Origin of the sequence: Mammaliicoccus sp. G-M28 (assembly GCF_022386595.1) — a bacterium.
In the GTDB taxonomy this organism is placed as follows: Bacteria; Bacillota; Bacilli; order Staphylococcales; family Staphylococcaceae; genus Mammaliicoccus; species Mammaliicoccus fleurettii.
On sequence record NZ_JAJNIF010000001.1, the window covers coordinates 288,358 to 346,028 of the forward strand.

Consider the following 57,671-nt stretch of genomic DNA (forward strand, 5'->3'; position numbering starts at 1 on the left):
TAAAGTCATTCCGATTGCAATCTTAGCTGCAAGTTTAGCAATTGGATAGCCTGTTGCTTTTGAAGCTAAAGCTGATGATCTTGAGACACGTGGATTTACTTCTATAATATAATAATCTAATGAGTCTGGATCTAGTGCAAGTTGTACGTTACATCCACCTTCAATTTTCAATGCACGAATAATTTTTAATGAAACATCTCTTAACATTTGATACTCAACATCAGATAATGTTTGACTCGGCGCTACAACAATTGAGTCCCCTGTGTGAATACCAACAGGGTCGATATTCTCCATGTTACAAACAACAATAGCATTATCATTTTTGTCTCTCATCACTTCGTACTCTATTTCTTTAAAACCTGCTATAGATTTTTCTAATAAACATTGTGTAACAGGGCTGTATTTCAAACCATTCTGAACGATTTCACTTAGTTCTTTTTCATCGTGACAGATTCCGCCACCAGTACCACCCATTGTGAATGCTGGTCTAACTATTAGTGGGTATCCTATTTCATTAGCAAATTTTAATGCGCCTTCTAAATCATTCACAATATCGCTTTCTGGTACCGGTTCATTTAGTTCATTCATTAACGTACGGAATAAGTCTCTATCTTCAGCTTGTTCGATTGAAGTAAGTTGTGTACCTAGTAAACGGACATTATTTTCTTCTAGTACACCATTTTCGTGCAATTCAATTGCCATGTTCAAACCAGTTTGTCCACCTAATGTTGGTAATAATGCATCTGGCTGTTCTTTACGAATAATGCGACTTACGAAGTCTAAAGTTAGTGGTTCAATATATACAGTGTCAGCTATTTCAGTATCAGTCATAATTGTAGCTGGGTTTGAATTCACTAAAATAACTCTATAACCTTCTTCTTTTAATGCTAAGCATGCTTGTGTACCTGCATAGTCAAATTCTGCTGCTTGTCCAATGATGATTGGACCTGAACCAATTACTAAGATGGATTTGATATCTGTTTGTTTAGGCATTGATTGTACGCTCCTTCGCTTTATGTAATTTAATCATTTCAATAAATTCATCGAATAAATAGTTAGAGTCATGTGGACCTGGTGAAGCTTCTGGATGATATTGTACTGAAAATGCTGGGTATTTTTTATGTCTTAACCCTTCGATAGATTTATCATTTAATGCTAGATGTGTAACTTCTAAATCTGTATTTGCAATTGAATCTTCATCTATTGCATAACCATGGTTTTGACTTGTTAAATCAACTTTACCTGTTTGTAAATTTTGAACTGGATGATTAGCACCTCTATGTCCAAATTTCATTTTGTAAGAAGTTGCACCTTGAGATAGTGCAAAAAGTTGATGACCTAAACATATCCCGAAAAATGGTATCTTGCCAATTAATTGTCCAATTGTTTGTATTGTTTCTTGAACACTTTCTGGATTACCTGGACCATTAGAAACCATGATACCATCAGGTGAAATATTCATAATTTCTTCAATTGATGTTTGATAAGGTACTACCGTTACATCACAGCCTCTTCTATTTAATTCTCTAACGATATTTTCTTTTTTTCCGTAATCAATTAATACAATTTTATAGCCATCTCCTGTAGAAATATAAGGTCTAACTGAAGATACTTGTTCAACTTCATCCGTTCTCAATGTTTCATTATTCAAACGTTGTACTAATGCATCAATTTCGTTAGCATTATCCGTGAAGCCTGCTTTTAGAACACCATATTTTCTTATTTTACGTGTTAAACTTCTTGTATCAACACCTGAAATACCAGGTATTTGATAAAATTTCAACGTTTCATCTAATGACTTGCTTGATCTGAAGTTGCTTGGATAGTCACATACTTCTCTTACGACAACGCCATTTAAAGTAGGACTTAATGATTCGAAGTCATCTCTATTGATACCATAATTACCGATAAGAGGATAAGTAAACGTAATAATTTGTCCAGTGTATGACGGGTCTGAAATCGTTTCTTGATAACCTGTCATAGCTGTATTAAATACAATTTCACCTAAAGTTAATTCATCAGAGCCTAAAGCATATCCTTTATATGTAGTACCATCTTCTAATACTAAGTATCTTTTATTTTTCATCTTATACTTCCTCCTTATAGACGATCTCACCATCACAAATTGTTAAAATTGGATAGCCTGACACGACTTCTCCAATAAATGGTGTATTACTACTTTTAGAAGCAAATTCTTCAGCAAGTATCGGTCTTTCTGTATCTAAATCAATAATCGTTATATCTGCATAACTTCCTTCTTCTAAACGCCCATAAGGTAAATTAAACGTTTCGCATGGTTTAGTCGTTAAGAATGACACAAGTTGTTCTAAAGTAAATTTACCGGTTTTCACGAAGTTTGTATAAAGTAATTGGAAAGCTGTTTCACTTCCTACGATACCAAAAGGTGCATCTACCATTGGCACTTCTTTTTCTTCTTTAGCATGTGGTGCATGATCTGTAGCAATACAATCAATTGTTCCATCAAGTAATGCTTCTATTAATGCATCTCTATCTTCTTTAGCTCTTAATGGTGGGTTCATTTTATAAATAGCATCATCACCTGGTACATCTTCTTCTGTAAGTAATAAGTGGTGCGGTGTAACTTCAGCTGTAACTTTTATACCCGCTTTTTTAGCATCTCTTATAACTCTTACACTTTCTTTAGTAGAAACATGGCATACGTGATAATGACAATTGGCTGCTTCTGCTAATAGAACATCTCTCGCTATTTGAACCGCTTCACAAATGGCCGGTATACCAGGAATATTTAATTCTTCGCTACGTTTACCTTCGTGCATAGCGCCACCATATATTAATGAATTATCTTCACAGTGTGCGACGATTGCTTTATCTATTTTAGCTGCTTCTTGCATTGCTTCATACATCATAGATGCTGTTTGAACACCTACTCCATCGTCAGTAAATTGGAACATGCCTCTATCTTTTAAAGCTTTAAAATCAACATGTTCTTTACCTGCTTGTCTTACTGTTATTGAAGCGTAAGGCAATACTCTAACAACTGCATGTTCGTCTATTATTTTATGCAGTCGATCTAAATGTTCAACTGAGTCAGGTACAGGTTTAGTATTTGGCATCGGGCAAACTGTTGTAAACCCACCTCTTGCAGCAGCCTTAGTGCCTGTCTCAATCGTTTCTTTATGTTCTCCACCAGGTTCTCTTAAATGCACATGTACATCTACAAACCCCGCAGATATAAAATGTCCTTTCGCATCAATTATTTCATGATTTTCAGCATCAATATAATCATTTATTCGTTTAATTTTACCGTCTTCGATTTCAACTTCTTTATGAACTAATTGACCTTCTAATAAGATTTTTCCATTTTTGATTATAAGTGACATTTTACTTTTTCCTCCTTGTGATTAAGTACATCATAAATACATGCCATTCTAATAAATACACCATTCTCCATTTGCTTAAATATCCTTGACTTTGGACTTTCAACTAATGAAGAATCGATCTCTACACCTCTATTTACTGGTGCTGGATGCATAACGATTGCTTTATCAGATAATTTATTATATCTATCAATTGTTAATCCGTATGCCTCATGATATTTCTCAGTATTAAAAGTCATACCTGATTCGTGCCTTTCATTTTGCACTCTTAATAACATACAAACATCAACTTCATCTATGACATCATCAATTTCAGCGTAAGGTACATTTGAAAAATCAGACTTCCATTGTTCTGGTGCACTGAACATAACTTCTGATCCTAATTTCGTTAAAGCTTCAGCATTACTTCTTGCTACTCTTGAATTCTTTATATCTCCTGAAATAAGTATTTTTAATCCTTCAAAATAACCATATTCCTCATAAATTGTCATTAAGTCTAAAAGACTCTGTGTTGGATGTTGTCCACTACCATCTCCACCATTTAATACAGGAATGCTAAGTCCTTTTAAGTTATCATAATAGGCATTTTCACTATGTCTAATGACGAGTGCATCAACACCAATTGATTCTAGTGTTTTGCATGTATCATATAAAGATTCTCCCTTTTGTACAGAAGATGTACTTGTTTCAAAAGGAATTACCTCTAACCCTAACTTTCTTTCAGCCATTTCAAAGCTACATTTCGTTCTAGTGGAATTTTCAAAGAATAAATTCGCTACTGTCATACCTTGTTCAAAAGGTTCTATACCATTTTGTTTGATTTTCTGTGCTTTTTTAATGATTTTCATTATGTCTTCTTTAGTTAGATCAGTCATAGTTAATAAATTTTTCAAGTGACACGCCTCCTTGAGATTATTTTATTTTCTTAGGCAAAATAAGATTGAGCAAGATACCAACTGTTGCAGCTAAAGCCATACCTTCAATATTCAAATGAATACCGATACCTGTGAAATCTAAATGTGCTTTACCAATTCCTAATACAAGAATGACTGAAGCAATAATCAAGTTTCTGTTATCTCCGAAATCAATATTGTTCTCTACTAACATTCTTAAACCACTTGAAGCAATGATTCCGAATAATAGTATAGATACACCGCCCATTACAGGTGTAGGAATTGTAGAAATCATTGCTGTAAATTTACCAACAAATCCTAAAATTAATGCGAGTGTAGCTGCACCACCTATCACCCATATACTATAAATTCTAGTAATGGCTAATACGCCGATGTTCTCACCATAAGTTGTGCTTGGTGGTCCACCGATGATTGAAGACATCATAGTTGATACTCCATCACCAATTAATGATCTGTGTAAACCTGGGTCTTTAAAAAAGTTTTTACCTACTATTTTATTAATTACAATTTGATGCCCAATATGCTCACTTACTGTTACAAATACAATTGGAAGCATGATGAGTATAAGTCCCCATTGTATAGATGGTGTGTAATCATGAAATGGCATGAATATGTCTGGCATTTGTAACCATTTTGCTTTTGAAATTGGACTTAAGTCAACAATTCCAAATAATAATGATGATATATATCCAACAATTATACCGATTAGTACTGGAATAATTGATAAGAATCCTTTAAAGAATACTGAGACAATAATTGTCGTTATTAATGTTATAAGTGCCACTGTAATGTAAACTCCGCTATACCCTTGCATGGCATTTGAATCCGTGTACATTGCCATATTAACAGCTACAGGTGCTAGACCTAATCCAATCACCATAATTACTGGACCTACTACAACTGGTGGTAATAAGTTTAACAACCAATTCGTTCCTGTAATTTTTATTATTATTCCGATGATGACGTAAAGTATACCACTCATGAATAAAGCGACTAACATTTCACCTAAGTCATGTGTTTTGAGTCCTACTATAATCGGTGTTATAAAAGCAAAGCTTGATCCGAGATAAGCAGGAATTTTGCCTTTCGTAATCATTATATAAAGCAAAGTTCCAAGTCCCGATGCTATAAGTGCTGCCGAAACAGGCAAACCTGTTAAAAATGGTACAAGTACTGTTGCACCAAACATTGCAAATAAATGTTGTGAGCTTAAGAAAAACCATTGTGAAGCTTTAGGTTTTTCATTTACATCTAGTATTGGCTCGACTGTTCGTTCAAACATTTCTTCGTTGTGTGTCATTTTCCTTCTCCTATTCAAAAAAAGATCCCTTTACACAATTTGCAAAGGGATCTATGGGTACAGTTATACCTATGCTGATATAGATATACTGTCTCATATATACTCCTTTGCCAGTCTCTCGTACTGATTTAAAAGGATTTATTTAATTTAATGTTACTGCTGTTTGTTTATCAAACTCTTCTAATTCTACGACTATAGATTCATTAGAAGATGTTGGTATATTTTTACCAACATAATCCGCTCTTATTGGAAGCTCTCTATGTCCTCTGTCAACTAATGTAGCTAAACTAATTTTTCGTGGTCTTGCATGATCTAATATAGCATCTAATGAAGCTCTTACAGTTCTTCCTGTATATAATACGTCGTCAACAATAATGACATGTTTATCATTAATATCAACATCGATATTAAATGATTTCACTTTAATTGCATCTTGTTGATTTTGAACATCATCACGATAATGCGTCACATCAATTTCGCCAGTTGGTACTTGAACTTGTTCAATAGCTTCGATTTTTTGTTCGATTCTATTCGCAAGAAAAACGCCTCTTGTCTTAACACCTAACAAGACGATATCTTTCGTGCCTTTATTCTTTTCCAATATTTCATGTGACATTCTTGTTAATGCTCTATTAACAGCAGCATCATCCATGATTAATCTTTCAGCCATATCCAATCTCCTTCCACAAAAAAAATACTCACGCCTGTAGAAGACATGAGTATATACTAGTACCATTAAAATGGTCTACACGTACATATTATGTCTTCTCAGCCTCTCTGGACTGTCCGTTAAAGACGCTTTAATTGTTAAATCCATACTATCGTTTTTTTCTGTTGATGTCAAAGTTTATATAAAATTAATTAAGTATTATTACACGTCTGAATTATTTTTTATCTTCGTGATTTCTTAATTTTTCTAACAACGTTTCAAAATACTCAGGTAACGGTGCTTCTTTTTCAATGTATTCACCCGTTACTGGATGTTCGAAACCTAATAAACCTGCATGAAGTGCTTGTCCATCTAAATTCAAAGTTTTCTTAGGTCCGTATTTAGGGTCTCCTACTAAAGGAAATCCAATATGCTTCATATGAACTCTGATTTGATGAGTACGTCCAGTTTCTAACTGACAATTTACTAATGTATATTTTTCGAATTTATCAACAACATTAAAATGTGTCACTGCTTCTTTACCATCATCAACAATTGCCATTTCTTGTCGCTCTTTAGGATTTCTTCCTATTGGTGCTTCAATCGTACCAAATTCATGTGGTATATTACCATGAACAAGTGCAGTATATTCTCTCGTTACAGTTTTATTTACTAATTGTTCAACAAGCCCTCTATGAGCAATGTCATTTTTAGCAATCATCAATAAACCTGAAGTATCTTTATCAATACGATGAACGATACCTGGTCTAATTTCACCATTAATTCCTGACAAATCTTTAATAACATGCATTAATCCATTTACTAATGTACCTGTATAATGCCCTGGTGCCGGATGAACAACCATACCCTTAGGTTTATATACTACCGCTATATCTTTATCTTCATAATATACTTCAATACCTAAATCTTCTGCCACGATGTCTACTTCTTCTACAACTTTTTCAGTAACAACAATAACATCATTTAATTTCGTCTTGTAATTTGCTTTAATAACATTACCATTTACTTCAACTAAACCTAATCTAATCCAATCTTGGATTTGGTTTCTAGACCAATCCGGGTTTAACTCAGGTAATAACTTATCTATTCTAACGCCTTTTTCATTTTCTGTTTCAATCTTAAATTCAAATGTATTCAAGCTTTCTCCTCCTTACCTTCAAATAAAATCACAATAATTAATACGATTACACCTATTGTTAAAGCAGCGTCTGCTACATTAAATATCGGAAAATTATAGCCAAAGATATATGTGTCAATAAAATCAACAACTTCGCCTCTAAACAATCTGTCTATAAAATTACCAATTGAACCAGCAATTAACAAACTTAAACCAAGTTGCATAACAGGTTGACCATATCCCTCATTTTTAAAAAACATAAATAAAATAACAAGTACAACAACAGTTACAATATAAAACAACCACATTTTTCCTTGTAAAATACCCCAAGCAGCACCTTGGTTTCTGTGAGATGTAATATATATAACTTTACTGATTACTTTTACAGATTCACCAACTTCTAATGATTTAACAATCATAAACTTAGTTAGTTGATCAAATACTATCAATAATACAATAAAAGTACTCCATATCGGTATATTGTAACCTTTACGCATCTATATTTCACTCCAATCTTGATTATTTTACCACATAAACAGACATGTTTGTTAATATGAATTTTTAAAATTATGTCCAATTTAAAAAGAGATTAAGCAACATTAAGTTACTTAACCTCTAAAAAATAATTCATAAATCTAATTATTGATACTTTTAATTATGATTTAACTTTTCTAGATAAACTAAATATACCAACTGCAGATAATACCGCAAAAGTAAATAATACATAACGTAATATCACGTTATCATTTTCACCTGTTTTCGGTAATTCTTTTTGCGATTTATTAGATTTGTTTTCTTTTGATTTAACCTTATTTACAGATTCTTCCTTAGACTTTACATCTTTATTATTATCTTGTTTAGCTGTTTCAGAAGATTTAGGTTCAGATTTATTTGTATTCATATCTGTTTTATTTTGCTCATTAGCTGATTGTTTAACTTTCTTATCATTTACAGCCACTTTGTTATCTTTATTTACGACTGTATTTTTAGGAGTTTCTGCTTTTTTATCATATTTTTTTCCTGTATTTGTATTTACTTCTTTGTCATCATTTTTATCTTTATTTGGATCTTTTTTAGTCGGTTTATCTTTGTTATCAGAAGCTAGTTGATCTGGACTAGGTGGCTTTTCTTGATTGCCATTAGGGATTTTTGTATTACTTTGTTGTCCAGGTTGTTGCATATTTGTTTGATTATATGAATAATGATTGTCAGCACTAGGGTCAAAATTAATACCATCTAAAGGTCTAGGATGTTCACCTACAAACAAGTCATTTACTCTGCCTTTCGAAGCATAAAATTCAAAGTATCTCCATTGATCAGATATATGTTTATATTTTGGATTTACTTCATTTGTTTTGACACCATTCTTAATAATATAAAAATCCTCTGGATCTGGAGTCTTAACTTCTAATATTTCTTTTTCTGGAATACTCATTGAACCATCAGAATTAATGTATATAGGAGCAGCCTTACCACTTGATTTAAATACATATTTAACAGGTTTATTCTCCTTCAATTCCTCAGCATTCACTTTCCCTACAATAGGAGCACTTACAATTGTACATAACAAAGTTGATAAAAATACTTTCTTTAACATAAACATCTCTCCTTACATGAATAACATTTATAATATTTTTACTGCTTTGTTCTCAATATAACCAATCCAATTATCTTTATTATCGTATAATGAATAATAAGTTTTCCCATTACTTAATTTATATTGAGCTTTTGCAAATAACTTTTTATTTATATATTTGTCAGAAGATTCTCTTTTAGTATCAATTAAATATCCATAAAAGTTATAATTTTTACTTATTTATCTAATAAAAATGTTCAACGATACTTACATTAATTTAAAAATAAAATGATGTTTATTCTCTAGTTAATGACATTCACTTCTTGGCGTAGATGTATATATCACTCCTTTGCATATTTTAACCTTTCATATAACTTTCTCATATTTAGGTTTGGTCTTTATATATCCTATATTTTGTCTCTCTTGAAGAAGCTTATATCGCAGATTAATTACTTTCATTATATTATGTAATTTTTTTACTAACAATACTTTTTTTAATGAATTTTATATTAAATATAACAAAAATATAAACATACAAAAAACGCCCAATCCGAAATAAGTACTACGGATTGGGCGTTTATAAAACTTCATTTTATATTAATGTTTTAACTACTTCTTGGCAACGTGGACATAAATGATCAAGTTCACCTACTGAACCTAATTCATCTGAGTAATTCCAACAACGTTGACACTTTTCTCCATCTGCATGTTTAACTGTTACTTTAACGTACTCATATTCTTCTCCATCTGTTAATTCATCAACTACATCAACTTTTGATACGATAAATAGTTGTTGTAAGTCTTGGAATTGACTTAAGAATTCTACTGTATTAAAGTCTTCTGAATTTGAAAGTGTGATATGTGCTTCTAATGATTTACCAATAACTTTTTCGTTACGTGCAACTTCTAAAGCTCTATTCACATCGTCTCTTAATTTCATAAGTTTAGACCATTTTTCAACTAATTCAGTATCTACTTCATGTGGATTAGGCATATTTGTTAAATGAACACTTTCTTCTTCTACGTGTGGAATGTGTCCCCAAATTTCATCTGCAGTATGTGGGATAATTGGTGCTAATAATTTAGTTAATTTAACTAATGTTTCGTATAACACTGTTTGCATACTACGACGTTTCAATGAATCATATTGTTCGATATAAAGAATATCTTTACCATAATCTAAATAGAAGTTACTTAATTCTACATTGATAAAGTTTTGAATATCTTGATAAATATCTAAATAATCAAATGCTTCATAATGAGATAAAGTTCTACCAATGAATTGGTTTAATCTATTATGCATGTATTGATCAATTTCAAGCATATCTTCATATTTAACGTTGTCAGTTGCTGGGTTGAAATCATTAACATTTCCTAATAAGAAACGGAATGTATTTCTAATTTTACGATATACGTCAGAAGTTTGTTTTAAGATGTCATTTGAAATTCTAACATCTGCTAAGTAATCTACACTACTAACCCATAATCTCGCGATATCAGCACCCATTTGTTTAACAATTTTATCTGGAACGATTACATTTCCTAAAGATTTACTCATTTTCTTACCCTCTCCATCCATAACGAAACCGTGTGAAAGTAACATTTTGTATGGTGAGATACCTTTAGTTGCTACAGATGTTGTAATTGAAGAGTTGAACCAACCTCTATATTGGTCACTACCTTCTAGATAAATATCAGCTGGATAAGATAATTCAGGACGTGTTTCTAATACACCTCTATGTGTTGAACCAGAATCAAACCATACATCCATAATATCAGTTTCTTTTGTAAACTCACCATTTGGACTACCTTCATGAGTAAATCCTTCAGGTAACAAGTCTTTCGCTTCTCTTTCAAACCAAATATTTGAACCATGTTCTTCAAATAGATTTGCAACATGATTAATTGTTTCATCTGTCATGATGATATCGCCATTTTCAGCATAGAATACAGGTAAAGGAACGCCCCATACTCTTTGACGAGAAATAACCCATTCTCCTCTATCTCTAATCATGTTATATAGTCGCGTTTTACCCCAATCAATTTTGAACTTCGTATTATCGATTGCATCTAAAATATCTTCTCTTACTTTACTGATAGACGCAAACCATTGTTCAGTTGCTCTAAAGATAACTGGTTTTTTAGTGCGCCAGTCATGAGGATATGAATGTTTGAAGAAAGAAAGTTTTAATAACGCGCCGACTTCTTCTAATTTTTCAGTAATTGTTTTGTTCGCTTTATCATAAAATTGTCCTTCGAATTCACCAGCTTCTTCAGTGAATACACCTTTATCATTGATAGGACTAATAACATCTAGACCATATTTTTGACCAACTACATAGTCATCTTCACCATGTCCAGGTGCTGTATGTACACAGCCAGTACCTGCATCCGTTGTAACATGATCACCTAAAATTAATAATGATGTTCTATCGATAAATGGATGTTGAGCAGTTATATATTCTAATTCAGAACCACTAAACTCTTTCTCTCTTACGATTGTTTCTTTATTCCAGTCTAATTCTTCACAAACTGTATCTAATAAAGCATCTGCAACTACATACTTTTTACCTTCAACATTAACTTGAACATAATTTAATGTAGGATTTACAGCTATTGCTACATTAGATGGAATAGTCCAAGGAGTTGTAGTCCAAATAACAAATGCAGCATCTTCGTCAACAATACCTTTACCATCAAGAACATTAAATGCTACATAAATTGAAGGAGATTTTTTATCTTGATATTCGATTTCAGCTTCTGCTAAAGATGATTCACTTGAAGGAGACCAATATACTGGTTTTTTCCCTTTATAGATTAAACCTTTTGCAGCCATTTCACCAAACACTCTGATTTGCGCCGCTTCAAATTCAGGTTTCAAAGTAATATATGGGTTATCCCAATCACCATTTACACCTAAACGTCTAAAGTCTGCTTTTTGTAATTCAATTTGCTCTAATGCAAACTCTTTACATTTTTCACGGAATTCCGCGATTGTCATTTCTTTTCTTTTAACACCTTTATTTGTTAATGCTTGCTCGATTGGTAAACCATGCGTATCCCAACCTGGAACGTATGGTGCATAATAACCAGACATTGATTTTTGTCTCACAATTATATCTTTCAAAATTTTATTCAATGCGTGTCCCATATGCAAATTACCATTAGCGTATGGCGGTCCATCATGAAGAATAAATGGTGTATTTCCTTTATTTTTTTCTAAAATTTTATTGAATAAGTCTTTCTCTTTCCACTCTTCTTGGATTTGTGGCTCTTTGTTTGGTAAACCACCTCTCATTGGAAAACTTGTTTTAGGCATTAGTAACGTATCTTTGTAATCCATAAGTCTTAATCTCCTTCTTCATTTAAATTAAAATAAAAAACTCTAAGTTGAAATAATAGGGACGACTTTAATCGCGGTACCACCCTCATTAACTCAACTTAGAGTTCACTCATCAAAAATATATAATTTTGTAAACAGGTGATACCTAAAGAATTGAAATCGTCAGGCTCACACTATCCCTAACTCGCTTAGCAAATCATTATTCTTTAGACTTGTCCTCTTCACTATTTACTGTTTGATTATTTATCTGTTCTTGATTATTTTCTTCTTCTTTATTCAAAATGTCAATATTTTCTTCAGTAACTTGTTGTTGATCAATATCATAATTTAATAAATAATCCCAATCATCATTCTTCAGTAAATCTAATTGAGCTTCAACTAACATGCGAAAACGAGAGCGAAACACTTTAGATTGACGTTTCATATCTTCAGTTTGGAAACTGATATGACGCGCTTTTTGGAGTGCATCATTAATAATTTGATCCGAACGACCTTCAGCTTCTTTAACAATAGCATCTGCTTTTAATACAGCAGTATGTTTTGTTTCTTCGCCTGTTTTTTGTGCTTGTAACAATGCTTCAGATATTGTATTTTCAACCGCTTTAAAACGATTAATATTTTCATCTTTGTCATTAATTAAAGTTTGTAACTGATCTTTATCGGATTTTAATTTTTCAATTTCATCACTTAAAGTCTGTAAATATTGACGTACTTCTGATTCATCTAATCCTTTATGGACTCTACTAAACTCTTTTTGTTTGATTTCTTCTGGGGTAAATGCCATAAGTTTTCCTCCTTAGCACTATTTAAACAAAGTTTTATAAGTTATTCTTAACTTCCCTTTTTTTGACTCTCCATTGTTTGCTATGATCAATGCTCGACCATATCCTTTAATAGATAATAAGTCATTCTCTTCGACTATAAAGTCTACTACTTCAATTTCTCTATGATTGACTTTAACACGTTTACTTTCAATTAGCTTTTTACTTATCGTTCTACTTGTATTTGTTATATGTTTTACTATAACATCAAGTCTCATTGCACTAACTGTTGCATCGTGACTATTCCAATTCTCATTCGATTGTATCATATTTTGGAAAGGAATAGAACTCAATTTGATTCCTGCGCCTTTAATCTTTGTTAATTCCATCATAATATATGATTCAAATCTTTTTGTCAAAACAAACTGTATTCGGCCATTTACGATTATATCGCCAAGTTGATTTCTATCTATTCCAAGAGACATAATCGTCCCTAATACGTTGCGATGCGTCAGATTAACAAATTTAGAAGGATACGTAAGTTCAATTAGTACAATTTCATAATCTTCATCAGTTGGAACAAAGTAATCTGGTGCAACAATTGCACGTTTTCTTTCAGATTCATTATTACCTCCAAAAAAATGAACTTCTAATTCATCAAATCCTCCAACTATAGTTTGTAAAATAAACTGTTCTCTAGGATCTAAAAAATCAGTTAATACATGTTGATAATTTCTTTCTGCTATTTCACATTTATTTAAAAATAAATCAATTTCTTCTTTTTCTTCTTTTCTAAAGTGCTGATATATATCCATTTTACACCTCTAATTATATAAAAAATAGGATGTGACATTTCGTCCCACCCTACTGTCATTCATTGTTCATTTATAATATTGGTACAACAGGTACAATCATATTAAATATATTGATTAAACCAACGTAGAATAAACTTAGTGTAATAAATGCCACAATTGATGATATGTCTAGCATACCTAACGGTGGAATAATTTTTCTAAATGGTTCTAAAAATGGTTCATATATTTTTCCTAAAAATTGTCCAAATGCGCCTTCTCTAAGGCTTGGTAACCAAGATGTAAGGAAATAAACAATCATACCATATTGATAAATTTTAACTAGGAATAATATAAATCCTAAAATTGTACTTAATAATCCACTATCCATATCTTAATACCTCTATTCTTGATAAGGTTCAACTTGTTCTAACTGTTCAGTAATTGATCCTGCTACTTCAACATTATCAGGTGTACATAAGAAAATATCTGTACCTACTCTTCTTATATCTCCACCTATTGCATAAACAGTACCACTTAAAAAATCTATAATTCTTTTAGCTGATACTTTATCAATGCGTTGTAAATTCACTAAAGTAGTTCTTCTGTTTTTCAACTCATCAGCGATATCTTGAGTATCAGAAAATACTCTTGGTTCAAATAAGCACATTTTTGAACTTTGCGCAAAATCCATATTACCACTCATGCTTACAACATTCGTTTGAGATGAATTTGTACGTTTTTCAGTCATGGCCTCTTTCCTTTCAGGTTTTTTAAAATCACGTGAACGTTGTGATTGATATCTTGTAGTATTTGCTTTTTGTGTTGGTACACTTTTAATAGATTGTTGATTCATTTTTTTCTCTTGTGTAGAAGGTTCTTGCTGTGGTGTTTGTTGTTTTTGTTCTCTTTGTGGTTCTTCGTATACCTCTTCTTCTTCATCAACTACGAAAAAACCTTTAAATACATCTTTAATTGCCATAATTTACACTCCTATTCACCAACTAATTTAGTACCAATTCGTACATATGAAGCACCCTCTAAAATTGCTTCGTTAAAATCATTACTCATACCCATGGATAATTCAGTACATGGCGCATAAGATAAATTCAATGATTGTACTTTATCTTTTAAATTTCTTAGCTGATTAAAATATTGTCTTAATTTCGTTTTATCTTCAGTCAAAGGTGCCATAGTCATTAATCCAACTACTTCAATGTGTTTAAAAGTTTTAAACTCTTCTATAAATGGAATCAATTCTTCCGGTGAAATACCATGTTTAGATTCTTCACCTGAAACATTTACCTGAATAAAACATTTTATAACATGATCAGCACGTTTATCAATTTCTTTAGCTAATTTCAATCTATCTAATGCGTGTAAGTAGTCAATTTCATTGATTACTTCTTTAACTTTTCTCGTTTGTAATGACCCTATAAAGTGCATTACAGCATCATCAGGTAGATGTTTTTTCTTTTCTAAGAAACCTTCTATTCTATTTTCGCCAAAATTTTTCAATCCAGCTTCATAAGCTTCTATAGCTCGGTCTATTGTAACATATTTTGTCACAACAATCACTTGAGGTGTTGTGTCAAACTGTGATTTATTACAGCTGTCACAAATTTGTGAATTTATTTCTTTTAAATTTTCTTCTACTGATTTCAAAACTTTACCTACTTTCTGCCTATAAATGCAAGCATTCTACCAGTATTACCTTTTTCAACTCTGTATGAAAAGAATAAATCTGTTTCACTTGCTGTACAGTGGCTCGTTTTAACAATATGCTCTGGACTTATCCCATAATGTATTGCCAACAATTCGTTAGCACGTTTCAAATCAATACCATATCGATCTTGTTCTCTTTTTTCTATATATAAACTAGCATCTATTGGTAAAGAATTGAATTTATTGTATATATCTTCATTGATTTCATAAGTATTAGAAGTAGACGGACCTATCACAATTCTGAGATTTGCTAATTCACCATTGTATTGATCTATCATTTCTTTCAATATTTGAGTGTATGTGCCTCTCCATCCAGCATGACAAAGACCGATATATTTATTTTTAACGTCGTATAAATATATTGGAACACAATCTGCAAAACACATTGTTAAAAGTAGATTAGATTCGTAAGTAAATAGCCCATCAATTCCATGTAATTCATTTGTTAAAGCTTTTATGTTCTTACCTTTATCATCTGAAAATACCTCTTGAACTTTGTTTTCATGTGTTTGTATTGGAAACACCCAATTTTCACAATTGAAACCAATTTCATCAGCCAATATTTTTTGATGAGCAGTAATATTTTCTTGATTGTCATCAATATAACGTGCCATGTTAAAGGCATTTTCTGGGTATGAACTGTAACCATCTTTACGTGTTGTAATACCTAGTGTTATATCTTCTCTACTATCGATGTCATACTCTAAATAATGATTTCGCTGACTAAATATCTCTTTCATTTCATCTCTCCTAACAAAAAAAGTCATCAGGACTTAGCCTGATGACTTTTTAAGTTCATTTATCGTCTAGAGCGTCTAGAACGTCTATCTTCTCTATTTCGAATGAAACTTGGAATATCACTATCATCAGTTGATTCATTTGCTGATTTATTTTCAAATGAAGCTTTTCTACCTAGTGATTCCCCTTCTTCTCTATTAGAAGTAGGTTCTTCTGTAGTTCCACCAAATGCTCCACCACTTTGAGGTTTGCGAGCATTAGAAGGTTTGTCATTGAAACCTGTTGCAATTACAGTAACGACTAATTCGTCTTGTAATTCTGGGTTAATAACAGTACCAAATATCATATTAACATCTTCATCAGCTGCATCTTGAACAATATCTGCTGCTTCTTGAGCTTCAAATAGAGATAATGACTCTCCACCTGTAATATTCATTAAGACACCTTGAGCGCCAACTATAGACGTTTCTAATAATGGTGAAGAAATTGCTTTTTTAGCAGCTTCGATTGCTCTGTTTTCACCTGAAGATACACCAATACCCATTAATGCTGAACCTTGGTTAGACATGATTGTCTTAACGTCAGCAAAGTCTAGGTTAACTTCACCTGAAACAGCGATTAAATCTGAAATACCTTGTACACCTTGGCGTAAAACATTATCTGCTTCTTTAAATGCTTCCATCATAGGCGTTGATTTATCAACGATATCTAATAAACGGTCATTAGGGATAACGATTAACGTATCTACTGCAGCTTTCATTGATTCTACACCAGCAGCAGCTTGTGTTTGACGTTTACGACCTTCAAAGCTAAATGGACGTGTTACAACACCAACTGTTAAAGCACCCATTTCTTTAGCGATTTTAGCAACTACAGGTGCAGCACCTGTACCTGTTCCACCACCCATACCTGCAGTTACGAATACCATATCTGCACCTTGGATAGCATCTTCTATTTGTTCACGTGATTCTTCTGCAGCTTTTTTCCCTATTTCTGGGTTAGCACCAGCACCTAATCCACGAGTTAATTTTTCACCAATTTGAATCTTAGATGAAGCTTTTGATAAGTTTAAAGCTTGACCATCTGTATTAATAGAAATAAATTCTACATTATTCATTCCATGATCTATCATACGGTTTACGGCGTTATTACCTCCGCCACCAACACCAATTACTTTTAAAGTAGCTAAATGATTAAACCCTTGTTCAAATTCTAACATTTATTATCCTCCTAATCTTTATGACCCATCAATCAAATAACGATTTCATTAATTTTTTGAATACACTAGGCTTCTCTTCTTGACTTTCCGAATCATAATCTGTTTCGGCGTAATTGTCGTTATCAGAATTTGAAGCTTTTACGTCATTGTTTTTGTCTTTGTTTGTTTTTTTCTTAAACCATTGTTCATATGGTTTAGCTTTAGTTTCTTGATTTACATCTTCATATGTTTCTTCTTCAACATTATCCACATCATAATTATTCATTGTAACATAATCTAGTAGCTCATCAAAGTTAATTCCACTAGATATTGTAGATATACTAGATGTAAACTCGGGTTTACGTATACCCATTTGTGATGGAGTATGTACGCGTACTTTTTCATTTACCATATCTTGTAGAAGTTCTTTTATACCTAGTAAATTCGAAGTTCCACCAGTCACAATAAATCCACCGTTAACATTTGTTATACCCATGTCTTGTAGTAAATCGAATATTTCAAAGAATATTTCTTCTGCTCTAGATTCGATAATCTCACTTAACTCTTTCTGAGTGAATTGTGCATGTCCATCTTCGTTGATTTGTTCTACACTAAAAACATCTTGATCTGATGCTGAATCATAAAAAGCATGACCATATTGTTGTTTAATCTTCTCAGCGTTGTCATATGTAGTATTTAACGATTTAGCTATATCTGTTGTAATACTTCTACCTGCCATTTCAATCGTATCAGCATCAACAAGATTGCCTCTCTCATAGAAACCGACTTGAGTTAAATCTTCACCTATATCAATGACACAAGCTCCTAACTCAACTTCTGTTGGAGATAGGATAGATTGATAATTGTACGCATCTGAAAATACGTCTAATACATCCACTCCACAAGATTCAACACATTTAATTATATTGATTAATAGTGATTTTGATGTTGCGATAACGCCTGCCTCTACTTTTAATGATTGAGTAGCAACCATTTCTTTAGGGTCTGACACTTCATGCAAATCATCCACAATGAATTTCATTGGAAATACACCAATTACTTCAGTTTCAGGTACATCATTTAAATCTCTGATGCCTTCTAATACCGATTCAATGTGACTTCCATTAATTTCAGTTTCTGTTCCTTCAAAAGGTATTTCAAATTTCTCGTCATATATTTCTGTATTCACGATAGGCATTTTTAAAAATACTTCTTTAATATCTACCCCAGAAGCAATCGCCGCTTTTTTGATTGTATCTTTAATCGCTTGTTTTGCGATATCAAAGTCATCAATACAGCCATTTCTTATACCATTTGTATACGTTTGCCCTGTACCTATCACGTTAATGCCATTATGAAATTTTTCTCCTACTATTACTTTTACACTCGATGAACCTATATCTAAACTAATATAATAATGTTCCTCCATCGATAGGCACCTCCTCTAACACATGATAATCAAATTTACACTATTATTAGTTTACATGATAGATGATTTAATGTGAACTAATTATAGGTTTATTTATTGATTTTTTTACTTATTCTTGCGATTTTTCAGATGATTTTGGTTCTTCACCTGATTTATCCAATTCTTTAGATAAATCTTGAAGCGCTTGGTCTAATTTTTTTTGTTCTGTTTTAGCACTTTCATCTTGTTTTGCCTCTTTTTCAGAACGTTCACTTTGTTGTTCTTTTGTTTCGTATGGTAAAAATGTCACACCAACTTGCAAATCTACAAATCCAGGTGTTTTTAATGCTCCTGAATTATCTCTCTCTAATTTATCAGAAATACTAGGATAATAGTTGATTTTATTTGCAAAAGTTTGAATATCACCAACAACTTCAACATTATCTGTCATAAACAATTGTATCCTATTTTGATTATTTTCACCTGGTTTATAATTGACTTCAGAAATCATTGCTTTTACTTTCGGTTTAACTTTCTTCAATTCAGGAATAAGTTTATCTAATTTTTTCGAACTAAAATCATTCAAAATAGGAACATCAATTGGGAGATCTGTTGATAAGTTTTTTATAGTTGATCCATTTTCTAACAAAGGTACATACCCCTTTTTATTTTTAATCAAACCAATTGGTTCATACTCAGTGACCTCGACTGTCATATCATTAGGAAAATGTCTCTTGATTGTGACACTTTTAACACCTTCAAGTTTTTCAATCTTCGTTTTCATATCACTAATTGGTAAATTATAAATTCTCGAGTCAGATTTAATATTCAAGGCTTTATTTATATCTTTTTTTGCTACAATTTCTTCACCTTTTATGTCTACTTGATCAACTTTACTTATATCTGTAAACATATACAGAACAATCAAAATGACAAGGAGTATAACACCTATGAATACACCTAATTGAATTTGACGTCTACGCTTTCTTTTATTTCGCATCATTTTCAAACGTTCGTCTTCAGTAGTCGTTTCAAATTGCAATATATCCTCTTTATTTTCAGAACTTTTATTCACGGTTGTCACTCCTTTTTATACAATTTCTAAAAAGTTGGTAAATGTTTTTGGAAGCTTTTAATGAATTCTTCTCCACGTGCTTCAAAAGTATCATATTGATCCCAACTCGCACATGCTGGCGATAATAATACAACATCATTAGATTGAATATAATCTTGTATTATATTGACAGCATCTTTCACATCATGTGCTTGTATAACTTCTTTACCTTGACTCGCACCTAATGTTTTAAGTTTATCTTTTGTTTCACCAAAAGTAACCATCAATCTAACATTGTCCATATATGGAATCAAATCATCAAAATCATTACCTCTATCTAATCCTCCACATAGCCATATTATTGGCGTGTTAAATGAGCTTAATGCAAATCGAGTAGCTAAAGTATTTGTTGCTTTTGAATCGTTGTAATATTTATTTCCACGATTATTGCCTACGTATTGAAGTCTATGCTTAATACCTGAGAAAGTTGTAAGTGTATGAACAATAGATTTAACATCTACTCCAGAAATTAAAGCAGCTAGAACTGCTACAAGTACGTTTTCTAAGTTATGTTTACCTGGTAAAACAATATCATTAATATTGATAATTCTTATTCCATTATAAACAACATATCCGTCCTCAATATAGATGCCATCAACTTGTTGTTCAGTTGAAAAGTATAAAATTTTAGATTTAATTTCATCCTTATTTATAAGATGTCTTTGTTCATAATTAAAAATTAAGTAATCATCTTCTATTTGATTGCTAAAAATATTTTTTTTAGCGTTTTGATATTCTTCTAAAGTTCCGTGATAATCTAAATGAGCAGAGTATATATTCGTTACTATTGCGATATGTGGGCGATATTTAATCGTTCCTAACAGCTGAAATGATGATAATTCAGTAATTAGATAATCATCTTTAGTAACATCTTGTGCAACTTTTGATGCAACTACCCCAATATTCCCGGAAACTTGCCCATTTACTTTACTATTCCCAAACATATCTCCGATTAAGGAAGTCACCGTAGTTTTTCCGTTTGTACCCGTGATACCTATAATCGGCGCTTCAGAAATATAATAACTCAGTTCAACTTCAGTAATGATATCTAACCCTTTATTTACAGCTTCTTGTAACAAAGGAATACTATAAGGAATACCCGGGTTCTTAACGATTAACGGATTATGATTTAATAAACTAATAGGATGTTCTCCGCTAATTACTTTAATACCTTGATTCTGTAATTCAATTGCATGAGGATCGGTAGATAAATCTTTACCATCGTTAACAGTGACATGTGCACCAAGTTTGTTACATAATTTCGCGCTTTCATATCCACTTTTTGCTAATCCTAATATAAGGACTTCTTTTCCTTTTAATGCATCATATTCCTTCATATCACATTACTCCAATCCATAGACCAATTGCACCTGTAATGATACCAGTAGTCCAGAATACTAAGACAATCTTCCATTCACTCCAACCTACTAACTCAAAATGATGGTGCAAAGGACTCATTTTAAATATTCTTTTACCCGTAAGTTTAAATGATGCTACTTGTAGCATCACAGACATTGTTTCAATTACAAATACTAAACCTATAAATAACAACGTAATTTCTTGATTAAGCATAATTGAAATTGTTGCAAATATACCACCTAAAGCTAAACTTCCCGTGTCTCCCATAAATACTTTTGCTGGGTATTTATTATAAATTAAGAATCCAATTAAACTTGCTAACATAACTAAACAGAACAAGCCAATTTCTGGTTTATCTAATGTAAATGATAAAATGGCATAAAAACCAAATGCAATAATAGATAAGCCTGTAGATAATCCATCTAAACCATCTGTTAAGTTTACTGCATTACTAAATCCAACTTGCCAGAATACAATGAATATTATATAAAAAACAGATAAAGGTAATGACCAATCTGTAAATGGTATATTAATTGCTGTTTCAAAATCATAATTCGGCATCAATATACTTACAATATAAAATACGATCGCGATTCCAATTTGTGCAAAGAACTTTTGTTTACTTGTTAACCCTTGGTTATTTTTTTTAACTACAATAATGTAATCGTCGATAAAACCAATTAAACCAAATCCAATTGTTACAAATAACAATAGAATAAGAGGACCTACTTGTTCAACATAGAATAATGCAATTATTGTAACAACAATAGTTGCAAGCAAAAATGTTAACCCTCCCATTGTTGGTGTTCCTGTTTTTTTCATATGACTCTTAGGTCCTTCTTCTCTTATACTTTGACCAAATTTTAATTTTTTAAGTGTTGGAATTAAAACTGGCACAAGTATTAAAGTCAATAAAAATGCAATGACAGGTAGCATGAAATTCATATTTGTTCACCTTTTCTTTTATTTTTTATAGAGTGAGGTTAGGACAAATTTATTGTCTCAACCTCTCATTCTCTTAGTTATCATTATCTTTATTCTTGTCTTTAGAAGTATCCTCTTCTGGTACTTGTCCAATAGAATTGTCACCATTTGGATGATTATTTGAAAGCGTAAATGTCACTTTTGTGCCAGCTTTTATCGTTTGATTTTCATCAATAGATTGTTCTGATACATAGCCTGAACCTTCAGTTTCTACATCAATACCAGTAGCTTCTTGTAATTTTAATAGATCTCGTTTAGTCCAATTTTCAGTATTAGGCATCGTCATTTCTCCATCAGTAACAAGCAAGATTCTCTCTTTATCTTGTACATTTTTACCTTTAAGAGGTAATTGTTTTTTAACTTTATCACCTTTACCAATTAAAATTGGATCCAATTTTTTACCTTTAATTGCATCAGTTGCTTTTTGTACATTCATATTCACAACATCAGGTACTTCTGAAGAGTTATTTTTCGCTTTGCCTTCAGTTTCTTCAACATCTAAATATTTCAAAGTATTTTCCATAATAGGATTAAATCCTCGAGAAACACCATATTCATATGCTTCTAAATCTCTTTTTTGAGCTAATGACATACCAGCGTAAACAACTACTTCTGGATCTTTTGCTGGTGCATAACCCATGAAACTTACAAAGTAAGGGTTTGCTCCGTCAACATATCCGCCACCTTTTGTATCTGGAACTTGTGCAGTACCAGTTTTACCTGCTACACGATAACCATCAATTTGATAATTGGTTGCGTGACTCTCTTTACTATTCACTACTTTATCTAATTCATCCATCGTCTTTTGGGCAGTATCTTTAGAGACTGGATTACCGACAACTTTTTTCTCACCTTTTTTGATAGTTTTATTCTCTTCTCTATTTTCTATAGATTTCACATAATAAGGTTCCAACATATTACCTTGATTCAATATTGCCGTTTCAGCTTGCAACATTTGTACAGGTGTTACTGTAGTTGATTGACCAAATGCTGATGTTTTTCTTTGAAGTTCATTGTCAAATGCAATATGTCCAGGTGCTTCACTATCAAATAGACCACCTGTTTTCTTACCGAATCCAAATTTTTCGTAATAAGCTTTTGATTTATCTTCTCCAACTAAGTCTTGTAGTTTCATCATTAAAGTATTAGCTGAATAAGTAAAACCTGTTGTCATTGGTATATTGCCCCAACCATCATCGTTCCAATCATAAATCTTGAATCCGTCAATTTCTCTATTACCTGACTTAAATTTCTTCTTAGGATCAAACTTGCCTTCTTCTATAGCTGCAGCAAGTCCGTATGTTTTAAATGTTGAACCTGGTTCATAAGTATTCTGATATAAATCATTTGCCCATTTTTTACCGAAATCTTCTTTAGTATCCGGATTAAATGTTGGGCGTTGACTATAACCTAATATTTCTCCAGTCTTAGCATCCATTACGACAGCAAATAAATCTTTAGGTTTATAGCGATCAACCATTTCATCTAGTGAATTTTCAACGAAGACTTGTATATTTGAATCTAAAGTCAAATGAACATCATCACCATTTTTTGCTTTAATGCTATCTTCACTGTTTGGTACTAACATTCCCCATATATCTTGCTTGTATGAGTTTTTACCAGTTTTCCCACTTAAATAGCTATCAAATACTTTCTCAGCACCAGAAACACCTTTTAACTTATTCGTTTCATGGTCTTTGTCTGCTAAACCTATTAGATGAGATGCAAAGTTTCCATTAGGATAAAATCTTTTTTTCTCAGTTTCAAAAGTAAGTCCTGGTAATTTAAGCTTTTCTATTTGAGTCTTTTGTTTATAAGTTAAATCTTTACCTTTTTGTCCAAATTCAACTTGGAAAGCTTTTTTAGTTTCAAGTTTTTTTAATATGTCTTTTTCATCCATATCAATAATTTTCGATAATTCTTTAGCCGTTTTTTTCTTGTCTTTAACATGCAATGGCTTATCACTATCTTTACTCATTTTTTTATCTAAAATTGCTACTAATTTATAGCTGTCAGTATCTTCAGCTAGAACTTTTCCATTTCTATCATAAATCTTTCCACGTTCTGGTTCTGCAACAGATTGTCGTAAATATTTTTCACTCGCTCTATAAGCTAAATCTTCACCAGCGGAATGTCCACTGATCATTAAATATGAATATCTTAAGGCCAATATAAAAAAGAGCAGTCCGAAAAAGCTTACTAAGAGGACTGCTCCTATTTTATTTTTCTTTATTTTAATTTTGGGCATCACTACGCACTACCTTTACATTGTCATTATTCAACTTCAGACCGTAATCTTCAGCTTTTTCGTAGATACGCTCATATGACGACTGTTTCATAGATTCTGTCTTCAAATCACTATTTGTCGTTTGTTGCTGTTCGATTTTACTATCTAATTCCGCAATTTGAGTTTTGTTGTTATACGCATCCATTTTTAAAGATAGCATATAAATACTTATCAACGCAATCATAGTTATTAATGATATGTATACAATTTTTTCGATTCTTGATATTCTTACAACTTTGGTCTTTGTAACTTTTTTCTTCTGTGGTTCGAGTTGTGGCTCTTGCCACTCATCAGGTCTATAATTTGGATATATTCTTTCTACTGCCATTCAATTGCCACTCCTCTGCTTACTTCAAAATTTCTGCTACTCTTAACTTTGCGCTTCTAGCTCTGTTGTTCTGTTCTAGTTCTTGATCATCAGAAATAATTGGTTTTCTATTTACTCGTTTCAATTTCGGTTTGTACTCTTCCGGTATAACCGGCAATCCCCTTGGTACATCTGGTCCTTTTTCATATTCTTGGAAGACTTGTTTACACAAACGATCTTCTAAAGAATGGAAAGTAATTACCGAGATTCTTCCTCCTACTTTCACGTTCTGTATAGCTGCTTCAATTGATTCTTCAAAAGCACCTAACTCATCATTCACTGCAATTCTAACCGCTTGAAATACACGCTTAGCAGGATGTCCGCCCTTTCTTCTTCTAGCGGCTGGAATACCTTCTTTAATTAAATCCACTAATTCGAAAGTCGTTTCTATAGGTACTTGTTCTCTTCTTGCTTCAATCTTTCTAGCTATTTGTTTTGAAAATTTTTCTTCACCATATCTAAAAAAGATTTTCACAAGTTGTTCATATGACCATTCATTTATCACTTCATAAGCAGATAATGATTGGGACTGATCCATTCTCATATCCAACTTTGCATCATAGTGATAACTAAAGCCTCGTTCTGGTGTATCAAGTTGTGGACTAGATACACCAAGGTCATATAGTACGCCATCTACATCATTAATTTGTAGTTCTTCTAATATATGTTTTAAATTTCTAAAGTTGTCTTGTACAAAAATTATTTTGTGCATGTGGTCTTTCAAAATCTCTTTAGCATGCTCAATTGCTGTTTCATCTTGATCGATTGCAATAAGTCTGCCTTCGTCATTTAATTGTTCAACTAGGTATAAACTATGCCCAGCTCCACCTAATGTACAATCAACGTATGTACCATCGGGTTTAATATCTAATTTATCTACAGTTTCCTTTAATAGTACGGATACGTGATGAAACATTTACTCCACTCCTAAAAATCAAAATCAATGAGATCTTCCGCAATGTCCTCAAAATTGTCTTCAGATTCATCATAAAAATCATTCCACGTAGCTTTATCCCAAATTTCAATTCTGTTAGAAACACCAATTACTGTACATTCTTTACTTAAATTAGCGTAACTTCTTAAATTTTGAGGGATATTTATACGTCCTTGTTTGTCTAACTCAACTTCAACAGCTCCTGAGAAGAACATTCTCATGAATTTACGGGCATCTTTTTTTGTAATAGGTAAGGTTTTGAGTTTTTCTTCGATGCGCGCCCACTCTTCAAGTGTGTAGCCAAACAAACATTTATCTAGGCCTCTAGTGATAATAAAACGTTCGTTCAAATCATATCTGAATTTAGAAGGCACAATCATACGCCCTTTAGTATCCAATTGATGTTGATATTCACCCATGAACATTTTATCTCACCTCACCTTATTTATAATTTACCACATTCCCCCACAATCCTCCACTATTTATACAATATTTATTAAAATTTGTGTAAATAGTAAAAAAAACACCCAATTTACGATTTCGTAAATTGAGTGTTAAACCTTGCTATAACTATAGTTCCACCGTAATATGTTCAAAAGTGTAACAAAGTGGTGGATAAGTGGAGGGACTGAACATAGTAATCCCAAATTGATTCATCAATTGTATAGGATTCCATACTCTTTCTTGTAATCCTTGGTGAGGATGTAAAGTATTCTCCACTGTTTCAAAATGTCTCATGCTTATTTCATTTTCTCTTTCTATGTTCAATAAATATCTATCTATTAAGTACTGGTACTGATGTTGATGTATTTTATTGTTCTTTTCAATCAATTTTCTATTTTGATAATTCTCACCAATTTCACTAATGAGTTTTTGATGAAAACTTGTTTGTACTTCTTTTATTCGGTCAATTTCTCTTAGTACTTCATCAGATGCTTTTTCTCTAATAAATTTATCTTTATCTTTTTTAACACCATTTAGAAGTACTGAATCTAAATCAAGATTATAGGTGTCTATACATTTCTTACTCTCTTGAGTTAAGTAACTAATGCGCATTCTTGGGGTAACAATAGGCATTTCAATATTCAATTCATCAAATATACCTTTGAGTTCACCCCAATATATAATTTCACTTGGTCCACCAATAAAGCTTAAAGTATTAAATAAATATTCCTCCATTAATGGTCTTGTTACAACATTATTAGAGAACCTTTCAGGATGTCTTTCTAACATATTAATTAATTCATCCTTACTAAAAGTAACGTCATTGTCCTTACTTAAATAAAATTGTCCTTCTTCATACATTAACAATTGTCTTTTATCATTGTAGTCAAAAAATAAATGTACATTACTATCAGTTAAAATCATACGTTTTTTAATAACTTCTGAAAATTGATCTTGTGTATTTCGAAACGCATCATCAATTTTTTCACGGTTCTCTATTATTTCTTTAAACAATGGAATTTCGATTTCTCTTAATTTTGAATAGTTCGCATCAATTAATAATAAACCATGTTCTTTAAACACTTCATTAGTTATAACCTTAAACATGTTACTCCATGATTCAGATGATTCTATTGCTTCTATGACCATGTTTTTAATATCTTTTGAATGTTCTGTTTCCCCTATAGAACGATACATGTTGCTTAATGCATCCATGACAAGTTCTTTATCAAAATCATACTGTGATACACTTTTTTCTGGCGGTTCTAAAGTGTTATACTTCACTTTATTTAACTGTCTTGAAATGCGATCATAAGCGTATGTATGATTTACCTCATCAAAATCATGATCTTCTCCCGCTATCCAAAAAACCGGAACAACTGGTGTATTTAACTTTTCACTTTGTTCATTCGCTAAAATGATAATAGAAATAATTTTATGAAATGTATAAAGTGGTCCAGTAAATAACCCTGCTTGTTGACCACCGATAATAACTTTGTGACCATCTCTTAAACTCTCAATATTCTTAAGTTGTTTGTCTGATAAATTTAAATCAGCCATATAACTATGAATCACTTCTGATAGTTCTTTTTCTCTACCATTAGATTTTAATTTAGAACGTCTTTCAAATTCAGATTGTTGGCCAGGCTTATATTCATAAAAATTCAAAATTTCATCACTTTGATTAGTAAATCTATCTATAAAGCTATTTTGTTGATCAATTACAGTCTTCATACAGTCCATACGAGTCTTTCTCCTTCGAAATTAATTACTACCAATAGTATAAAGATTGTAGGTTAATAAAACAATCTAACGGCTTATAATTTAAAATTTTATGTAAATGAAGTATAATTAAGAAAAGATTAAGGGGGATTATCATGGCAAAAGTAGAACATTTACAAATTAATTACAAGACTGAAGAAGCATTCGAACAATTCCGTAACTTCGGCAACGAAGGTTTATATATGGTTGAAGAATTAAAAGGAAGAATGATAGATGCTAGCTCAGATTCACCATTTTATGGTATTTATGTTGGTGATAAGCTCGTAGCTAGAATGTGCTTATTTAAACAAGATGAAGTTGAAAAAACATACTTCCCAGAATTTAATGATTACCATATTTTATGGAAACTCGAAGTGCTTAAAGATTATCAAGACAGAGGATATGGTAAACAACTACTAGAATATGCTAAGAAATTTGATTTACCTATCAAATGCATCGCACGTAATCAATCTAAAGACTTCTTCTTAAACCATGGTTTCCAAGATATAGAACAACAAAACCAATCTGGTGAAGACATTGTCATTTGGACACCCGATAAATAATATCAAAAAACTACCAACAAAGTATTTACTTTGTTGGTAGTTTTTATTATTAACCTGCTAATAATGTATATGAAATAACCAATGCTAACATGACTATAATTGCTATTATATGTGTCTTCTTATACATATATAAAATAGCTAAATACTCTCTTATATATGCATTCGGATAAAAATAAGACTTTGATGAACCACCCGTTACAGTAGCATTCATATTAAGTTTTTTCGATAAAAATGCAGCTCTTAATATATGGAAATGGTTTGAAACTATTGTAGCAATTGCTTCTGATTTATATTTGTCCATTATTTTATTTGAAAACACTAGATTCTCTTCTGTATTTGTAGACTTGTCTTCCATAATGATATCTTCATTTCGAATCCCTTGATCTACTAAATATCGTCGCATTGCTTCAGCTTCACTAATTTTTTCATCGGGTCCTTGCCCACCACTCACAATAATCAACGTATCTAAACTTTTCTTTTTTAATTTAATTGCTTTATCTAATCTTGCTTTTAGTAATGGCGTTACTTTTTCACCAATAATACCTGCTCCGAGAACAATAATAAAATCACTTTTCTTCCTTTTAGCAACACCACTCAAAATCCAAGAGTACAGATTATGAAGAATAAATATCAAATTCAAATAATAAAAGAAGAATGAAATCACGATTACTATTAATCCATTAAAATAATCTACAAATAAATGTGGTTTAAATAAAATTATCATGAAGTTTAAAAAGATAAATGTACCGTATCCTAAGACAATCATGTTCGTTACAAATCTGCCTTCGTTTGCTATCTTTTTCTTTAAATTTAAAAGTGACAAGAGCATAACTACAATAACTATTAAACCATATATTATATTAGTCATTAAAAGATAATTTATATTCATATGCAAATTTAAGAATGGTATCAGTAATCCCACAACGATACTACTAAATAGGCTAATAAGAAACATACCTAACAAAAACACATTCTTATATTGTCTAAAATCTACTATATAACTAATAACAAACAAAATTAACAAACCCAAAGTAATAAACATGATTGTCACCTCCAAATAAAATTTTAACAATAAAAGTATATCATCATCGTAAATAATAAACACTTTTATTAATTTTCAGAATTTTCGAAATATATATTGAATTAGGTCAATCTAGCTGATATAATATTTCACATTAGTAATTTATAATCAGGAGGCAATTTATAATGAATAACAAAACTTTAAACAAATCAACTTCAGTAGAAAGATCAGATGAAAGTGAGTCCCAATTTGGTAATAAAATGTTGTGTTTATCATATGAATCAACAACCGGTTGGTCATCACCTCAAATTAAACCTTACGCTCCAATCACAATATCTCCAAGTGCACAATGTCTTCATTACGGTCAAACAGTTTTTGAAGATATGATTGCCTTCAATATTAACCATTCAACACATATATTCAAACTACATGCACACTTAGAAAAATTTAATACGTCTTTAAAAAGAATAGAAATGCCTGAAGTGGAAATTGAAAGTTTAATCTCAGGAATCAATCAACTTATTAATGATGAGCAAGAATTTTTCCAAAATGATAATAATAGTTCAATTTATATTAGAACTGTCATGTTTGCTTCTGAAAGTAAATTAGGTGTTAGTAAATCCGAAACTTATGAGCTTATAACATTTATATCTTCATTACCTACTAATTCAAATTACAATCTACCTAGCCCTCTTAAAGTTTATGTTGAAGATAACTATGTTAAATCAGTACCAGGTGGTGCCGGCTATACACAATTTGGTGGTAATTATGCTTCTTCATACTTAGCAACTTTAAATGCGTCACAACTGGGATACGATCAAGTATTATGGTTAGACGGTATAAATAGAAACTATATTCAAGAAATAGGCAATATGAATGTATTTCTTGTCATAAACAATCAAATCATTACACCAAGCTTAAACGGTAGCATTGTCCCAGGAATTACACGACAATCCGTAATCGAACTTGCAGCAGATTTAGGTTATCAAGTAACAGAACGCCAAATTAGTATAAAAGAAGTATTTGAAAGTTATAAAGAAGGAAAATTAACAGAAATATTCTGTACAAATACATTGCATACCATAACGCCCGTTAGTGAAATAAAATATAATGAAGATATATTAACAATAAACAATCATAGTGCAGGAAGCATAACACAAGATTTATTTAATACTTATACCTCTATCCAAAATAGAACACTTCCAGACAAACATAATTGGAACTATTCAATAGAAGAAGCCGTTAAAATATAATTTAAAGATCTGATCGAATTTGAGCTGAATCGCACGATATCTTTGAAGTCTTCGTGCGTTTTATTCTATCTAAATTTTGCCAAAAAGAAAAACCTCTCCCAACCTATTAATTTTAATAGATTGGGAGAGGTTTTTTGCATAAAGAACTATTATGTAGTTCCATCTTTAATAATATTTAACTATCTATAGTTTCTAATAACTCTTACTATCATAGCAATCATAGGGAAAATCATTAATAATAAAACGATATAATATAAATCAACAATAGTATTTTCCCATTTGAATGGCACAAGAACTCCAAGAGCCATTATTAAAATTAATATTACAATATTTATGAACAAACATGTTATAAGATCTTTAAAACTAGATTTACTCTTATAATCAAAAGTTTGCTTCCAAAAATTCATATATGTCATTAGCAACCCTCCATTCCTTTACAGAATATACCAAAATTTAAAGTTAATTTCAATATATATTTTCTTAAATTTCCTATAAAAATTTAATTTAAAATATACAAAATTATGATTTTTTAAAACACGATAATAAAAATGACAAAACTGTCATATTATTATATTATTTATCACTTGATATAGTTCTGAATTGCTTTAAAAAGATAAAGAAAAATAGCCGATTGTGTTAGATCACAACCGACTACAACTCAAAAAGCCATAAAGAGATATAGTTTTATACACTCAGTGCCAACCGACTAAAGCGCCTGAGTGTTTTTTATACAACTAAGAGTAATATCATTAGTCTACTCCATTCTTAATTGTAGTGCACACAAAAAGTTAAACTTTTTGCGTGCACTTCATACGTAACAATATAAGTAATTGATATTTTAATCTATTAGATAAATAAATCATATATTTATAATATTACGTTATGTTCCTTTTCATAAGCTTTCATCTTCTGATAACTTCCTTCTTCCTTGTCTAAGGTTATGTGTAAATGATATGTCTTATTCGTTTTTTCATCTATAACCAGATAAATCTTTACATCTATACCCGCAAAAACTTTCCTAAATGCTTCTATTATTTTCGATTCAGCATCTACTACGGGGACAAATAGTAATTCATTATAAGGGAAATATGGTGCTCTATTATAATAATCATTTACCAATTCATATAACACACTATTACCATAAGTAAACTGATCATTTTTAAGTTCAATCCATTTTTCTTTAGGATCAAATAATATATCTGATAGCTCTTTGCTCTTTAATGTATAGTACAAGTCATATAAGCAATGATTTTTATTATTTTTTATTTCACCAACTCTTGCTTCCGCTCTATCTCTATTAGCACCAAAAAAAGAAGTATGCTCTCCATGCTTCCTTATAAAACGAAAATAAGGTGACAATTCTTTCCTAAACTCACCATATAACTGAGCTCCAAAACCTACATCATAATCATACAAGTCATAAAACATACAGTACCAATCTATATAAAAATCTAAAAACCTTTTATCTTCCAAGCATAAAACCTCCTACCCCACTAGATATAGTTCCAGGTCCTGCTGCTGTTACATATTGAACACTGCCTCAAAAATAAAATATTTCTGAAGCAAAAAAGCTATGAAATTTACAAATATTCCCTGAATTTTTGTAGTTTTAAAAATAACCCTACCTATTTTTAGAAGTACTACCTAAAGTTGAACTTATTGGGCAAACACATTAAAGTGGGTTATTTTTTCTTTTATTTTTAACCAGGTTATCATATTAACCACTACTATTTGTTATTACCTTCTAATGCCCAATCAAAGAATAAATAAATTGGATAAGTTATCACAGATAGAATTACATTTTTTGTCCATTCTATACCATCACTAAAAATTAAATTGAATATTGTTAATAATATTAGCATTATTACTGAAAAGGATATGTATGACAATATATACTTCATAATAATTACCTACCTCGTAAAATACTTTTTATCAGCACTAATTGCACATGATACCTGAAAAACTCTTTTTCTTATTACAACACTACCAATTTTCTTTAAAACTTATTATAAAAAACTAACTTTTTTCTATAATTACAAATAATACATAAAACAGTACTAAAACTAACATACCTAAAATAAACAACGCAATCGATAGAACAGGACTAAAATTATAAACCACATCCGCGGCAACGATAAAAGTAGTCCCCATAAATAAACAAACAGAAAACATATATGAAATTTTATTTACATTTTCTGGTTTTACTTTGTCATGTTCTATTGAAGCGATGATAAATATATTTTTAGTTTTCGCTACATATATAGAAATGATTAGTGATGTTAAAAATATACATAGTTCTAATATTATATTGAGCATTATTTATACTCCTCTTTTTCAAAGAAAATTTATATTTCAACCATAATTATTTAATCCTCTATACAATTAAACCAATCTTAATTAGTGTGATTAGTTAATTATCTGAATTTTATCATATATTGTATCCTCTACTAGCATCATTTACTCATATCAGATGCTGATAATTAGTAAAAATAATCCCTTCATACAAAGTGACAAGTTAAGTAATAAAGGTTTACTGTAGAAAATATGAAATCAAATTAATTATTGCACCAACTAATAACATTAATGATAATAATTTATTCTCTTTATACGCAAGGAATACAAATAAAAGATAAAATATAAACAGTAATATTAGATTTACTAGAATCAGTATTATTTATTTCACTTTTAGCAAAAATAGATTAACCTTTCTTATAAAGTTTTTTAACAGCTATACAAGAAGTAGACTTCACACCAAATACATATGCTGCTCCTTTAGCTCTAAGTCTATAAGCTTTTCTGTATTTTTTATTTTTAGCAATACTTAATGCAGATAAAACAAATGGATAATCACATTTGCATTTTCCCCATCCATGTTTCGCATAGCATTCATCATGTTTCTTGCACGCAGCGTCTAACCTATCTTTAGGTTTTCCACCTAGATTTCCTTTACCACAATATCTACCATGATACATAGGAAATGTTTTTGGCGTGTATTTCTCTTGGTTATCAAAAGCATTATAACTTAATGATATTTCTTTAACTAATAATTTTTCATCAGCAGTCAAATTATCTTTCAACATTAACGAATCATTTGGATATTTATGACCAAAATAATTTTGATTTATGTATTTTTCATATTTACCCATTTCATTTATATCTTCTATCTCTTCATTATAAAGATTTTGGTCTTTGAGTATTTTATCATTACTTACGTCTGTTTCTTCAGCATGAACACTTTCAATAGTATGTGAAATGGATATTAAAACTGCTAAAGTAATAGCCAATATTTTATTAAGTATTTTCATATGCATTCCCCTTATCGATTAAATTACAAAAAATAAAAGAAATATTATAAAGGGTATTAAAAACAAAATGTTTGCAATATTTACCACAAACCATATTACACCTGTATATCTAACTTTTTCTATTTTTGAAAAAACAAATACTAGAGATATCACACCAGCTATTACAGAAGTGATTCCAAAAAATATTAAGAGATCTGCAAAGTCATTTTTGTTTAAGTAAATATAAAATACACCAACTATAAAGACTAAATAGTTAATTATATTTACTGTATAAATTGTTTTAAGCATTATTGTAGCAACCTCCTTTTTTTGCATTATATAGCAATTATCCAAAATATGTAAATAATCAATAATAAATAATTTGATTTTTCACACCATAAACAGCATTACGAGGTGTTCTAAAACCCCCAAAACCTATTAAAAATATAGTTAGGTAAATCCCAACACTGCGCACCATATCCTGAACTAGGTAAATCAACACGTTTACCAATTTGATTAACAGCCCAATCTGCTACTTGTGAGGCTGTGGGTATACCATTTGATGGTAGTGACATTTACTCACCTCTTATTCCACCTTAACACCTCGCATCATTCTAATTAGACAACATTTATATATTGTGTTAATTTATATATAGAAAAAGAGTGACACACTTATTGTGTATCACCCTAGTTAGCCCGTTAAAAAGACGGTGGCCATGTTAAAAAATGATTAAATAACCATCTTACTCGCCAAAGTTAGTGATGGTTATTTTTTATGGCTTTCTTTAATCATGACTAATCCAATGACAGTAAATACTATCATTAAGATTTCATAGTCTGCCATGCTAATCTTTTCTAGGAGTAACAACTATAATCATAGGTATCACCACCTGATGAAATTAACAATTCTTTTTTGCTACCATACTCCTTCGCAAAATAATTTTGTCCTGAAATATAAACTACTTCATTACTGTTATTATTTTCCTTTGCATCTTCTTGTATTTCTTGATTTATTGTATTACGCGCTCGATCCATCCAATATTCTAGAGACTTTTCTTCATTCATCTTTATCAACTACATTTTGAGTAGATGAATATCTATATACAAAAAAATCCCGTTATATCATCGTTACAAATAACGAGATACAACGGGATATTGGTAATTTACGTCCTGGGAGGGATTCGAACCCCCGACCGACGGCTTAGAAGGCCGTTGCTCTATCCAGCTGAGCTACCAGGACATTTTCAACACAAGAATAATTATATCGAATAGAACCTGATTTATCAATACTTTTTAAAAAGAAAAAGGTTTATTAAATCGCTTTCGAAGTATTATTACACGTTTATTTAAATTATTTATACTTTATTCAGCGATTACGATGTCATTCACTTTAACTATATTGGCTTTTTCTGCTTTACATACTGATTTTTCTTCAAATATTTCTAATACACTTGCATGTACTAGCCCATTTGAAGTTAATACATATATGTTTTCGTTTTTATGTAATTCATGTTCTTCAGTTTTATTAATACAAAATTTGTCTTGATTAATAACTGATGTTACGTGTGTTCTACTCATTTTAACACCCTCCTGATTACATTACAGTTCTTACTTCTTTACATTAAATTTACGACATTAATAATTATAAAACATTTTCACTTTAATTGAAAGTTTATTCTAATTATTTAATAAAATTGAGATATTCATATGAATATCTCAATTAATAAAAGCTATTAAAAGTTTTGGTTGTGTGAAACTTTATTATAAAGCTAAAGATTGTTTTTCAATTTCTTCATGATTTCTATTTAAGAAAGTTAAACTAGCATTGTTAAGCTCACTATCAAAATCTATTACAGCATAGGTTTCTTCCCATTTCCCTCGAGTTTGAGAGATGCTACCTGGATTTATACAATATACGCCATCAATTGATTCACATAAAGCAACATGGCTATGTCCATAGAAAGCAAAATTAGCATTTGCTTTCTTAGCATGTGCACTTAATACATCTCTAGCACCTTTAACTTCATATCGATGTCCATGTGTATAGAAATATCCGATTCCTTTAACTTCTCCTTGCTCTTCTATTGGAAAACGTGGATCAAAATCACAATTACCTTTTACTCTTTTATATAAGGTTAATTCAGTATCATCATAATCAAACTCTGAATCTCCTAGATGTAAGAATAAATCCGCTTCTTTATATTTATCATATATTTCATGTAGTATTCCTTGTTCTCCGTGATTATCACTGACAATTATCCATCTCATTGGAATCTCTCCCCTACATCTTCATTCATTAGTTTAATTGCATTACCACGGTGGCTAATTGCACTTTTTTCTGCTACTGTTAATTCGGCCATCGTTCTGTCTAATGAAGGAACGAAGAAAATCGGATCATATCCAAATCCATTTTCTCCTCTCTGTTCATCTATTATTTCACCTTGTGCTTTACCTACATAAGTAAGTGTTTCTTTACCTGGTTCACTGACAGCTATTGCACATACAAACTCTGCCTCTCTATTCTCTATACCTTGCAGGTTACTTAATAATTTATCAATATTATCTTGATCATTTTTTTGTTCTCCAGCATATCTTGCTGAGTATATACCTGGTTCACCATTTAAAGCTTTTACAGATAAACCACTGTCATCTGCTATAACTATTTTATTTAATTGTTTTGATGCTGTTTCTGCCTTTAATATAGCATTTTCTTCAAATGTCATACCTGTTTCTTCTACATCAAAATCAGGAGCAATTTCAGAAATACCTATAACATTCGCTTTAGGAAAAATTGCTTTAAAGTCATTTATTTTACCTTTGTTGTTTGATGCGATAATGATATCGTTCATAATTATCTCTCCTTACAATGTTATTCTTTCAACTTTAGCGTCTTCTATATGCAGCCATTCTTTTATAGTTCGTGTAATATGCTCTACATCACCATTTGCAAAAAATTTATGCTTAGGTTTAGGTGTGTAATAAGAGTGCTCATTACTAAATGTTAATAAGGCACTGACCTCTCTAGCAGTTTCCAAACCTGAAGAGATAATGGTCTTTCCATCATCAAAATATTGATGGATAGCATCATATAATAATGGGTAATGAGTACATCCTAATATCACCGTATCGGAATCATCATAACGCCATTGTTTAAGTGTTTGATGTATGACAATGCTTGTAATAGTTGGATCTTTATACCTCATTTGTTCCACTAAAGGTACGAAGCCTGGGCATGCAATACCCTTAACTTCTACTTGTGGGTTTATAGACTTTATACTTCTTCTATATGCTTCAGATTTAATTGTGCCTTCTGTTCCTAATACGAGCACACGATTATTATTAGTCGTCATTATAGCTGTTCTAGAACCTGGGTCAATTACACCTATAACAGGAATTGATAATAATTCTTGTAATGGTTTTAATGCTACAGCAGTTGCTGTGTTACAAGCAATTACAAGCATTTTAATATCTTTTTCTACTAAAAAGTTAGCCAGTTGTATAGTAAATGTTTTTACCTCTTCTTTACTTCTTGGCCCGTAAGGACATCTACCTATATCACCTAAGTAATAAATCGTCTCGTTAGGCAATTGCCTCATTATTTCTTTAGCAACTGTTAACCCACCGATACCTGAATCAATTACGCCTATTGGTTTATTCATTTATCTTCACTTCTCATTCTTTTCAGCATAATCTCTAGAGCTTCATTAAATTTAATTTTGTCTTCTTCGTTCATCACTGATAAAAGATCTTCAGTATAAGATTGTCTTGCATAAACTACTTCATCGATTAGAGCTGTACCTTTTTCTAATAACTTGACATGGAATACTCTTTTATCTTCTTCAGATTGAATTCTTAAGACTAATTCTTTTTGTTCAAGTTTATCAATTATGTCTGTAGTCGTAGAATAAGCTAAATATAATCGTTTAGATAACTCACCTATTGTTAATTGTTGATGTTCATTTAACCATTGTAACGCAATAAATTGTGGAGGTGAAATATCGTATACTTTTAACTGTCCTCTCGATCTCAACTTAGTTCTATCAACGATATGTCGAAGCGAATATTCAATCTGTTTAGTAATTTCTTCCATTGCTTTTGAACCTCTTTTCACTTAAAACTTATACTAATTATAATAACACATACATTTATTTGCGGTTAATCAATTGGTCCTTTTTCATCACGAATAATAGAAAAAAACCTTTAAAACCAATTTTATAATTGGCTTTAAAGGTTAATTTATTTTAAATCGTTTTAATTAACTTCGTGATCTGATCCGAAGAATGATTTAAACATTTGGAATGTAGTTTCTCTATTCATTGCTGCGATTGATGTTGTTAAAGGAATACCTTTTGGACAAGCATTAACACAGTTTTGTGAACTACCACATTCTTGAATGCCACCATCAGACATCAACGCTTTAATTCTCTCATCTTTAGTCATACTACCTGTTGGATGTAAGTTGAAAAGACGAACTTGAGAAATTGCTTGTGCTCCCATAAAATTATTATCTACGTTTACATTAGGACATACTTCTAAACATACACCACATGTCATACATTTAGATAACTCATATGCTGTTTGACGTTTTTTCTCAGGCATACGTGGGCCAGGACCTAAATCATAAGTACCATCAATTGGAACCCATGCTTGAACTTTTTTCAAGTTATCGAACATACGAGAACGATCAACTTGTAAGTCACGAATCACTGGGAAAGTTTTCATAGGTTCAAGTTTGATTGGTTGTTCTAATTGGTCAATGATAGCAGAACATGATTGACGTGCTTTACCATTAATAACCATAGAACAAGCGCCACAAACTTCTTCCAGACAGTTCATATCCCATGTAACTGGCGTTGTCTTTTCACCATTTGAAGTGAACGGATTTCTTTGTATTTCCATCAAAGCTGCGATTACGTTCATATTTGGTCTATAAGGAATCTCAAATTTTTCTTCGTATGGTTGTGACTGATCATTTTCTTGTCGCTTTATGATAATTGAAATTGTTTTATTTTCTTGATTTTGATCTTGTGAATTTTGTTCAACTGTTTGAGTGTCTGCCATTATTATTTACTCCCTTCGGATTTCTTAGAGTAATCTCGTTTACGAGGTTTAATGTGACTAACATCCACTTCTTCATATGAGAATTCAGGTGCTTCTTCTGGTCCTCTGAACTGAGCAATAGTTGTTTTTAACCATTCTTCATCATTACGTTCAGGAAACTCTGGTTTATAGTGTGCCCCTCGAGATTCATTACGATTATATGCACCAATCGTAATAACTCTTGCTAAAACTAACATATTCCATAATTGACGTGTAAAGAATACAGCTTGGTTACTCCATGTTGAAGTATCTTCCATATCAATATTTTGATATCTTTCCATTAATTCAACAATTTTCTTATCTGTTTCAAGAAGTTTATCATTATGACGAACAACAGTAACGTTTGCAGTCATAATTTCACCTAATTCTTTGTGTAACTTATAAGCATTTTCAGTACCTTTAAGTTGTAATAAGTGGTCGAATTTTTCTTGTTCTTCATCAATACGTTTTTGGAATATTTCTTCATCTAATTCAGTGTATGATGTTTTAATATTTTTAACATATTCCATTGCATTTGGTCCTGCAACCATACCACCATAAATAGCTGATAATAAAGAGTTAGCTCCTAATCTATTACCGCCATGTTGTGAATAATCACATTCACCTGCTGCAAATAGACCTTTAATATTAGTCATTTGATCAAAGTCTACCCAAATTCCACCCATTGAATAATGAACAGCTGGGAATATTTTCATTGGGACTTTACGAGGGTCGTCACCAGTGAATTTTTCATATATTTCTATTATACCGCCAAGCTTAACATCTAATTCATGTGCGTCTTTATGTGATAAGTCAAGATATACCATGTTCTCACCGTTAATACCAAGTTTTTGGTTAACACACACATCAAATATTTCACGCGTTGCGATATCACGTGGTACTAAGTTACCGTAATCTGGGTATTTTTCTTCTAAGAAATACCATGGTTTACCATCTTTATAAGTCCAGATACGTCCACCTTCACCACGAGCTGATTCACTCATTAATCTTAGTTTATCATCACCTGGAATTGCAGTTGGGTGAATTTGAATAAATTCACCGTTAGCATACTTAGCACCTTGTTGATAAACAACTGATGCAGCAGAACCTGTATTAATCATTGAGTTAGTAGACTTACCAAAGATAATACCAGGACCACCTGTTGCCATAATTACAGCATCTGAACCAAATGATTCTATTTTAGAATCTGTTAAGTTTTGCGCTACGATACCACGGGCTGAATTTTCATCATCTTTTATAATACCTAAAAATTCCCAGCCTTCATATTTTGTAACTAAACCTTTTACTTCAAAGCTTCTCACTTGTTCATCTAATGCATATAATAGTTGTTGCCCAGTCGTTGCACCTGCAAAAGCAGTTCTATGATATAAAGTACCACCAAATCTACGGAAATCTAAAAGACCTTCAGGTGTACGGTTAAACATTACGCCCATTCTGTCTAATAAATGTATGATACTTGGTGCTGCTGCAGTCATATTTTTCACTGGTGTTTGGTTAGCTAAGAAATCTCCACCATATACTGTGTCATCAAAGTGAATGAAAGTAGAGTCACCTTCACCTTTTGTATTAACAGCTCCGTTAATACCACCTTGCGCACATACAGAGTGTGAACGTTTAACAGGTACTAATGAGAATAAATCAACATGTGCACCTTTTTCTGCAGCTTTAATTGTTGCCATCAATCCTGCTAAACCGCCACCGACAACAATAATTTTGTTGTTTGCCATAAAAATTGTCACTCCCCTAAAAAGTATAAATCTTATACGAATGCAAAAATAGCTCTTAAGCCAATAATACTAATTACTATAAATACTAATAATGTTACATATGTCATAAAGCGTTGAGATTTAGGTGATTGTGTAATTCCCCAAGTAATGCAGAATGACCATAATCCATTTGAAAAATGGAATATAACACTTAGCACACCAATAACATAAAGCGTTACAGAAATAGGATTAGATAAAATATCTGATACCATATCAAAATCAACATGATGACCTAATGCAGCTTGAATACGTGTTTGGTATACGTGTACAGCTATAAAAATAAATGAAACTATACCAGTTATGCGTTGTAGTAAAAACATCCAATTTCTGAATAAAGATTGTCTTCCTACATTTTCTTTAGCTGTAAAAGCTATGTATAATCCATAAATAGCGTGGAATAGTATAGGAATATAAATTACTACAACCTCTAACACTATTTTAAATGGTAAATTCCACATAAAATCAGATGCTTTATTGAAAGCCTCCGGGCTAATTGTTGCAAAGTGGTTAATTAATAAGTGTTGAATCAAGAATATTCCTATAGGAATTACACCTAATAATGAATGAATACGACGTAATATAAACTGTTTTTCGCTTGACGCCAAAAGAAGTCCCCCCTAACTTTAATCTATGGCTCTATCGATATATTATTATATATGCAAAACTGAAAACGATTACATATATGCTAAAAAAAATTCGATGAGCATTACATGTATATTGTAACATCATTAAGTATGAATTTGGGCATGAGAATAATTCTCATGCCCAAATATATTGATTTTTTATTGTAATTTTACTCTTTAATTACTAAGCTTTTTTACTAAATTTTGAGCAACTTTTTCTGGTAACCCAATTTCAGTAAAATCTTTCAAACTAGACTCTCTCATTTTCTTAATAGAACCAAAATGTTTTAGCAATGTTTGCTTTCTTTTCGGCCCTATGCCTTCTATTTCATCTAAAGCAGATTTCAAGGTTGTCTTTTGTCGCGTTGATCTATGAAAACTAATTGCAAATCTATGCACTTCATCTTGTATTCGTTGAAGTAAATAAAATTCTTGAGAGTTTTTCTTTAGTGGTATAATTTCTGCTTGAGCACCATAAAGTAATTCTGAAGTTTGGTGTTTATCATTTTTACTTAATCCTGCAATTGGAATATCAAGTCCTAATTCATTTTCTAATACTTCTCTAACAGAAGTCATATGACCTTTACCACCATCAACAATTATTAAATCTGGTATTGGCAAGCCTTCTTTTAAAACTCTTGTATATCTTCTTCTAACAGCTTCTTGCATAGATTTATAATCATCAGGTCCTTTGACTGATTTAATTTTGTATTTACGATAATCTTTTTTACTTGGTTTGCCATCTACAAAAGCAATCATGACTGATACAGGATCAACACCTTGAATATTAGAATTATCGAATGCTTCAATTCTAATTGGTGTTTGAATTCCCATTGCTTCACCTAAATTGTCTATTGCTTTTATTGTTCGTGATTCATCTTTCGCGATGAGTTCAAATTTGTTTTTCAATGAAATACTAGCGTTTTTAATTGCTAAATCTACCATTTCTTTTTTCTTACCTCTTTTAGGTTGTACAACTTTTGAATCAACAACTGACTCAACTGTTTTAATGTCTATGTCTTTTGGAATGTGTATTTCTTTAGGTGTTAAATGTTGATTCAATGTATAAAACTGACCTATAAAGGTATAAAATTCTTCTTCCGCAGTTTGTATTATTGGAATCATAGATGCCTGTCTTTCTATCAATTTCCCTTGTCTTATGAAGAACACTTGAATACACATCCAACCTTTATCGACAGAATAACCGAATATATCTCTCATCGTCATATCTGATGACATCATATTTTGTTTATAATTCAACATTTCAATATGCTGAATTAAGTCCCTATATTCTTTAGCTTCTTCAAATTTTAAAGCTTCACTAGCTGCATTCATTTTTTCTTTTAAATCATTCACAATTGATTTATCATCACCATTTAAAAAGTCTGTAATTTCTTTAATCATAGCTTGATATTGTGCTTGTTCAACAGGATAGACACATGGTCCTAAACATTGTCCTATATGGTAATATAAGCAAACTTTGTTAGGCATTGTTACACATTTTCTTAAAGGATAGATTCTATCTAGCAATTTTTTCGTTTCATGTGCTGCATAAGCATTTGGATAAGGACCAAAATATTTTCCTGAATCTTTTTTCACAGTTCTTGTAACGATTAAACGTGGGTGCTTTTCTTTCGTAATTTTGATAAAGGGGTAACTTTTATCATCTTTTAATAAGATGTTATATCTAGGTTGATGTTTTTTTATAAGGTTTAACTCTAATAATAATGATTCAATTTCACTAGATGTAACGATAAATTCAAAATCTCGAATCTCTCCAACTAGACGAGTTGTTTTTTCATCATGTGCACCTGTAAAATAACTTCGAACTCTATTTCTAAGACGTTTTGCTTTACCAACATATATAACAGAGTCATGTCTGTCTTTCATAATGTAACAACCAGGATATGTAGGTAATACATCTAATTTTTGTTTTATTCTTTTTTGGTAGTCTTCCACCTTATTCACCTACCTTTTTTTAATAATTATATCAACAATATTTCATTTAACCAAAACATACGTTCTATTTAACATAAAAATTAGAAATGTATATTTAGGTGCTCAAGAAATATAAGGGAACAAAAAAGAAGCTGGACAATTTAATTGTCTCAGCCTCTTATCACCATTACTCAATCTTATTAATAGTGTTTAGATAATACTTGTTCTAATTGTTCTTTAGGTTGGAAACCTACTACTTTATCTACAGCTTCGCCATCTTTGAATACGATTAATGTTGGAATACTCATTACTTCGTATTTAGCTGCTGTTGCTTGGTTTTCATCTACATCTAATTTAACGATATCTGCTTTACCTTCAACGTCTTTAGCTAAATCTTCTAATACTGGCGCGATCATTTTACAAGGTCCACACCATGGTGCCCAGAAGTCCACTAAACTTACGCCTTCTTTAATTTGTTCATCGAAATTTGCATCTGTTGCTTTTACTAATGCCATTGGAAAAATCCTCCTTGTTAACTTATGATAATGAGAGTATAGCACGCTTTATTTTGCAATGCATGTTGTTTGCTCAAACTGTATTGTACTTGATGTTGGACTTGGAAGCAATCACTTAAATTCTGGTTTTCTTTTTGAGATAAATGCATCAATACCTTCTTGAGCATTTTCACTTTCTATAATATCTACGAAATGTCTTTCTTCAATTTGGTCACTTTCTAATGATAAATCTAAATTGGACATTTGTTTAATAACTTTTATTGAGTCTAATGACTTCGATGCTATATTATAAGCTAATTCTTCAGTTGCTTTTTCTAATTCTGCTTTATCTTTAACAATTTCATTAAACAAATACTTTATATCATCTAAGTTAATATTTTCACCTGTTAAAGCGATTTGTAATGCTTTATGTTGCCCTATCATATAAGATAATCTTCTTACGCCACCAAATCCAGGAAATATTCCTAAATTAATTTCAGGTAATCCTACTTTCGTATCTTTCGTAATTAATCTCATATCACATGCTAAAGCTAATTCAAATCCTCCACCTAAACATACTCCATGAATAGAACTTATCACTGGTTTATGACAAGTTTTGATTAGTCTAAATAATTTTGCGCTAGTTGAAGCTAAGTCTAATCTTTCATGCTTTGTTAAATTTGGAAATGATTTAATGTCTGCACCTGCAGAAAAACATTTTTCATTACCTTTAATTACGATTACTTTCACATTATCATCAAATCCTTGAGTCTCAATGGCTTTGATGATAGCCGCTAAAACTTCTTCATTTAATGCGTTAACTGGACCATGATTTAAATGAATAAATAGAACTTGCTTCTCAACGTTAGTCTCAATCATTCAAATTACCTCCTTATAAGAATAATAAATAAACAATACCTGCAATAAATGTTAAAGCAGAAATAACGAGCAACACTTTTGCTAGTTTATACATATCAAAATTATCCAATATGTTTCCTCCTTATTTCAATGTTACTACAGTAACACCAAATCCACCTTCTGATGGCATTCCTGTTCTAAAGTTATCTACTGAACGATGTCGTTTCAAATGATCTGTTACACCTTTTTGTAACGCACCAGTACCTTTACCATGGATAATATTAACTGTACCATAATTTGAAAGAACTGCTTGATCAATATATTGATCTAATTCAATCATAGCCTCTTCATAACGATAACCGCGTAAGTCTAAATCCATTTTAATCGTCGTACGATTAGTTCTAGGAACAACTTTGCTTGGTTGTTGTTTCTTTTTATCAAGCTTTTCTAAATCTTTTACTTCAATTTTCATTTTAAGTATACCCATTTGAACGACTACTTCTTTATCATTAACAACATCTATAACTTCACCTTTTTGACCATAAGATAAAACTTTAACGTCATCGCCTTTTTCAATTTTATCGTGACGCTCTTTTTTTACATTTTGTTTGATTGATGCTTCTGTATATTGATTATCTAGTCGTTTCTTTCTTTCAATGAGCTCGTGTTCTTTTACATTTGCTACTGAATTATCTCGCATATCTCTAAGTTCTTGTAGTATGGATTCAGCTTCTTTTGTTTTTTGTTTCACTTCTTGGTTTGCTTTATTTCTTGCATCATCCATTAATTGTGTTTTGAATTTTTCGAATCGCTGTAATTCTTGAGATAGTGATTGATGTAATTCAGCTGATTCTTGTTTCAATTTTTCAACTTCAATTCTGTCATTTTCTACAGATTTCGCATTCTTTTCTAGAGATTCAATCATTACATTAATTTCTTTCTCATCTTGACCAATTAATGATTTAGCGTGATTGATGAGTTCATTTTTTAGTCCTAATTTTTTAGATATTTCAAATGCATTTGATCTTCCTGGTATACCCATTAATAGTTTATAGGTAGGTCTTAATGTTTCAACATCAAATTCGACACTTGCATTCATAACTTTATCACGATTATAACTATATGCTTTAAGTTCTGGATAATGTGTAGTTGCCATAATTAGCGCATCTTTTTCAATTGTATAATCAAGTATGCTCATCGCTAAAGCGGCACCTTCACTAGGATCTGTACCCGCTCCGAGTTCATCAAATAGAATTAATGAATCTTTATCAGCTTGATCAATAATATTAACGATATTTTTCATATGTGATGAAAACGTTGAAAGCGACTGTTCAATAGATTGTTCATCACCAATATCGCAAAATACTTTTTTGAAAATAGTTATAATTGCACCATCTAATGTAGGAATCAATAAACCTGACTGCGCCATCAATGTAATGAGACCTACTGTTTTTAAGGTGACCGTTTTACCACCTGTATTCGGTCCCGTAATAATAACTGCATTTATATCTTGTTTAAATTCTATAGTATTACTAATAACCTCAGCCTGATTAATTAATGGGTGTCTTGCTTTTGGTAAATAAATCGCTCTATCGTCAGATAATACAGGTTTAGTTGCTTTAATTGTTGCGCCAAACTTTGCTTTAGCGGTAATAAAATCTAAATGGCCCATAACTTCTGTACTCGATAATAGTTCATATCCTACTTCACTGACAAGTTCAGTTAATATATATAGTAATCTATCTTTTTCTTCTTTTTCTTTAGCTTTAACTTGAGAAATTTGATTATGCATCTCTACAATTGCACTTGGTTCAATATATAACGTTTGGCCAGATGCTGATTGATCATGAACGATACCATTAAAATCTTGACGATATTCTGCTTTAACTGGTAGTACATGTCTATCGTTTCTTACTGTCACAATAGAATCAGATAGTTTCTTCTGATTCGCTGATGATCTCACCATTTGCTCTAGTCTCGATTTAATACGATCGTTTGTCTTTTTTATTTGATGACGCAGTTCTGCTAATTTCGGACTAGCTGTATCAAATAAGTCATGCTCATCACATTGCTCGCTAATTTGATTGAGTAAATCACTTAATACTGGTAATTGTGCTACATATCCATCAATAATTGGATAAAGAATTTCTTCGTCTTCATCAACTATACTTGCATAAAACGTTTTGAATCTATTTTGAACTTGAATATTACGTTTAATTTGGTTTAATTCTTCAACATTTAGTAAGCTGCCTATTTCAGCTCTTCTGACATAAGATTTTATATCTTTTAATCCTGAATAACCAGGAACTCTATGCTTATTATATATTTGAGTCATTTCGTCTGTTTCATTCAAACTCTTTTGAACTGTTTCCAGTTCATCACTTGGTTTAAGTTCACTAATAAGTCTCTCTGCTATATCACTAGTAGCATGTGCAGATAATTGTTGAATAATTAAGGGATATTCAAGAACTTTTAATGTTTTTTCATTCATATTATCTTCCCTCTTCTTTAATACTTTATTTCTCTGATTTAATCCATTCTTTAAATTCTTCACGTGATTTAGCATTAATGACTTGAGATTTATCTATCCATCCTTTTTGAGCTGTGCCAACACCATATTTCATAAAATCAAAATGATCAATATGATGTGCATCTGTGTTGATTGTGATCATTAAATCAGGATTGTTTTTTAACACTTCAGCGTTTAAATCTAATCTTTGAGGATTAGCATTTAATTCTAAAACAGTGTTTGTTTCTTTCGCCATTTTAATAAGTTGTTCCATATTGACTTTGTACCCTTCACGTCTACCTATAATACGACCAGTTGGGTGTGCAATATGTCTAACATATTTATTTTCACATGCTGTTTTTAGTCTATTCATAATTTCTTCTTCGCTCTGATTAAAGCTTTGATGAATAGCTGCAATAACATAATCTAGTTCTTTTAACACTTCATCAGGATAATCTAATGAACCATCTGGTTTAATATCCATTTCTGTTCCACTATAAATATCTATCTCTTTATATTTTTCGTTTAATGCTTTAATCTTTTTGTTTTGTTCAAGTAATCGTTCAATTGATAAACCATTAGCTACTGCTAAATTTCTAGAATGATCTGTAATGCAAATAAATTTATAGCCACGCTCGATAGCCGCTTCAATCATTTCTTCTATTTTAAATGCACCATCACTATAAGTAGTATGCATGTGAATATCACCATTGATATCTTCTAATTGAATAATGTTTTGAATGTTTTTATCAAATTCTGTACCATCTTCTCTCATAGTTGGAGGTATATAAGGTACATTGTAATGATCATATATCTCTTTTTCACTTTGATAAGTAATGATGTTACCATTCTTTTCTTCTATACCATATTCACTAACTTTCTCATTTCTTTGTTTAGCAAGCTGTCTAATTTTAATATTATGGTCTTTTGAACCTGTGAAGTGTTGTAAAGTATGATAGAAAGCTTCTGGTTTAATCAATCTAAAATCTACACCAATTACATCATCTTCTATTAACAAATCTAATGACACTTTTGTTGTCCCAACAGCAATCTGTTCTTTTATCTCTGGAATTTCTAATAATAACTGCTGAACCTTCAGCTCATCTTCAGTAGAAATGATATAATCTAAATCTTTACTTGTTTCTCTCATTCTTCTAAAACTGCCTGCAACTTGATATTGAATAATACCCTCTATTTCATCCAAATATTGATTAACTTTTTCGTGTGCTTTAATCATGCTATTAATTGGATATCTTTCAGGTCTTTGTCCTAAAACTTTCGCTTCTTCTAAAAGCTTTTGTTCTGTCTTTTTAGCAAAGCCAGGTAAAGCTGAAACTTCATTTTTTTCACAAGCTGCAATTAAATCATCTTTATTTGTTATATTTAATTCTTTATATAATTTAGCAATCTTTTTGCTGCCAAGACCTTGTATTTTAAGTAATGGTATTAAGCCTTCTGGAATTTCTTCTTTTAATTCATCTAAATAACTTTGAGTCCCGTTATCAATATACTCATTAATTACATCACCTACACCTTTACCAATACCTTTTAAAGATGTAACGTCATCTATTTCATTTAGTGTTCTTTCATCCGTTTCCAAAGACTGACTTGCTTTTCTATATGCTGATACTTTGAAAGGATTTTCTCCTTTAATTTCCATATAAATAGCGATTGTTTCTAACATTTTTACAATATCTTTTTTAGTTAACATATCTATTCCTCCGTAAAAAAAGTCATAGGTTCGCCCATGACTTTTTACAATATGAATTCATTTAATTTGAAAGCCATTTTACTAATTGCTCAGATAAGAATGGTGTCTTCGATAAGATAGCATTTCCAATAAATGATTGGTGCAATGTATCTATAAATAATGGAATTGGAATAACTGCAATAGCAGCTAATGTAATTATAACGACTAAGTATGCCTCTATAAATCCTAATGCCATCCCAAAGTATCTTGCATATTTGCCTCCAAAGTCCATTTGATGATAAAAATCAAAAACTGTTGCTACAATTTGTAAAATTACTTTAGTAAAAATAAATAAAATGAGTATTGCCATAATATTATAGAATGCATCCTCATTATTAATACTATTAAATATTGTGTTTTTTCCTTCTGTAGAAGCACTTGGATAAGGTAATATCAAATGCAATTGTTTACTAAATGGTGCAAAGCATATCGCGGCAATCACCAATGAGAAAATAGTGCCAATAGAATGTAGCGATTGTAGTACTAAACTACGTCTATATCCAATGATGACACCTAATATTAAACATATAATTATAATTAATGTAATCATTCTAAATTTCCTTTATGTTTTAATTGTTTGATTTCTTCTCTTAATTTATCATTTTCCTCTTCTAATTTAACATATTCATGCATAACATTAACAGCCGTGAGCACAGATTTACGCGTTGTATCTAAACCAGCATTTAGCTGACCTAACGCTTGTATCTTCTCATCGACTCTTCCGGCTACATAACGAATATGCGAAGGATCGTCTTCACCAATTATTGTATAATGTTGATCATTTATAACTACTGTCACTCTATTTTTATTTTCACTCATTATACTACCCCTGTTCAAATTATATATGGAATTTCTATATACTTAATCATACTATATTATACATGACATATGTTCATTTGTGTATGAATATCCACTAACTTCATTTGAGAATATTCGTTTATATAATAAATTTATGCTACTCTATTTATAGAAAATATATTAAAGGTAGGACATAAACGTGGCAAACATCGTAAAAACAATAGATTCTCAAACAATCAATAATATAATTAAACAATATAAAATGGATACAGAAAATTTACCTACTGGTACTGTAGCTCGTAAAAAAATAAAGAGTACACAAGTACAAATTTATCGCTCAAAAAAAATCATGTTTCAAGGTAAAGATGCTGAACAAGTAGCTAGTGAAGTGTTAGGACAAAAAATAGCCCCTACCTCATCTAGTTCACCTAGCCCAAAGAAAACACATACCTTTGATTTACATAATACAATTGGGAGTGATGAAGCAGGAAGTGGAGATTATTTTGGGCCATTAACGGTATGTGCAACATACGTATCTAAAAAGAATGCAAAATTATTAAAAGAACTAGGTGTAATGGACTCTAAAACTTTAACAGACATAAAAATAGTAGAATTAGCAGAACAAATTATTCAAATATGTCCACATTCACTTATTGTATTGGATAATCCCAACTACAATACAAAGCAATTAGAAGGTTGGAGTCAAGTTAAAATGAAAGCCGTATTACATAATCAAGCTATCAAAAATGTTATTTCTAGAATTGAAGAATCTGAATTAGAACAAATTGTCATTGATCAATTTGTACAAGCGAGTACTTATGAGAAGTATGTTATCGGCAAAATGCCAAGGAAAGACATAACTTTTTTTGAAACTAAAGGAGAATCAAAATCTATTGCAATCGCTGCAGCAAGTATCATAGCAAGATATGCATTCGTTAAACATATGGATAGACTAGCTAAAGATTTAAAAGTATTAATACCAAAAGGTGCCAGTAACAAAGTTGACCTAGAAGCAGCAAAAATCGTTCAAAAATATGATATTCAACAACTTGATGAAATAACAAAAAAACATTTCAAAAATAGAGATAAAGTATTAGATTTAATAAAACGCAAAAGGAGAAATTAATATGATATTAATATCATTTAGTTGGCAAATAATATTAGCCGTTATTATTATTTGCTATTTAATCTGGTTTATAGGCAAACAACTTACAAAGCTAACAACGAAGAATAAAAAGTAATTCACGTTTTAATAATAATTATCAACAAAGGAGCTAACATTTTTTAATGAAATGTTAGCTCCTTTAATATTATAGATAATTAAAATGCGCTTACGCTCTTAAAGTAGCACCTTGTTGTTCTAATGCTGATAATATTTGATTATGAACTGCTGAAACTTTGTCTTCTGTTAAAGTTTCATTAACGTCTAAATAATCAATTCGTATTGCTACTGATTTTTTACCTTCTTCCATATGTTCACCTTCATAAACATCGAACACTTCTGTATGGTTCAGGATATCAGCGCCATTGTCATTAATTGTGTTGATTAATGTTGATGCAGTTACATCTGTATTAACTACTAATGCTATATCTCTTGATACTCCTGGAAATCTTGGAATAGCTTCATATTCTATTTTACCGACTGGTTGTGCTAATACTTTTGTAAAGTTTAACTCAAACACATAAGTACGGTCTAAATCATTCTCTTTTTCTACAGTAGGATGTAATTCTGCTATTATACCTACCACTTCTTCATTCATTTTCACAAATGCAGTTCTACCTGGGTGTAATAAATCTAGTTTTGTCGCTTCAAATGTAAACGACACATTTAATTGTTCTGCAATACGTTCTACAATACCTTTAACTAAGAAGAAATCTACTGGTTCATCTTTTTGTTGCCATTTATTACCTGAATATTGACCTGTTAAAATACCACTTAGAAATTCTACTTCAGTTGGTAATTGGTCTTTACCGTTACTATAGAAAACTTTACCTTGTTCATACAATGCAACGTTTTTATTTTTTCTTGCAACATTATAACGTGTAGCGTCTATTAGTCTTGGTAATATGCTTTGACGTAATACCGCTTGATCTTCACTCATAGGCATCATAAGTTCTACAACTTCTTTATCTTCAAGTGTGTAATTTTTAGCGACATCTTTATGGACTAATGAATACGTAATAGCTTGATCTAAACCAGCGCCTTCAAGTATTTCTTTTACTTTACGCTTTTTGAGTTGATTATCTGTTAAATATCCAGCAGTAGCATTTTCGAAGTTTGGTAATGTTGATGGTAATTGGTCATAACCATAAATTCTCGCTACTTCTTCAATTAAGTCTGCTTTAATTGATATATCACTTCTTCTTGAAGGTACATTAACTTCAAATGCCTCTCCAGTTACATTTGTTCCAAAGCCTAAACGATTAAAAATAACATTAATTTCTTCAGTTGAAAGATTGAATCCAATTAATTGGTTCACATCATTTGTAGTAATTTCAATTACTTTAGAAGTTTCAGGCAATGTGCCATCTGATACAACTTCACTTAATACTATTCCACCTGCTATTTCTTGTAAAAGTAAAGCAGCTCTATTTAAAGCGTCTACTACTCTTTCGCTTGCAATACCCTTTTCAAATCTACTTGATGCTTCACTTCTTAAACCTAATCTTCTTGAAGTTTGTCTTACATTTGTAGCATTGAAAATTGCGCTTTCAATTACAACATTTTGAGTTTTTTCTGTTACTTCTGAAAAATCTCCACCCATGACACCAGCTATCGCAATTGGTTCTGATCCGTTTGTAATTACAACATCAGAAGTAATTAATTCTCTTTCAATATCATCAAGCGTCGTAATTTTTTCATTTTCGTGCGCATATCTTGCTACAATTTGTTCTGAACCAATTTGATCTTGGTCAAACATATGAAGTGGTTGACCGTATTCTAGTAAAATATAATTTGAAATATCAACTACGTTATTTATTGGACGAATTCCCGCTTTCATCAATCTAGATTGCATCCAAGTTGGAGATGGTGCAATCGTAACGTTTTTAATTACTCTTGCAGCATAATATGGTATTGCTTCTTCATCTTTAATAGTTACAGATAACGCTTGAGTTGATTTTTCTGTAGACTCTTTTAATTCTGTATTTGGATATTGTACTTCATTACCATATAATGCACTTACCTCATGAGCTGCACCTAGCATGCTTAAGCAATCTGCTCTATTTGGTGTGAGATCAAAGTCCATAACTTCATCATTAAGTAATAAAGCTTCTAATGCATCACTACCAGGAGTTTGCTCATTTGAAAATACATAAATACCATCTGCATATTTTTTAGGCATAACATTTGCATCTAAACCAATTTCTTGAAGAGAACAAATCATACCTTCTGAAACTTCTCCTCTTAATTTTGCTCGCTTAATTTTAACGCCACCTGGTAAACGTCCACCGACTCTAACAACAATTACATATTGATCAACATCAACGTTAGGTGCACCACATACGATTTGTACAGGCTCTTCTTCGCCGACATCTACTTTACAAATATTAAGTTTATCCGCTTTAGGATGTTTTTCTTTAGATATAACATGACCTACAACTAGTTTCTTAATATCTTCACCGTATTTTTTAATACTGTCTACTTCAATACCGCTTCTTGTTATCTTCTCAGCTAATTCTTCTACACCAGCATCTATTTTAATATATTCACTTAACCATTCTTTACTTATTAACATTATGCTTCACCGCCATCTTCTACAGGCTTAAATTGCTCTAAAAATCTTACGTCGTTAGTATAGAAATGTCTAATGTCTTCAATTCCGTATTTCAACATTGCCATTCTATCTGGGCCTAAACCAAACGCAAAGCCTGAATATTTACTTGAGTCAAATCCTGCCATTTCTAATACATTTGGATGCACCATACCTGAACCTAGTACTTCAATCCATCCAGTTTGTTTACATACATTACAACCATGACCTTTACACTTAAAACATGATACGTCCACTTCTACAGAAGGTTCTGTGAATGGGAAGAAACTTGGTCTTAAACGTATTTCACGGTCAGCACCAAATAATTTACGTGCTAATAATTCCAAAGTTCCTTTAAGGTCACTCATTTTGATGTTTTCAGCAACTACTAATCCTTCAATTTGTGTAAATTGATGACTATGTGTCGCATCATCAGAGTCTCTACGATATACTTTCCCAGGACAAATAATTTTAACTGGGCCAACGCCATTACGTTTTTCTAATGTTCTAGCTTGTACAGGAGAAGTATGTGTACGCATTAAAATTTCTTCAGAAATATAAAAAGTGTCTTGCATATCACGTGCAGGATGTGATTTTGGTAAGTTTAAAGCTTCAAAATTATAATAATCTGATTCGACTTCATAACCCTCGACAATTTCATAGCCTAAACCTATGAATAAATCTTCTAAATCTTCATTTATTTTAGTAAGAGGATGTTTAGCTCCTAGGCTTACTTTTCTTCCAGGTAGTGTCACATCAATTGTTTCATTTTCTAATTGGGCATTTAGTGCTTCTTCTTCTAGAAGTACTTTTTTAGCTTCAATTTCTTGTTCAATTGCTTTACGTACTTCGTTAACTAATTGACCAAATTCAGGTCTTTCTTCTTTTGGTAATTCTTTCATTTCTTTCATTAGACCTGTTATAACACCTTTTTTACCTAAATAATTCACTTTTACATCTTGCAAAGCTCTTTCAGCTTTTGCTTCGTTAATTCTTACAAGTGCTTCTTGTCTTAATTCAGCTAACTTCTCTTGTAATGACATATATATCCTCCTATTTAGTCGAAAAAAAGACTTCGCCCCCTCTAATAGAGGGACGAAGTCTTCCGTGGTACCACCCAAATTTATACATAGTTATGCATACACTTATATGTTGATAACGGATCTACATTCCGACTTAAATTTCTTTAAGTAGCTAAAAGGATGAAAAAAATTAAGTTACTGCATAGGATTTTTCAGTCTAGAATCCATTCCCTAATTATGCGCAATCATTAATTTACGTCCTTTTGTAAGCTTATATTGATTATGAAACAATTATATAAAATATTGTTTCTTTGGTCAACCTTTCAAATGGTAAAGTAGTATGCCACATGAAACAGCAACATTTAAACTTTCAGCTTTACCGTATAGTGGAATATTAAGATTTTCTGTCGTTTGATTGAGTATTTCTTCTTCAACTCCAGCACCTTCATTACCCATAATTAAAGCGAAGTTTTCTTGACTATTAATTTCTTTATAATTAACAGCATTGAGCAAACTCGTTCCATAAGTATTACCTTTAAATGTTTCAATAAATTCATAAATATCATTTTCAACTACTGGTAAATGGAAAACACTACCTTGAGATGCACGTAGTACTTTATCTTGGTATGGGTCTGCACTACCTTTTGAATAGACAACTGCGTCCATTCCAGCAGCATCTGCATTTCGAATTAAAGCGCCCATATTTCCAGGATCTTGCACTCTATCTAATACTAGAACTTGTTTAAAATGGCTCATCTCATAAGTTGGAAGTTCAACTATAGCAAAAATTCCTTGTGGCGTAGTCGTATCTGATAAAGATTCAGCCACTTTAAAGTTTATAATATATGCATCGTCAGCATATTCAACAATCTTGTCATCAACTCTTGAATAATCTACAGCTAATAATGAAATAATCTTCAAATTACTATGATAAGCTTCTTCAACCAAATGGAAACCTTCGATTAAAAATCTCCCTTGTTTAACGCGTTCTTTTTTCTTCTTCAATTTATTCATTTCTTTAATTTTATTATTTTGTACTGAAGTAATCTCTTCCATAAAAACTCCTCGTATTCTAATAGACTTATGTAACTAGTATATATGAAAAAAAACTAATTTAATAGAAATTCTTCTTAAGCATAAAAAAAGACTGTCGACTCTGTCGACAGTCTGAAACATCCTGTTAAGAACATTTACATGTAACTTATTATTTAGAAACGACTTCTTTACCTTTGTATGATCCACATGCTTTACATACACGGTGAGATAATTTCATTTCTCCACAGTTTGAACATTCAACCATACCTGGTACTGAGATTTTGAAATGCGTACGACGTTTTCTTTTAGCTGTTTTTGAAGTTCTTCTAGCTGGAACTGCCATGTCTTATTCCTCCTTAAATTTTATAAACACTTGTCCGATTATTTTTCGTCATCGAAGAATTGTTGTAATTTTTGAAGTCTTGGATCAACTGATTTTTCAGTTTCTACTTCTGAATCTTCGGTTGACTCAAATTGGTCTTCGCCAATAACTTCCCAACCATTGCCTGCCATTGAAACATCTTCACTACCTTCAGAGAACACTTGTAATGGTTTCTCTAAAATAACAAGTTCTTCAATGATTGGTAATAAATTAATCATGCCACCTTCGAGTTTGTGTCTCAATTCGTCATCATTATTATTACTATCACTCAACTCATCTAGTTCAAATATTTCTACTGATGTAGTATCAAATGGTAGCTCTACTGGCTTTAAAGTACGGGCACATGGTAACGTCAATACACCATTAATGTCAAGATTGACAATTATCTCATGCATTCGCACTTGAACGTCTCCTGTTACTTTTATTGGAGAAATATCGATAAGTTCATCTACCCTATCAGTAAGGTATTTCATATCGATTTCTTTATCAAAAGTAAATGGTTCGTTTTGGTATTTTTTAAGTTGTGTTATTGACCACTTCATCTGGGTTCACCTCTTACAAACACAAAAATTATTGTAACCTTAACGACAATGTTTGTCAAGATTTTTTCTTAACATTCATTATCTGATACAATACTTATGATGAATTGAAATGGGAGGAAATGCAAATGAAAAGTGTTGCTTTAATTACTGAATACAATCCATTTCATAATGGGCATGTTTATCACGCAGAATCTTCTAGAGAAATAGCGGATAGTGATGTTGCGATTTCTATCATGAGTGGTTCATTTACAATGCGTGGAGAACCTGCAATTTTAAATAAATTCAAACGTGCTGAAATGGCGATTCAATACGTAGATTTAGTTATAGAATTACCACTTGTTTATGCAATCTCTTCTGGTGATTTATTTGCTAAAGGTGGTGTTCACATAGCAGAACATCTTCAATGTGATGCTTTATCTTTTGGAAGTGAATCTGGAAATATAGATGATATTAAAAATGCGATTAAACAAATTGAACAAGTGACTAATGATGAAAGATACCAAAGTATGATTAAAGAAGGAAAATCTCATCCAAGAATTATAGCCGAATTAGTTCAAGACACGAACTTACTAAAAGGCTCTAATAACCTTCTTGCTATAGAATACGTTAAACATATTATGCAAAATAACTTATCTATCAATCCCCTCACCATTCAAAGAAAAGATAATATGTATTTAGATCCAGAATTAAACAAAACGACACATATTTCGAGTGCAACTTCTATTCGTAATGCATATTTTAATGATGAAGAAAATTATAAATTCAGTTTACCTGAAACAAGTTATGAAATTTTAAGTCAATCTAAAGGTTTGAATTGGGAACATTTTTTCC

The 57,671-nt window shown here is 31.3% G+C and carries 58 protein-coding genes, 1 tRNA gene and 1 pseudogene (2 of these 60 only partly in view); 4 read left to right on the forward strand and 56 right to left on the reverse strand.

Annotation, left to right across the window (positions count from 1 at the left end; genetic code table 11):
- From carB to bshC, 26 genes are all read right to left on the reverse strand, one after another.
- A protein-coding gene (gene carB / locus LQ609_RS01325) for a carbamoyl-phosphate synthase large subunit (RefSeq protein WP_078356085.1) crosses the window boundary here: on the reverse strand, nt 1-993 show its 5' end (the start). Its footprint begins 2,181 nt before the window's first position; 993 of the gene's 3,174 nt are visible here — the first part of the coding sequence; it begins with the start codon at nt 991-993; its stop codon lies beyond the left edge, outside the window.
- Nucleotides 986-2,086 carry a carbamoyl phosphate synthase small subunit gene (locus tag LQ609_RS01330; RefSeq protein ID WP_078356084.1) on the reverse strand — a complete coding sequence of 367 codons (1,101 nt, stop codon included), beginning with the start codon at nt 2,084-2,086 and terminating at the stop codon, nt 986-988. The genes carB and LQ609_RS01330 overlap by 8 nt, the downstream gene beginning before the upstream one ends.
- Nucleotide 2,087: 1 nt before the next feature.
- Nucleotides 2,088-3,362: a dihydroorotase gene (locus LQ609_RS01335; protein WP_218702751.1), complete on the reverse strand. Its 1,275-nt coding sequence runs from the start codon at nt 3,360-3,362 to the stop codon at nt 2,088-2,090.
- Entirely contained in the window at nt 3,350-4,252 is a 903-nt protein-coding gene (locus LQ609_RS01340; RefSeq protein WP_078358600.1) for an aspartate carbamoyltransferase catalytic subunit, read from the reverse strand. Before LQ609_RS01340 ends, LQ609_RS01335 begins: the two co-directional genes overlap by 13 nt.
- A 19-nt stretch (nt 4,253-4,271) precedes the next feature.
- Entirely contained in the window at nt 4,272-5,573 is a 1,302-nt protein-coding gene (locus LQ609_RS01345; protein ID WP_239734247.1) for a solute carrier family 23 protein, read from the reverse strand.
- 142 nt (nt 5,574-5,715) lie between these two features.
- Nucleotides 5,716-6,243 (reverse strand): bifunctional pyr operon transcriptional regulator/uracil phosphoribosyltransferase PyrR, encoded by a 528-nt coding sequence (pyrR, locus tag LQ609_RS01350; RefSeq protein WP_078356883.1) that lies wholly within the window; start codon nt 6,241-6,243, stop codon nt 5,716-5,718.
- 214 nt (nt 6,244-6,457) lie between these two features.
- Nucleotides 6,458-7,381 carry an RluA family pseudouridine synthase gene (locus LQ609_RS01355; RefSeq protein ID WP_239732692.1) on the reverse strand — a complete coding sequence of 308 codons (924 nt, stop codon included), beginning with the start codon at nt 7,379-7,381 and terminating at the stop codon, nt 6,458-6,460.
- A complete protein-coding gene (lspA, locus tag LQ609_RS01360) occupies nt 7,378-7,857 on the reverse strand; it encodes a signal peptidase II (protein WP_115337568.1) in 480 nt (159 codons plus the stop codon). Before lspA ends, LQ609_RS01355 begins: the two co-directional genes overlap by 4 nt.
- Before the next feature lie 158 nt (nt 7,858-8,015).
- Nucleotides 8,016-8,957: an LPXTG cell wall anchor domain-containing protein gene (locus LQ609_RS01365; RefSeq protein WP_208143962.1), complete on the reverse strand. Its 942-nt coding sequence runs from the start codon at nt 8,955-8,957 to the stop codon at nt 8,016-8,018.
- A gap of 571 nt (nt 8,958-9,528) precedes the next feature.
- A complete protein-coding gene (ileS, locus tag LQ609_RS01370; RefSeq protein ID WP_078356876.1) occupies nt 9,529-12,279 on the reverse strand; it encodes an isoleucine--tRNA ligase in 2,751 nt (916 codons plus the stop codon).
- A gap of 199 nt (nt 12,280-12,478) precedes the next feature.
- The gene (locus LQ609_RS01375; RefSeq protein ID WP_078356875.1) at nt 12,479-13,063 is read right to left on the reverse strand and encodes a DivIVA domain-containing protein; all 585 of its coding nucleotides are present in this window, start codon (nt 13,061-13,063) and stop codon (nt 12,479-12,481) included.
- 18 nt (nt 13,064-13,081) lie between these two features.
- Complete coding sequence (locus tag LQ609_RS01380; RefSeq protein ID WP_078356874.1) at nt 13,082-13,855, reverse strand: YlmH family RNA-binding protein; 774 nt, start codon at nt 13,853-13,855, stop codon at nt 13,082-13,084.
- A gap of 70 nt (nt 13,856-13,925) precedes the next feature.
- Nucleotides 13,926-14,222, reverse strand: a complete 297-nt coding sequence (locus LQ609_RS01385; protein WP_078356873.1) for a YggT family protein — start codon at nt 14,220-14,222, stop codon at nt 13,926-13,928.
- A 12-nt stretch (nt 14,223-14,234) separates the two neighbouring features.
- The gene (locus LQ609_RS01390; RefSeq protein ID WP_078356872.1) at nt 14,235-14,813 is read right to left on the reverse strand and encodes a cell division protein SepF; all 579 of its coding nucleotides are present in this window, start codon (nt 14,811-14,813) and stop codon (nt 14,235-14,237) included.
- Between the two features lie 11 nt (nt 14,814-14,824).
- A complete protein-coding gene (locus tag LQ609_RS01395; protein WP_078356871.1) occupies nt 14,825-15,496 on the reverse strand; it encodes a YggS family pyridoxal phosphate-dependent enzyme in 672 nt (223 codons plus the stop codon).
- 8 nt (nt 15,497-15,504) lie between these two features.
- Entirely contained in the window at nt 15,505-16,296 is a 792-nt protein-coding gene (gene pgeF / locus LQ609_RS01400) for a peptidoglycan editing factor PgeF (RefSeq protein ID WP_078356870.1), read from the reverse strand.
- A 59-nt stretch (nt 16,297-16,355) separates the two neighbouring features.
- A complete protein-coding gene (ftsZ, locus tag LQ609_RS01405) occupies nt 16,356-17,513 on the reverse strand; it encodes a cell division protein FtsZ (RefSeq protein WP_078356869.1) in 1,158 nt (385 codons plus the stop codon).
- Nucleotides 17,514-17,541: 28 nt separating this feature from the next.
- A complete protein-coding gene (gene ftsA, locus LQ609_RS01410; protein WP_078356868.1) occupies nt 17,542-18,921 on the reverse strand; it encodes a cell division protein FtsA in 1,380 nt (459 codons plus the stop codon).
- Nucleotides 18,922-19,030: 109 nt separating this feature from the next.
- Nucleotides 19,031-19,975, reverse strand: coding sequence for a cell division protein FtsQ/DivIB (locus LQ609_RS01415; protein ID WP_198644246.1), 945 nt, complete (start codon nt 19,973-19,975; stop codon nt 19,031-19,033).
- Nucleotides 19,976-20,001: 26 nt separating this feature from the next.
- The gene (murD, locus tag LQ609_RS01420; RefSeq protein ID WP_239734248.1) at nt 20,002-21,351 is read right to left on the reverse strand and encodes a UDP-N-acetylmuramoyl-L-alanine--D-glutamate ligase; all 1,350 of its coding nucleotides are present in this window, start codon (nt 21,349-21,351) and stop codon (nt 20,002-20,004) included.
- Nucleotide 21,352: 1 nt separating this feature from the next.
- A complete protein-coding gene (gene mraY, locus LQ609_RS01425; protein ID WP_239734249.1) occupies nt 21,353-22,318 on the reverse strand; it encodes a phospho-N-acetylmuramoyl-pentapeptide-transferase in 966 nt (321 codons plus the stop codon).
- Between the two features lie 73 nt (nt 22,319-22,391).
- Nucleotides 22,392-24,605: a penicillin-binding protein gene (locus tag LQ609_RS01430; protein ID WP_203153381.1), complete on the reverse strand. Its 2,214-nt coding sequence runs from the start codon at nt 24,603-24,605 to the stop codon at nt 22,392-22,394.
- Entirely contained in the window at nt 24,592-24,972 is a 381-nt protein-coding gene (ftsL, locus tag LQ609_RS01435; RefSeq protein WP_078356864.1) for a cell division protein FtsL, read from the reverse strand. Before ftsL ends, LQ609_RS01430 begins: the two co-directional genes overlap by 14 nt.
- 19 nt (nt 24,973-24,991) lie before the next feature.
- The gene (rsmH, locus tag LQ609_RS01440; RefSeq protein ID WP_078356863.1) at nt 24,992-25,927 is read right to left on the reverse strand and encodes a 16S rRNA (cytosine(1402)-N(4))-methyltransferase RsmH; all 936 of its coding nucleotides are present in this window, start codon (nt 25,925-25,927) and stop codon (nt 24,992-24,994) included.
- Between the two features lie 11 nt (nt 25,928-25,938).
- Nucleotides 25,939-26,370: a division/cell wall cluster transcriptional repressor MraZ gene (gene mraZ / locus LQ609_RS01445; protein WP_078356862.1), complete on the reverse strand. Its 432-nt coding sequence runs from the start codon at nt 26,368-26,370 to the stop codon at nt 25,939-25,941.
- Nucleotides 26,371-26,515: 145 nt separating this feature from the next.
- Nucleotides 26,516-28,132: a bacillithiol biosynthesis cysteine-adding enzyme BshC gene (gene bshC, locus LQ609_RS01450; RefSeq protein WP_239719553.1), complete on the reverse strand. Its 1,617-nt coding sequence runs from the start codon at nt 28,130-28,132 to the stop codon at nt 26,516-26,518.
- Between the two features lie 134 nt (nt 28,133-28,266).
- Here bshC and LQ609_RS01455 point away from each other — a divergent pair, with 134 nt between their 5' ends.
- A complete protein-coding gene (locus LQ609_RS01455) occupies nt 28,267-28,713 on the forward strand; it encodes an N-acetyltransferase (RefSeq protein ID WP_078356860.1) in 447 nt (148 codons plus the stop codon).
- 49 nt (nt 28,714-28,762) lie between these two features.
- On the opposite strand, the gene LQ609_RS01460 is transcribed toward LQ609_RS01455, so the two are convergent.
- Entirely contained in the window at nt 28,763-29,755 is a 993-nt protein-coding gene (locus LQ609_RS01460; RefSeq protein ID WP_078356859.1) for a YdcF family protein, read from the reverse strand.
- 164 nt (nt 29,756-29,919) lie between these two features.
- Between LQ609_RS01460 and LQ609_RS01465 the strand changes: the two genes are divergently transcribed.
- Complete coding sequence (locus tag LQ609_RS01465) at nt 29,920-30,987, forward strand: branched-chain amino acid aminotransferase (protein WP_107509574.1); 1,068 nt, start codon at nt 29,920-29,922, stop codon at nt 30,985-30,987.
- A gap of 179 nt (nt 30,988-31,166) precedes the next feature.
- Here the strand turns inward: LQ609_RS01465 and LQ609_RS12665 are convergent, their stop codons facing one another.
- The 24 genes and pseudogenes from LQ609_RS12665 to zapA form a co-directional block, all read right to left on the reverse strand.
- Complete coding sequence (locus LQ609_RS12665; RefSeq protein WP_275584129.1) at nt 31,167-31,295, reverse strand: hypothetical protein; 129 nt, start codon at nt 31,293-31,295, stop codon at nt 31,167-31,169.
- Nucleotides 31,296-31,854: 559 nt separating this feature from the next.
- A complete protein-coding gene (locus LQ609_RS01470; protein ID WP_239732696.1) occupies nt 31,855-32,460 on the reverse strand; it encodes a hypothetical protein in 606 nt (201 codons plus the stop codon).
- Nucleotides 32,461-32,714: 254 nt separating this feature from the next.
- Nucleotides 32,715-32,849, reverse strand: coding sequence for a hypothetical protein (locus tag LQ609_RS12670; protein ID WP_275584130.1), 135 nt, complete (start codon nt 32,847-32,849; stop codon nt 32,715-32,717).
- A 154-nt stretch (nt 32,850-33,003) separates the two neighbouring features.
- Nucleotides 33,004-33,303: a hypothetical protein gene (locus LQ609_RS01475; RefSeq protein ID WP_078356855.1), complete on the reverse strand. Its 300-nt coding sequence runs from the start codon at nt 33,301-33,303 to the stop codon at nt 33,004-33,006.
- 383 nt (nt 33,304-33,686) lie between these two features.
- Nucleotides 33,687-34,292 (reverse strand): phospholipase A2 family protein, encoded by a 606-nt coding sequence (locus LQ609_RS01480; RefSeq protein ID WP_078356854.1) that lies wholly within the window; start codon nt 34,290-34,292, stop codon nt 33,687-33,689.
- An 18-nt stretch (nt 34,293-34,310) separates the two neighbouring features.
- The gene (locus tag LQ609_RS01485) at nt 34,311-34,580 is read right to left on the reverse strand and encodes a hypothetical protein (protein WP_107509578.1); all 270 of its coding nucleotides are present in this window, start codon (nt 34,578-34,580) and stop codon (nt 34,311-34,313) included.
- Nucleotides 34,581-34,693: 113 nt separating this feature from the next.
- Nucleotides 34,694-34,846 (reverse strand): annotated as a pseudogene (locus tag LQ609_RS01490) (hypothetical protein); the annotation flags it as partial.
- Between the two features lie 280 nt (nt 34,847-35,126).
- A complete protein-coding gene (locus tag LQ609_RS01495) occupies nt 35,127-35,336 on the reverse strand; it encodes a hypothetical protein (RefSeq protein ID WP_107509582.1) in 210 nt (69 codons plus the stop codon).
- Nucleotides 35,337-35,437: 101 nt separating this feature from the next.
- Nucleotides 35,438-35,511 (reverse strand) — tRNA-Arg (locus tag LQ609_RS01500).
- Nucleotides 35,512-35,633: 122 nt separating this feature from the next.
- Nucleotides 35,634-35,849, reverse strand: coding sequence for a hypothetical protein (locus LQ609_RS01505; RefSeq protein ID WP_078356851.1), 216 nt, complete (start codon nt 35,847-35,849; stop codon nt 35,634-35,636).
- Nucleotides 35,850-36,032: 183 nt separating this feature from the next.
- Nucleotides 36,033-36,539, reverse strand: a complete 507-nt coding sequence (locus LQ609_RS01510; RefSeq protein ID WP_239700237.1) for a YfcE family phosphodiesterase — start codon at nt 36,537-36,539, stop codon at nt 36,033-36,035.
- Nucleotides 36,536-37,120 carry an XTP/dITP diphosphatase gene (locus tag LQ609_RS01515; protein ID WP_107509584.1) on the reverse strand — a complete coding sequence of 195 codons (585 nt, stop codon included), beginning with the start codon at nt 37,118-37,120 and terminating at the stop codon, nt 36,536-36,538. The genes LQ609_RS01510 and LQ609_RS01515 overlap by 4 nt, the downstream gene beginning before the upstream one ends.
- A 12-nt stretch (nt 37,121-37,132) precedes the next feature.
- Entirely contained in the window at nt 37,133-37,930 is a 798-nt protein-coding gene (gene racE, locus LQ609_RS01520) for a glutamate racemase (protein WP_078356848.1), read from the reverse strand.
- Complete coding sequence (locus tag LQ609_RS01525) at nt 37,927-38,361, reverse strand: MarR family winged helix-turn-helix transcriptional regulator (protein ID WP_078356847.1); 435 nt, start codon at nt 38,359-38,361, stop codon at nt 37,927-37,929. The genes racE and LQ609_RS01525 overlap by 4 nt, the downstream gene beginning before the upstream one ends.
- Nucleotides 38,362-38,522: 161 nt before the next feature.
- The gene (gene sdhB, locus LQ609_RS01530; RefSeq protein ID WP_078356846.1) at nt 38,523-39,332 is read right to left on the reverse strand and encodes a succinate dehydrogenase iron-sulfur subunit; all 810 of its coding nucleotides are present in this window, start codon (nt 39,330-39,332) and stop codon (nt 38,523-38,525) included.
- 2 nt (nt 39,333-39,334) lie between these two features.
- A complete protein-coding gene (gene sdhA / locus LQ609_RS01535; RefSeq protein WP_078356845.1) occupies nt 39,335-41,098 on the reverse strand; it encodes a succinate dehydrogenase flavoprotein subunit in 1,764 nt (587 codons plus the stop codon).
- A 32-nt stretch (nt 41,099-41,130) separates the two neighbouring features.
- Nucleotides 41,131-41,742 (reverse strand): succinate dehydrogenase cytochrome b558 subunit, encoded by a 612-nt coding sequence (locus tag LQ609_RS01540; RefSeq protein WP_078356844.1) that lies wholly within the window; start codon nt 41,740-41,742, stop codon nt 41,131-41,133.
- A gap of 195 nt (nt 41,743-41,937) precedes the next feature.
- Nucleotides 41,938-43,719 (reverse strand): excinuclease ABC subunit UvrC, encoded by a 1,782-nt coding sequence (gene uvrC, locus LQ609_RS01545; protein ID WP_078356843.1) that lies wholly within the window; start codon nt 43,717-43,719, stop codon nt 41,938-41,940.
- A gap of 179 nt (nt 43,720-43,898) precedes the next feature.
- Nucleotides 43,899-44,213 carry a thioredoxin gene (gene trxA / locus LQ609_RS01550; RefSeq protein ID WP_078356842.1) on the reverse strand — a complete coding sequence of 105 codons (315 nt, stop codon included), beginning with the start codon at nt 44,211-44,213 and terminating at the stop codon, nt 43,899-43,901.
- 111 nt (nt 44,214-44,324) lie between these two features.
- Nucleotides 44,325-45,071, reverse strand: coding sequence for an enoyl-CoA hydratase/isomerase family protein (locus tag LQ609_RS01555; protein ID WP_078356841.1), 747 nt, complete (start codon nt 45,069-45,071; stop codon nt 44,325-44,327).
- A 121-nt stretch (nt 45,072-45,192) separates the two neighbouring features.
- Nucleotides 45,193-47,541, reverse strand: a complete 2,349-nt coding sequence (locus LQ609_RS01560) for an endonuclease MutS2 (protein WP_239734250.1) — start codon at nt 47,539-47,541, stop codon at nt 45,193-45,195.
- Nucleotides 47,542-47,566: 25 nt separating this feature from the next.
- On the reverse strand, nt 47,567-49,270 hold the full coding sequence (gene polX, locus LQ609_RS01565; RefSeq protein ID WP_239734251.1) for a DNA polymerase/3'-5' exonuclease PolX: 1,704 nt from the start codon (nt 49,268-49,270) through the stop codon (nt 47,567-47,569).
- Nucleotides 49,271-49,331: 61 nt separating this feature from the next.
- Nucleotides 49,332-49,859 (reverse strand): CvpA family protein, encoded by a 528-nt coding sequence (locus LQ609_RS01570; protein WP_078356838.1) that lies wholly within the window; start codon nt 49,857-49,859, stop codon nt 49,332-49,334.
- Nucleotides 49,856-50,128: a cell division protein ZapA gene (gene zapA, locus LQ609_RS01575; RefSeq protein ID WP_078356837.1), complete on the reverse strand. Its 273-nt coding sequence runs from the start codon at nt 50,126-50,128 to the stop codon at nt 49,856-49,858. Before zapA ends, LQ609_RS01570 begins: the two co-directional genes overlap by 4 nt.
- Before the next feature lie 178 nt (nt 50,129-50,306).
- Between zapA and rnhC the strand changes: the two genes are divergently transcribed.
- Nucleotides 50,307-51,233, forward strand: a complete 927-nt coding sequence (rnhC, locus tag LQ609_RS01580) for a ribonuclease HIII (protein ID WP_107509586.1) — start codon at nt 50,307-50,309, stop codon at nt 51,231-51,233.
- 205 nt (nt 51,234-51,438) lie between these two features.
- Here the strand turns inward: rnhC and pheT are convergent, their stop codons facing one another.
- The 5 genes from pheT to LQ609_RS01605 all read right to left on the reverse strand — a co-directional run bounded on the left by pheT (nt 51,439) and on the right by LQ609_RS01605 (nt 56,840).
- On the reverse strand, nt 51,439-53,844 hold the full coding sequence (pheT, locus tag LQ609_RS01585; RefSeq protein WP_239734252.1) for a phenylalanine--tRNA ligase subunit beta: 2,406 nt from the start codon (nt 53,842-53,844) through the stop codon (nt 51,439-51,441).
- Nucleotides 53,844-54,902, reverse strand: coding sequence for a phenylalanine--tRNA ligase subunit alpha (pheS, locus tag LQ609_RS01590; protein WP_107509588.1), 1,059 nt, complete (start codon nt 54,900-54,902; stop codon nt 53,844-53,846). Before pheS ends, pheT begins: the two co-directional genes overlap by 1 nt.
- Before the next feature lie 294 nt (nt 54,903-55,196).
- On the reverse strand, nt 55,197-55,937 hold the full coding sequence (locus tag LQ609_RS01595) for a TrmH family RNA methyltransferase (RefSeq protein ID WP_078356833.1): 741 nt from the start codon (nt 55,935-55,937) through the stop codon (nt 55,197-55,199).
- A 148-nt stretch (nt 55,938-56,085) separates the two neighbouring features.
- Entirely contained in the window at nt 56,086-56,259 is a 174-nt protein-coding gene (rpmF, locus tag LQ609_RS01600) for a 50S ribosomal protein L32 (protein ID WP_025904638.1), read from the reverse strand.
- Nucleotides 56,260-56,297: 38 nt separating this feature from the next.
- The gene (locus LQ609_RS01605; RefSeq protein ID WP_078356832.1) at nt 56,298-56,840 is read right to left on the reverse strand and encodes a YceD family protein; all 543 of its coding nucleotides are present in this window, start codon (nt 56,838-56,840) and stop codon (nt 56,298-56,300) included.
- Between the two features lie 125 nt (nt 56,841-56,965).
- Between LQ609_RS01605 and LQ609_RS01610 the strand changes: the two genes are divergently transcribed.
- Nucleotides 56,966-57,671 carry the 5' portion of a nucleotidyltransferase gene (locus LQ609_RS01610; protein WP_078356831.1) on the forward strand. It continues 443 nt past the right edge of the window, so only the first 706 of its 1,149 coding nucleotides appear in the window; the start codon lies at nt 56,966-56,968; its stop codon lies off the right edge, out of view.

Excerpts from the sequence above, each read along its gene's own strand:
- lspA (WP_115337568.1), bottom strand. The coding sequence starts at position 7,857 with ATGCGTAAAGGTTACAATATACCGATATGGAGTACTTTTATTGTATTA.
- polX (WP_239734251.1), bottom strand. The coding sequence starts at position 49,270 with ATGTTAACTAAAAAAGATATTGTAAAAATGTTAGAAACAATCGCTATT.
- ileS (WP_078356876.1), bottom strand. The coding sequence starts at position 12,279 with ATGGATTACAAAGATACGTTACTAATGCCTAAAACAAGTTTTCCAATG.
- LQ609_RS01375 (WP_078356875.1), bottom strand. The coding sequence starts at position 13,063 with ATGGCATTTACCCCAGAAGAAATCAAACAAAAAGAGTTTAGTAGAGTC.
- LQ609_RS01390 (WP_078356872.1), bottom strand. The coding sequence starts at position 14,813 with ATGGCAATTAAAGATGTATTTAAAGGTTTTTTCGTAGTTGATGAAGAA.
- LQ609_RS01495 (WP_107509582.1), bottom strand. The coding sequence starts at position 35,336 with ATGAATGAAGAAAAGTCTCTAGAATATTGGATGGATCGAGCGCGTAAT.
- LQ609_RS01465 (WP_107509574.1), top strand. The coding sequence starts at position 29,920 with ATGAATAACAAAACTTTAAACAAATCAACTTCAGTAGAAAGATCAGAT.
- LQ609_RS01505 (WP_078356851.1), bottom strand. The coding sequence starts at position 35,849 with ATGAGTAGAACACACGTAACATCAGTTATTAATCAAGACAAATTTTGT.
- ftsZ (WP_078356869.1), bottom strand. The coding sequence starts at position 17,513 with ATGTTAGAATTTGAACAAGGGTTTAATCATTTAGCTACTTTAAAAGTA.
- pheT (WP_239734252.1), bottom strand. The coding sequence starts at position 53,844 with ATGTTAATAAGTAAAGAATGGTTAAGTGAATATATTAAAATAGATGCT.
- LQ609_RS01430 (WP_203153381.1), bottom strand. The coding sequence starts at position 24,605 with ATGCCCAAAATTAAAATAAAGAAAAATAAAATAGGAGCAGTCCTCTTA.
- LQ609_RS01385 (WP_078356873.1), bottom strand. The coding sequence starts at position 14,222 with ATGGATAGTGGATTATTAAGTACAATTTTAGGATTTATATTATTCCTA.
- pyrR (WP_078356883.1), bottom strand. The coding sequence starts at position 6,243 with ATGGCTGAAAGATTAATCATGGATGATGCTGCTGTTAATAGAGCATTA.
- sdhA (WP_078356845.1), bottom strand. The coding sequence starts at position 41,098 with ATGGCAAACAACAAAATTATTGTTGTCGGTGGCGGTTTAGCAGGATTG.
- LQ609_RS01480 (WP_078356854.1), bottom strand. The coding sequence starts at position 34,292 with ATGAAAATACTTAATAAAATATTGGCTATTACTTTAGCAGTTTTAATA.
- ftsA (WP_078356868.1), bottom strand. The coding sequence starts at position 18,921 with ATGGAGGAACATTATTATATTAGTTTAGATATAGGTTCATCGAGTGTA.
- LQ609_RS01455 (WP_078356860.1), top strand. The coding sequence starts at position 28,267 with ATGGCAAAAGTAGAACATTTACAAATTAATTACAAGACTGAAGAAGCA.
- mraY (WP_239734249.1), bottom strand. The coding sequence starts at position 22,318 with ATGAATTTCATGCTACCTGTCATTGCATTTTTATTGACTTTAATACTT.
- LQ609_RS01605 (WP_078356832.1), bottom strand. The coding sequence starts at position 56,840 with ATGAAGTGGTCAATAACACAACTTAAAAAATACCAAAACGAACCATTT.
- ftsL (WP_078356864.1), bottom strand. The coding sequence starts at position 24,972 with ATGGCAGTAGAAAGAATATATCCAAATTATAGACCTGATGAGTGGCAA.
- pheS (WP_107509588.1), bottom strand. The coding sequence starts at position 54,902 with ATGTCATTACAAGAGAAGTTAGCTGAATTAAGACAAGAAGCACTTGTA.
- rpmF (WP_025904638.1), bottom strand. The coding sequence starts at position 56,259 with ATGGCAGTTCCAGCTAGAAGAACTTCAAAAACAGCTAAAAGAAAACGT.
- racE (WP_078356848.1), bottom strand. The coding sequence starts at position 37,930 with ATGAATAAACCAATAGGCGTAATTGATTCAGGTATCGGTGGGTTAACA.
- LQ609_RS01380 (WP_078356874.1), bottom strand. The coding sequence starts at position 13,855 with ATGGATATATATCAGCACTTTAGAAAAGAAGAAAAAGAAGAAATTGAT.
- murD (WP_239734248.1), bottom strand. The coding sequence starts at position 21,351 with ATGAAGGAATATGATGCATTAAAAGGAAAAGAAGTCCTTATATTAGGA.
- LQ609_RS01475 (WP_078356855.1), bottom strand. The coding sequence starts at position 33,303 with ATGCTCAATATAATATTAGAACTATGTATATTTTTAACATCACTAATC.
- zapA (WP_078356837.1), bottom strand. The coding sequence starts at position 50,128 with ATGAGTGAAAATAAAAATAGAGTGACAGTAGTTATAAATGATCAACAT.
- LQ609_RS12670 (WP_275584130.1), bottom strand. The coding sequence starts at position 32,849 with ATGCTAATATTATTAACAATATTCAATTTAATTTTTAGTGATGGTATA.
- LQ609_RS01335 (WP_218702751.1), bottom strand. The coding sequence starts at position 3,362 with ATGTCACTTATAATCAAAAATGGAAAAATCTTATTAGAAGGTCAATTA.
- LQ609_RS01485 (WP_107509578.1), bottom strand. The coding sequence starts at position 34,580 with ATGCTTAAAACAATTTATACAGTAAATATAATTAACTATTTAGTCTTT.
- pgeF (WP_078356870.1), bottom strand. The coding sequence starts at position 16,296 with ATGAAAGAGATATTTAGTCAGCGAAATCATTATTTAGAGTATGACATC.
- LQ609_RS01560 (WP_239734250.1), bottom strand. The coding sequence starts at position 47,541 with ATGAATGAAAAAACATTAAAAGTTCTTGAATATCCCTTAATTATTCAA.
- LQ609_RS01555 (WP_078356841.1), bottom strand. The coding sequence starts at position 45,071 with ATGATTGAGACTAACGTTGAGAAGCAAGTTCTATTTATTCATTTAAAT.
- LQ609_RS01510 (WP_239700237.1), bottom strand. The coding sequence starts at position 36,539 with ATGAGATGGATAATTGTCAGTGATAATCACGGAGAACAAGGAATACTA.
- LQ609_RS01365 (WP_208143962.1), bottom strand. The coding sequence starts at position 8,957 with ATGTTAAAGAAAGTATTTTTATCAACTTTGTTATGTACAATTGTAAGT.
- sdhB (WP_078356846.1), bottom strand. The coding sequence starts at position 39,332 with ATGGCAGACACTCAAACAGTTGAACAAAATTCACAAGATCAAAATCAA.
- LQ609_RS01515 (WP_107509584.1), bottom strand. The coding sequence starts at position 37,120 with ATGAACGATATCATTATCGCATCAAACAACAAAGGTAAAATAAATGAC.
- LQ609_RS01525 (WP_078356847.1), bottom strand. The coding sequence starts at position 38,361 with ATGGAAGAAATTACTAAACAGATTGAATATTCGCTTCGACATATCGTT.
- bshC (WP_239719553.1), bottom strand. The coding sequence starts at position 28,132 with ATGGACTGTATGAAGACTGTAATTGATCAACAAAATAGCTTTATAGAT.
- trxA (WP_078356842.1), bottom strand. The coding sequence starts at position 44,213 with ATGGCATTAGTAAAAGCAACAGATGCAAATTTCGATGAACAAATTAAA.
- LQ609_RS12665 (WP_275584129.1), bottom strand. The coding sequence starts at position 31,295 with ATGGCTCTTGGAGTTCTTGTGCCATTCAAATGGGAAAATACTATTGTT.
- LQ609_RS01570 (WP_078356838.1), bottom strand. The coding sequence starts at position 49,859 with ATGATTACATTAATTATAATTATATGTTTAATATTAGGTGTCATCATT.
- rsmH (WP_078356863.1), bottom strand. The coding sequence starts at position 25,927 with ATGTTTCATCACGTATCCGTACTATTAAAGGAAACTGTAGATAAATTA.
- LQ609_RS01460 (WP_078356859.1), bottom strand. The coding sequence starts at position 29,755 with ATGTTTATTACTTTGGGTTTGTTAATTTTGTTTGTTATTAGTTATATA.
- LQ609_RS01345 (WP_239734247.1), bottom strand. The coding sequence starts at position 5,573 with ATGACACACAACGAAGAAATGTTTGAACGAACAGTCGAGCCAATACTA.
- LQ609_RS01595 (WP_078356833.1), bottom strand. The coding sequence starts at position 55,937 with ATGGAAGAGATTACTTCAGTACAAAATAATAAAATTAAAGAAATGAAT.
- LQ609_RS01330 (WP_078356084.1), bottom strand. The coding sequence starts at position 2,086 with ATGAAAAATAAAAGATACTTAGTATTAGAAGATGGTACTACATATAAA.
- mraZ (WP_078356862.1), bottom strand. The coding sequence starts at position 26,370 with ATGTTCATGGGTGAATATCAACATCAATTGGATACTAAAGGGCGTATG.